The organism is Comamonas kerstersii, from assembly GCF_002056725.1.
GTDB lineage: Bacteria > Pseudomonadota > Gammaproteobacteria > Burkholderiales > Burkholderiaceae_C > Comamonas > Comamonas kerstersii.
The window spans coordinates 3321934-3378823 of record NZ_CP020121.1 but is presented as its reverse complement, the minus strand read 5'-3'; the positions used below and the strand labels follow the sequence as shown (position 1 = coordinate 3378823).

At 59.1% G+C, this 56890-nt stretch carries 49 protein-coding genes, 6 tRNA genes, 1 pseudogene and 1 riboswitch (1 of these 57 cut by a window edge); of the genes and pseudogenes, 35 read left to right on the top strand and 21 right to left on the bottom strand.

Going from position 1 to position 56890, the window contains the following annotated elements:
• From B5M06_RS15840 to B5M06_RS15795, 10 genes are all read left to right on the top strand, one after another.
• A protein-coding gene (locus B5M06_RS15840; RefSeq protein WP_054067251.1) for a 2-oxoglutarate dehydrogenase E1 component crosses the window boundary here: on the top strand, positions 1-2618 show its 3' portion. Its footprint begins 262 nt before the window's first position; 2618 of the gene's 2880 nt are visible here — the last part of the coding sequence; its start codon lies beyond the left edge, outside the window; the stop codon is at positions 2616-2618.
• Between the two features lie 61 nt (positions 2619-2679).
• On the top strand, positions 2680-3915 hold the full coding sequence (gene odhB / locus B5M06_RS15835; RefSeq protein ID WP_054067252.1) for a 2-oxoglutarate dehydrogenase complex dihydrolipoyllysine-residue succinyltransferase: 1236 nt from the start codon (positions 2680-2682) through the stop codon (positions 3913-3915).
• 92 nt (positions 3916-4007) lie between these two features.
• On the top strand, positions 4008-5435 hold the full coding sequence (gene lpdA, locus B5M06_RS15830; RefSeq protein WP_054067253.1) for a dihydrolipoyl dehydrogenase: 1428 nt from the start codon (positions 4008-4010) through the stop codon (positions 5433-5435).
• A 110-nt stretch (positions 5436-5545) separates the two neighbouring features.
• Complete coding sequence (gene zapE, locus B5M06_RS15825; RefSeq protein WP_054067297.1) at positions 5546-6649, top strand: cell division protein ZapE; 1104 nt, start codon at positions 5546-5548, stop codon at positions 6647-6649.
• A gap of 59 nt (positions 6650-6708) precedes the next feature.
• The gene (locus tag B5M06_RS15820; RefSeq protein ID WP_054067254.1) at positions 6709-7422 is read left to right on the top strand and encodes a hypothetical protein; all 714 of its coding nucleotides are present in this window, start codon (positions 6709-6711) and stop codon (positions 7420-7422) included.
• A 111-nt stretch (positions 7423-7533) separates the two neighbouring features.
• The gene (locus B5M06_RS15815) at positions 7534-9588 is read left to right on the top strand and encodes a DNA repair helicase YoaA (protein WP_077344622.1); all 2055 of its coding nucleotides are present in this window, start codon (positions 7534-7536) and stop codon (positions 9586-9588) included.
• A 63-nt stretch (positions 9589-9651) separates the two neighbouring features.
• Complete coding sequence (locus B5M06_RS15810) at positions 9652-10767, top strand: NAD(P)/FAD-dependent oxidoreductase (RefSeq protein WP_054067255.1); 1116 nt, start codon at positions 9652-9654, stop codon at positions 10765-10767.
• A 123-nt stretch (positions 10768-10890) separates the two neighbouring features.
• A complete protein-coding gene (locus B5M06_RS15805; RefSeq protein WP_054067256.1) occupies positions 10891-11196 on the top strand; it encodes a glycine zipper domain-containing protein in 306 nt (101 codons plus the stop codon).
• Between the two features lie 49 nt (positions 11197-11245).
• On the top strand, positions 11246-11641 hold the full coding sequence (locus B5M06_RS15800) for a phage holin family protein (protein ID WP_054067257.1): 396 nt from the start codon (positions 11246-11248) through the stop codon (positions 11639-11641).
• Positions 11638-12015 carry a hypothetical protein gene (locus B5M06_RS15795; RefSeq protein ID WP_130932709.1) on the top strand — a complete coding sequence of 126 codons (378 nt, stop codon included), beginning with the start codon at positions 11638-11640 and terminating at the stop codon, positions 12013-12015. Before B5M06_RS15800 ends, B5M06_RS15795 begins: the two co-directional genes overlap by 4 nt.
• A gap of 155 nt (positions 12016-12170) precedes the next feature.
• Here the strand turns inward: B5M06_RS15795 and B5M06_RS15790 are convergent, their stop codons facing one another.
• Positions 12171-13220, bottom strand: coding sequence for a quinone-dependent dihydroorotate dehydrogenase (locus tag B5M06_RS15790; RefSeq protein WP_054067259.1), 1050 nt, complete (start codon positions 13218-13220; stop codon positions 12171-12173).
• A 36-nt stretch (positions 13221-13256) separates the two neighbouring features.
• On the opposite strand from B5M06_RS15790, the gene rpiA reads away from it, so the two are divergent.
• The 3 genes from rpiA (at position 13257) to B5M06_RS15775 (ending at position 18181) form a co-directional block, all read left to right on the top strand.
• A complete protein-coding gene (gene rpiA / locus B5M06_RS15785; RefSeq protein WP_054067260.1) occupies positions 13257-13949 on the top strand; it encodes a ribose-5-phosphate isomerase RpiA in 693 nt (230 codons plus the stop codon).
• Between the two features lie 21 nt (positions 13950-13970).
• Positions 13971-15200, top strand: a complete 1230-nt coding sequence (locus B5M06_RS15780) for a nucleoside recognition domain-containing protein (RefSeq protein ID WP_054067261.1) — start codon at positions 13971-13973, stop codon at positions 15198-15200.
• A gap of 713 nt (positions 15201-15913) precedes the next feature.
• The gene (locus B5M06_RS15775) at positions 15914-18181 is read left to right on the top strand and encodes a putative bifunctional diguanylate cyclase/phosphodiesterase (protein WP_240183958.1); all 2268 of its coding nucleotides are present in this window, start codon (positions 15914-15916) and stop codon (positions 18179-18181) included.
• A gap of 17 nt (positions 18182-18198) precedes the next feature.
• On the opposite strand, the gene B5M06_RS15770 is transcribed toward B5M06_RS15775, so the two are convergent.
• Positions 18199-19323: a PQQ-dependent sugar dehydrogenase gene (locus tag B5M06_RS15770; protein ID WP_054067263.1), complete on the bottom strand. Its 1125-nt coding sequence runs from the start codon at positions 19321-19323 to the stop codon at positions 18199-18201.
• Between the two features lie 170 nt (positions 19324-19493).
• On the opposite strand from B5M06_RS15770, the gene B5M06_RS15765 reads away from it, so the two are divergent.
• The gene (locus B5M06_RS15765) at positions 19494-20198 is read left to right on the top strand and encodes a YebC/PmpR family DNA-binding transcriptional regulator (RefSeq protein WP_054067264.1); all 705 of its coding nucleotides are present in this window, start codon (positions 19494-19496) and stop codon (positions 20196-20198) included.
• Between the two features lie 291 nt (positions 20199-20489).
• Here the strand turns inward: B5M06_RS15765 and B5M06_RS15760 are convergent, their stop codons facing one another.
• The 5 genes from B5M06_RS15760 to B5M06_RS15740 all read right to left on the bottom strand — a co-directional run bounded on the left by B5M06_RS15760 (position 20490) and on the right by B5M06_RS15740 (position 28209).
• The gene (locus tag B5M06_RS15760) at positions 20490-21686 is read right to left on the bottom strand and encodes an amino acid aminotransferase (RefSeq protein ID WP_054067265.1); all 1197 of its coding nucleotides are present in this window, start codon (positions 21684-21686) and stop codon (positions 20490-20492) included.
• Positions 21687-21793: 107 nt separating this feature from the next.
• A complete protein-coding gene (locus B5M06_RS15755; protein WP_054067266.1) occupies positions 21794-22924 on the bottom strand; it encodes an ABC transporter permease in 1131 nt (376 codons plus the stop codon).
• On the bottom strand, positions 22921-25662 hold the full coding sequence (gene rbbA / locus B5M06_RS15750; protein WP_054067267.1) for a ribosome-associated ATPase/putative transporter RbbA: 2742 nt from the start codon (positions 25660-25662) through the stop codon (positions 22921-22923). The genes B5M06_RS15755 and rbbA overlap by 4 nt, the downstream gene beginning before the upstream one ends.
• 5 nt (positions 25663-25667) lie before the next feature.
• On the bottom strand, positions 25668-26741 hold the full coding sequence (locus tag B5M06_RS15745) for an HlyD family secretion protein (protein ID WP_054067268.1): 1074 nt from the start codon (positions 26739-26741) through the stop codon (positions 25668-25670).
• 13 nt (positions 26742-26754) lie between these two features.
• Entirely contained in the window at positions 26755-28209 is a 1455-nt protein-coding gene (locus B5M06_RS15740) for an efflux transporter outer membrane subunit (RefSeq protein WP_054067269.1), read from the bottom strand.
• A 150-nt stretch (positions 28210-28359) separates the two neighbouring features.
• Here B5M06_RS15740 and uvrB point away from each other — a divergent pair, with 150 nt between their 5' ends.
• From uvrB to B5M06_RS15675, 13 genes are all read left to right on the top strand, one after another.
• The gene (gene uvrB / locus B5M06_RS15735; RefSeq protein ID WP_054067270.1) at positions 28360-30423 is read left to right on the top strand and encodes an excinuclease ABC subunit UvrB; all 2064 of its coding nucleotides are present in this window, start codon (positions 28360-28362) and stop codon (positions 30421-30423) included.
• 232 nt (positions 30424-30655) lie between these two features.
• Complete coding sequence (gene iscR / locus B5M06_RS15730; RefSeq protein WP_054067271.1) at positions 30656-31192, top strand: Fe-S cluster assembly transcriptional regulator IscR; 537 nt, start codon at positions 30656-30658, stop codon at positions 31190-31192.
• Positions 31193-31296: 104 nt separating this feature from the next.
• Entirely contained in the window at positions 31297-32517 is a 1221-nt protein-coding gene (locus B5M06_RS15725) for an IscS subfamily cysteine desulfurase (protein WP_054067272.1), read from the top strand.
• 40 nt (positions 32518-32557) lie between these two features.
• On the top strand, positions 32558-32959 hold the full coding sequence (gene iscU, locus B5M06_RS15720) for a Fe-S cluster assembly scaffold IscU (protein ID WP_054067273.1): 402 nt from the start codon (positions 32558-32560) through the stop codon (positions 32957-32959).
• Between the two features lie 4 nt (positions 32960-32963).
• A complete protein-coding gene (iscA, locus tag B5M06_RS15715; protein WP_054067274.1) occupies positions 32964-33287 on the top strand; it encodes an iron-sulfur cluster assembly protein IscA in 324 nt (107 codons plus the stop codon).
• Positions 33288-33370: 83 nt separating this feature from the next.
• A complete protein-coding gene (gene hscB / locus B5M06_RS15710) occupies positions 33371-33889 on the top strand; it encodes a Fe-S protein assembly co-chaperone HscB (protein ID WP_054067275.1) in 519 nt (172 codons plus the stop codon).
• Positions 33890-33974: 85 nt separating this feature from the next.
• Positions 33975-35843, top strand: coding sequence for a Fe-S protein assembly chaperone HscA (gene hscA, locus B5M06_RS15705; protein WP_054067276.1), 1869 nt, complete (start codon positions 33975-33977; stop codon positions 35841-35843).
• 12 nt (positions 35844-35855) lie between these two features.
• Entirely contained in the window at positions 35856-36194 is a 339-nt protein-coding gene (gene fdx / locus B5M06_RS15700; protein WP_054067298.1) for an ISC system 2Fe-2S type ferredoxin, read from the top strand.
• Between the two features lie 5 nt (positions 36195-36199).
• Entirely contained in the window at positions 36200-36937 is a 738-nt protein-coding gene (dnaQ, locus tag B5M06_RS15695) for a DNA polymerase III subunit epsilon (protein ID WP_054067277.1), read from the top strand.
• 26 nt (positions 36938-36963) lie between these two features.
• Positions 36964-37038 (top strand) — tRNA-Val (locus tag B5M06_RS15690).
• Positions 37039-37045: 7 nt separating this feature from the next.
• Positions 37046-37120, top strand: a tRNA-Val gene (locus B5M06_RS15685).
• Between the two features lie 27 nt (positions 37121-37147).
• Positions 37148-37222, top strand: a tRNA-Val gene (locus B5M06_RS15680).
• A gap of 6 nt (positions 37223-37228) precedes the next feature.
• A tRNA-Val gene (locus B5M06_RS15675) sits at positions 37229-37303 on the top strand.
• A gap of 105 nt (positions 37304-37408) precedes the next feature.
• On the opposite strand, the gene B5M06_RS17280 is transcribed toward B5M06_RS15675, so the two are convergent.
• Entirely contained in the window at positions 37409-37564 is a 156-nt protein-coding gene (locus B5M06_RS17280) for a hypothetical protein (RefSeq protein ID WP_165442790.1), read from the bottom strand.
• A gap of 311 nt (positions 37565-37875) precedes the next feature.
• On the opposite strand from B5M06_RS17280, the gene B5M06_RS15670 reads away from it, so the two are divergent.
• Together B5M06_RS15670 and B5M06_RS15665 are read left to right on the top strand one after the other, a co-directional pair.
• Complete coding sequence (locus B5M06_RS15670; protein WP_054067278.1) at positions 37876-38103, top strand: hypothetical protein; 228 nt, start codon at positions 37876-37878, stop codon at positions 38101-38103.
• Positions 38079-39110: an Abi family protein gene (locus B5M06_RS15665; RefSeq protein WP_338028317.1), complete on the top strand. Its 1032-nt coding sequence runs from the start codon at positions 38079-38081 to the stop codon at positions 39108-39110. Before B5M06_RS15670 ends, B5M06_RS15665 begins: the two co-directional genes overlap by 25 nt.
• Before the next feature lie 193 nt (positions 39111-39303).
• Here the strand turns inward: B5M06_RS15665 and B5M06_RS15660 are convergent.
• Positions 39304-39394: transfer RNA gene (locus tag B5M06_RS15660), tRNA-Ser, on the bottom strand.
• A 302-nt stretch (positions 39395-39696) separates the two neighbouring features.
• On the opposite strand from B5M06_RS15660, the gene B5M06_RS15655 reads away from it, so the two are divergent.
• Positions 39697-41763, top strand: coding sequence for an ATP-binding protein (locus B5M06_RS15655; RefSeq protein WP_240183957.1), 2067 nt, complete (start codon positions 39697-39699; stop codon positions 41761-41763).
• Positions 41764-41851: 88 nt separating this feature from the next.
• Here B5M06_RS15655 and B5M06_RS15650 read toward each other — a convergent pair whose 3' ends face one another.
• On the bottom strand, positions 41852-42790 hold the full coding sequence (locus B5M06_RS15650) for a LysR family transcriptional regulator (RefSeq protein WP_054067299.1): 939 nt from the start codon (positions 42788-42790) through the stop codon (positions 41852-41854).
• 402 nt (positions 42791-43192) lie between these two features.
• Between B5M06_RS15650 and B5M06_RS15645 the strand changes: the two genes are divergently transcribed.
• The 4 genes from B5M06_RS15645 to B5M06_RS15630 all read left to right on the top strand — a co-directional run bounded on the left by B5M06_RS15645 (position 43193) and on the right by B5M06_RS15630 (position 47294).
• Positions 43193-44176, top strand: a complete 984-nt coding sequence (locus B5M06_RS15645) for a putative oxygenase MesX (protein WP_054067281.1) — start codon at positions 43193-43195, stop codon at positions 44174-44176.
• A 45-nt stretch (positions 44177-44221) separates the two neighbouring features.
• Positions 44222-44785 (top strand): FMN reductase, encoded by a 564-nt coding sequence (gene msuE, locus B5M06_RS15640; RefSeq protein ID WP_054067300.1) that lies wholly within the window; start codon positions 44222-44224, stop codon positions 44783-44785.
• Between the two features lie 69 nt (positions 44786-44854).
• Positions 44855-45886: a methionine synthase gene (locus tag B5M06_RS15635; RefSeq protein WP_054067282.1), complete on the top strand. Its 1032-nt coding sequence runs from the start codon at positions 44855-44857 to the stop codon at positions 45884-45886.
• 139 nt (positions 45887-46025) lie between these two features.
• On the top strand, positions 46026-47294 hold the full coding sequence (locus tag B5M06_RS15630) for a BaiN/RdsA family NAD(P)/FAD-dependent oxidoreductase (RefSeq protein ID WP_054067283.1): 1269 nt from the start codon (positions 46026-46028) through the stop codon (positions 47292-47294).
• A 41-nt stretch (positions 47295-47335) separates the two neighbouring features.
• Here B5M06_RS15630 and B5M06_RS15625 read toward each other — a convergent pair whose 3' ends face one another.
• The 8 genes and pseudogenes from B5M06_RS15625 to B5M06_RS15590 form a co-directional block, all read right to left on the bottom strand.
• A complete protein-coding gene (locus B5M06_RS15625) occupies positions 47336-47884 on the bottom strand; it encodes a hypothetical protein (protein WP_054067284.1) in 549 nt (182 codons plus the stop codon).
• A complete protein-coding gene (locus tag B5M06_RS15620) occupies positions 47881-48717 on the bottom strand; it encodes an ABC transporter substrate-binding protein (protein ID WP_054067285.1) in 837 nt (278 codons plus the stop codon). Before B5M06_RS15620 ends, B5M06_RS15625 begins: the two co-directional genes overlap by 4 nt.
• Positions 48717-50612, bottom strand: a complete 1896-nt coding sequence (locus B5M06_RS15615) for a TonB-dependent receptor domain-containing protein (RefSeq protein WP_162777454.1) — start codon at positions 50610-50612, stop codon at positions 48717-48719. Before B5M06_RS15615 ends, B5M06_RS15620 begins: the two co-directional genes overlap by 1 nt.
• Before the next feature lie 75 nt (positions 50613-50687).
• Positions 50688-50921, bottom strand: a riboswitch (cobalamin riboswitch).
• Between the two features lie 267 nt (positions 50922-51188).
• The gene (locus B5M06_RS15610) at positions 51189-51602 is read right to left on the bottom strand and encodes a YeeE/YedE family protein (RefSeq protein ID WP_054067287.1); all 414 of its coding nucleotides are present in this window, start codon (positions 51600-51602) and stop codon (positions 51189-51191) included.
• Positions 51603-51627: 25 nt separating this feature from the next.
• Positions 51628-52071 carry a YeeE/YedE family protein gene (locus tag B5M06_RS15605; protein WP_054067288.1) on the bottom strand — a complete coding sequence of 148 codons (444 nt, stop codon included), beginning with the start codon at positions 52069-52071 and terminating at the stop codon, positions 51628-51630.
• Positions 52068-52406, bottom strand: a complete 339-nt coding sequence (locus B5M06_RS15600) for an ArsR/SmtB family transcription factor (protein ID WP_054067301.1) — start codon at positions 52404-52406, stop codon at positions 52068-52070. Before B5M06_RS15600 ends, B5M06_RS15605 begins: the two co-directional genes overlap by 4 nt.
• Positions 52407-52522: 116 nt before the next feature.
• Positions 52523-53595: pseudogene (locus B5M06_RS17745) on the bottom strand (transposase).
• A gap of 108 nt (positions 53596-53703) precedes the next feature.
• Complete coding sequence (locus B5M06_RS15590; protein WP_054065565.1) at positions 53704-53901, bottom strand: YgaP family membrane protein; 198 nt, start codon at positions 53899-53901, stop codon at positions 53704-53706.
• Positions 53902-54036: 135 nt separating this feature from the next.
• On the opposite strand from B5M06_RS15590, the gene B5M06_RS15585 reads away from it, so the two are divergent.
• Positions 54037-54960 (top strand): MBL fold metallo-hydrolase, encoded by a 924-nt coding sequence (locus tag B5M06_RS15585; protein WP_054065564.1) that lies wholly within the window; start codon positions 54037-54039, stop codon positions 54958-54960.
• A 189-nt stretch (positions 54961-55149) separates the two neighbouring features.
• On the opposite strand, the gene B5M06_RS15575 is transcribed toward B5M06_RS15585, so the two are convergent.
• The 3 genes from B5M06_RS15575 to B5M06_RS15565 form a co-directional block, all read right to left on the bottom strand.
• Positions 55150-55240 (bottom strand) — tRNA-Ser (locus B5M06_RS15575).
• Positions 55241-55336: 96 nt separating this feature from the next.
• Entirely contained in the window at positions 55337-56254 is a 918-nt protein-coding gene (locus tag B5M06_RS15570; protein ID WP_054065563.1) for an SPFH domain-containing protein, read from the bottom strand.
• Between the two features lie 65 nt (positions 56255-56319).
• Complete coding sequence (locus tag B5M06_RS15565; protein ID WP_054065562.1) at positions 56320-56745, bottom strand: NfeD family protein; 426 nt, start codon at positions 56743-56745, stop codon at positions 56320-56322.
• Positions 56746-56890 lie beyond the last annotated feature (145 nt).

The window sequence follows — 56890 nt, the reverse complement described above, 5'->3', positions numbered from 1 at the left end:
ATGGCGCTGACACGGAAATGGGCCGCAAGCGCGTGGCTGTGCAGCAGCTGATTGCCGCTTACCGCAATGTGGGCCAGCGCTGGGCTGATCTGGACCCACTCAAGCGCACCGAGCGTCCTGAAATTCCTGAGCTTGACCCTGCTTTCTACGGCTTCACTGATGCCGACCTGGAAGTCGTATTCAACGTAGGCAACACATTCTTCGGCAAGGAAACCATGTCCTTGCGCGAGTTGATCAATGCGCTGCGCGAGACTTACTGCGGCACCATCGGTGCTGAATTCATGTATGCCACCGACCAGGCGCAAAAGCGCTGGTGGCAGCAGCGCCTGGAGTCCATTCGCTCCAAGCCTGTACTGGACGCTGAACAGAAAAAACGCATTCTCGATCGCCTGACCGCTGCTGAAGGCCTGGAGCGCTACCTGCACACCAAGTATGTGGGTCAGAAGCGCTTCTCGCTGGAAGGTGGTGAGTCCTTCATCGTGGCGATGGACGAGCTGATCAACGCTGGCGGCAAGAAGGGTATCCAGGAAATCGTGATCGGCATGGCCCACCGTGGTCGTCTGAACGTGCTGGTGAATACCCTGGGCAAGATGCCCAAGGACCTGTTTGCTGAGTTCGATCACACTGCCCCTGAAGACCTGCCCGCTGGTGACGTGAAGTACCACCAGGGCTTCAGCTCGGACGTATCCACAGCAGGCGGCCCTGTGCACCTGTCGCTGGCGTTCAACCCTTCCCACCTGGAAATCGTGAACCCTGTGGTCGAAGGCTCGGTGCGCTCGCGCATGGATCGCCGCAACGACCCCGAAGGCAAGCAAGTGCTGCCTGTGCTGGTGCACGGTGACGCGGCTTTTGCTGGCCAAGGCGTGAACCAGGAAACCCTGGCGCTGATGCAGACCCGTGGTTACAGCACTGGCGGCACGGTACACATCATCATCAACAACCAGATTGGTTTCACCACCTCTGACCCCCGCGACAAGGGTTCGACCACCTACTGCACGGACATCGTGAAGATGGTGGAGTCGCCTGTGCTGCACGTCAACGGTGACGATCCAGAAGCTGTGGCACTGTGCATGCAGCTGGCGCTGGACTACCGCATGGAGTTCCAGCAGGACGTGGTCGTAGACATCGTCTGCTTCCGCAAGCTGGGCCACAACGAGCAGGACACCCCTGCGCTGACACAGCCCCTGATGTACAAAAAGATTGCCGCTCACCCCGGCACTCGCAAGTTGTACGCAGACAAGCTGGCTGCTCAAGGTCTGGGCGATACGCTGGGCGACGACATGGTCAAGGCCTATCGCGCAGCCATGGACGAAGGCCGTCACACCCAGGAAGTGGTGCTGACCAACTTCAAGAGCCAGTACGCTGTGGACTGGAGCCCCTTCCTGAACCAGAAGTGGACCGATGCAGGCGATACCGCGATCCCTCTGACCGAGTGGAAGCGTCTGGCCGAGAAGATCACCACGCTGCCAGATAACGTCAATCCTCACCCTCTGGTCAAAAAGGTGGTCGACGACCGTGCAGCCATGGGCCGTGGAGAGATCAATGTCGACTGGGGCATGGGCGAACACATGGCGTTTGCTTCGCTGGTGGCTTCGGGCTACCCCGTGCGTCTGTCCGGTGAAGACAGCGGCCGTGGCACATTTACCCACCGCCATGCAGTGATTCACGACCAAAAACGTGAGAAGTGGGACGAAGGTACCTACATCCCACTGCAGAACGTGGCTGAAAACCAGGCTCCGTTCACCGTGATCGACTCCATCCTGTCTGAAGAAGCAGTGCTGGGCTTTGAATACGGCTATGCATCGAACGACCCCAACACCCTGGTGATCTGGGAAGCTCAGTTCGGTGACTTCGCCAACGGCGCGCAAGTGGTGATCGACCAGTTCATCGCCTCCGGTGAAGTGAAGTGGGGCCGTATCAATGGCCTGACACTGATGCTGCCTCACGGCTACGAAGGCCAGGGTCCAGAGCACAGCTCGGCCCGTCTGGAGCGCTTCATGCAGCTGGCCGCTGACACCAATATGCAGATCGTGCAGCCCACAACGGCCAGCCAGATCTTCCACGTGCTGCGTCGCCAAATGGTGCGCAAGCTGCGCAAGCCCCTGGTGATCATGACGCCCAAGTCGCTGCTGCGTAACAAGGACGCAACATCGCCTCTGACCGAGTTCACCTCTGGTGCCTTCCAGACCGTGCTGGGCGAGCGCGACGAAGCCATCCTGGCCAACGCCGACAAGGTCAAGCGCGTGATTGCCTGCTCCGGCAAGGTCTACTACGACCTGGTTAAGAAGCGCGCCGAGAAGGAAGCTTCTGACGTGGCCATCATCCGCGTCGAGCAGCTGTACCCCTTCCCGCACAAGGCGTTCGAAACCGAACTCAAGAAGTTCGCCAATGCCAAGGAACTGGTGTGGTGCCAGGACGAACCACAAAACCAAGGTGCGTGGTTCTTCATTCAGCACAACATCTACGAAAACATGTCCGAAGGCCAGAAGCTGGGTTATGCCGGCCGTGCCGCATCGGCATCGCCAGCCGTGGGCTATGCCCACCTGCACGCTGAGCAGCAGAAGAACCTGGTGGAAGCTGCGTTCTCCAAGCTCAAGGGCTTTGTACTGTCCAAGTAATTAAAAGTAGACCAGCCCCGCTGTGGCGGGGCTCCTCACAAACTTTTAGAAAGAATTCAAAATGGCAATCGTAGAAGTTAAGGTTCCCCAGCTGTCCGAATCCATCGCAGAAGCGACCATGCTCAACTGGAAGAAAAAGGTTGGCGAAGCTGTCGCTGTGGACGAAATCCTGATCGAAATCGAAACCGACAAGGTCGTGCTGGAAGTGCCCGCACCTTCGGCTGGCGTGCTGGTGGAAATCGTGCAGGGTGACGGTGCAACCGTGGTTGCCGAGCAGCTGATCGCCAAGATCGACACCGAAGCCGTGGCTGGCGCTGCAGCATCTGCTCCCGCCGCTGCAGCAGCCCCTGCTGCCGCACCCGCTCCTGCTGCTGCACCTGCAGCCAACAAGGGCGATGTGGCCATGCCTGCTGCTGCCAAGCTGCTGGCTGAGAACAACCTGTCTGCCGCTAACGTGGCTGGTACAGGCAAGGACGGTCGCGTGACCAAGGGTGATGCACTGGCCGCGATCAAGGCTGGCGCTGCCATCCCCACAGGCGCTCCCAAGGCTGCCCTGCCTCAGGTGGCTGCTCCTGCTCTCAAGGAAGACCTGTCCGGCCGTCCTGAGCAGCGCGTGCCCATGACACGTCTGCGTGCACGTATTGCTGAGCGCCTGCTGCAGTCGCAATCGACCAACGCCATCCTGACCACGTTCAACGAAGTGAACATGGCTCCTGTGATGGAGCTGCGCAAGAAGTTCCAGGACGCTTTCACCAAGGAACACGGCGTGAAGCTGGGCTTCATGTCCTTCTTCGTGAAGGCTGCTGTGCATGCCCTGAAGAAGTACCCCGTGCTGAACGCTTCGGTGGACGGCAACGACATCATCTACCACGGCTACTTCGACATCGGTATCGCTGTTGGCTCGCCTCGTGGTCTGGTGGTGCCTATCCTGCGCAATGCTGACCAGATGAGCTTTGCCGACATCGAGAAGAAGATTGCTGAATTCGGCCAGAAGGCCAAGGATGGCAAGCTGGGCATCGAAGAGATGACTGGCGGTACCTTCTCCATCTCCAATGGCGGCACTTTCGGTTCGATGATGTCTACCCCCATCATCAACCCTCCTCAGTCTGCCATTCTGGGCGTGCACGCTACCAAGGATCGCGCTGTGGTCGAAAACGGCCAAGTGGTGGTGCGCCCCATGAACTACCTGGCCATGTCGTATGACCACCGTATCATCGACGGCCGCGAAGCCGTGCTGGGCCTGGTGGCCATGAAGGAAGCGCTGGAAGATCCTTCCCGCCTGCTGTTCGACCTGTAATTCACACAGGGTTCGCACCACGACGAAAACCCACCCTCGGCCACGCCCTGCGGTGGGTTTTTTCAAGCACTTCAGACAAGAGATTTTGAGACATGAGCAAGCAATTTGACGTTATCGTGATCGGCGCCGGCCCCGGCGGCTACATCGCAGCCATCCGCGCTGCCCAGCTGGGCAAGAACGTGGCATGTATTGATGCCTGGAGCACCGCTGCTGGCACGCCTGCACCTGGCGGTACCTGCACCAACGTGGGCTGCATTCCTTCCAAGGCCCTGCTGCAGTCGTCCGAGCACTTTGAACATGCCAAGCTGCACTTCGGTGAGCATGGCATCAGCACGGGTGAAGTGGCCATCGATGTGCCCAAGATGATCGCCCGCAAGGACGCCATCGTGAAGCAGAACAACGACGGCATCCTGTACCTGTTCAAGAAGAACAAGGTCACTTTCTTCCACGGTCTGGCTTCGTTTGTGAAGGTAGTGGAAGGCGGCTACGAAATCAAGGTTGCAGGCAAGAGCGAAGAAACGCTGGTGGGTAACCAGATCGTGGTGGCCACAGGTTCCAACGCCCGTGCACTGCCCGGCGTGCCTTTTGACGAAGAAAAGGTGCTGTCCAACGATGGCGCACTGCGCATCGGTGCAGCGCCCAAGAAGCTGGGTCTGATCGGCGCTGGCGTGATCGGTCTGGAAATGGGTTCCGTCTGGCGCCGTCTGGGCACGGAAGTGACCGTGCTGGAAGGCATGGACAAGTTCCTGCCCGCTGTGGACGAGCAGATCGCCAAGGAAGCCAAGAAGGCTTTTGACAAGCAAGGCCTGAAGATCGAGCTGGGCGTGAAGATCTCCAACGTCGACACCTCCGGTGCAGGCGTGAAGGTGGAGTACACCAATGCCAAGGGCGAAGCCCAGGCGCTGGAAGTGGACAAGCTGATCGTCTCCATCGGCCGTACCGCCAACACCAATGGTCTGAACGCGGAAGCCGTGGGCCTGAAGGTGGACGAGCGCGGCATGATCGTCGTGGACGACGAGTGCAAGACCAATCTGCCTGGCGTGTGGGCCGTGGGTGACGTGGTGCGTGGCCCCATGCTGGCACACAAGGCGGAAGAAGAAGCCGTGGCAGTGGCCGAACGCATCGCTGGCCAGCATGGTCATGTGAATTTTGCGACACTGCCTTCCGTGATCTACACCAGCCCCGAAGTGGCATGGGTAGGCCGCAATGAGCAGCAGCTCAAGGAGCAGGGCGTGAAGTACAAGGCTGGTACTTTCCCCTTCCTGGCCAACGGCCGTGCACGTGCCCTGGGCGATACCACGGGTATGGTGAAGTTCCTGGCCGATGCCGAGACCGACGAAATCCTGGGCGTGCACATGGTCGGCCCCATGGTCTCCGAACTGATCTCCGAAGCTGTTGTGGCCATGGAGTTCAAGGCATCGAGCGAAGACATCGCCCGTATCTGCCACGCACACCCATCGCTGTCCGAGTCCACCAAGGAAGCTGCGCTGGCCGTGGATAAGCGTACGCTGAACTTCTAAACTTTTTTAGAAGCCAAATAGCCGCCAAGCCCAGGTTCTGCCTGCGCTTGGCGCTATCGTTTTATGTGTTGCCTGCGTGTGAGGCAGGCAAGCAGAAAGAATTGTTGAGCATGAGCCAGTCTGTCCGTGCGGCCTACGAGGCCGAACTTGCCGCCAAAGGCTTTACTGCCGACCCTGCGCAGCTGCGCGCCGTAGAAGCGCTGCAGCGCTGTGCCGATGATTGGGCCGCTTACAAGGCGCAACGCTCGAACGCGATCAAGAAGCTGTTTCGCAAACCTGAAATCCCGCGTGGTGTCTACATGTACGGCGGGGTGGGGCGCGGCAAGAGCTTTCTGATGGATTGCTTTTTCAATACCGTCCCCATCAAGCGCAAGGTACGCCTGCACTTTCATGAGTTCATGCGCGAGGTGCACCGCGAGCTGCATCTGCTGCAGGGCACGCAGAACCCGCTCGATGCCCTGGGTGCAAAAATTGCCAAGCGCTACAAGCTCATCTGCTTTGACGAATTCCACGTGGCGGACATCACGGACGCCATGATCCTGTACCGTCTGCTGATGGCTCTGTTTGACAACGGTGTGGGTTTTGTGACCACGTCCAACTTCACCCCCGATGGCCTGTATCCGGACGGCCTGCACCGCGACCGTATCCTGCCCGCCATTGATCTGCTCAACACACGCATGGATGTGGTGAACGTGGACAATGGCACGGACTACCGCCGCCGCACGCTGGAAAAGCTCAAGCTCTACCACTGCCCGCTGGGAGAGGCGTCTGACGCTGCGATGCAGCAGGCCTTTGAGCAGCTGATCGATGCGCCCGAAGAAAAACCGCTGTTCAAGATCGAGTCGCGCGAGATTCCTGCCGTGCGCCGTGCTGGTGGCGTGATCTGGTTTGACTTCCGCGAACTGTGTGGCGGTCCCCGTTCGCAGAACGACTATCTGGAAATTGCCTCGCAGTTCCATACGGTGCTGCTGTCCAACGTGCCTTACATGCCGGTCAACATGGCATCGCCTGCACGCCGCTTTACCTGGCTCGTGGATGTGCTGTACGACCGTCGCGTCAAACTCATCATGTCGGCAGCCGTGCCTCCTGAACAGCTGTACACCGAAGGCCCACTGGCCCATGAATTTCCGCGTACAGTGTCACGCTTGAATGAAATGCAGTCGCAAGAGTATCTGTCGCTCGAACGCCGCGTGGTAGATACTGGACTGACCTGAGTTTTTGACGAGCAACCATGAACCTTTCTTGCTGGCTTCCCCGTACGTGCAGTGCCCTGATGTTGAGTCTGCTGTCTGCCGCTGTCTGCGCACAGAGCGATGTGCAGGATGAGGCGGCCCATGCTGCCGCACTTGAGCAGCGTGCACAGGCGCGTGACAGGGAGCGTGCCGAGATTGAACAGGCGCGTCAGACCATTGAAGCCCGCAGAAAGGAAGCCGAAACGGCCTGCTGGCAGCGCTTTGCGGTGGAGAACTGTCTGCGCGATGCGCGCCAGACCGCACGTGAGCAGGAGCTGCCGCTGCGCCAGCGTGAACAGGAACTCAAGCAGCAGGAGCGTCAGGAAAAGGCTGATGCCCGCCTGCGCCAGATTGAGCAGAAAAAACGTGAGCGCAGCCCCGCACCCATGAACGCCACAGAGCGTCGGGCGCCTTCTGCAGCGGCTGAAAAAGCCAATCCAGAGCAAGCTGCCGCAGAGCCATCGGTAACGCCATCTGCAGCGCAGTCGGAGGCTGATCTGGCGCGCGTACAGGCAGAGCGTGAAGCACAGGCGCGTGAGCGTGCGGTCAAGACCGAGCAGGCACGCCAGAACAAGGCTGTGGAGCTTGCTGAGCGTGAGCAAGCTGAGGAAGAGCGCCGCGCCCGCGTGAAAAAATCCATGCAGGAAAAGCAGCAAAAAGCCGCAGAACGCCGCGCCAGCAAGGAGTCGCAGCCCAATGTGCAGCGCGGCAATCCATTGCCTGTGCCCGAAGGTTTGCCCCAGCCCAAGGACTGATGCGGCCCGGGTCGCCAGTGCCATAGCTGTGGCGATTTCAGTGGGAAGTACGGGCTGAAATCTTTGTAGTTCCTGTGCCTGTGGTGACTGACTGCCAAGTGGATAGCCCCCATGACTCTTGAGGAACAAGTTGCCGCAGCCTTTGCGCAGGACGGCTGGCTCTCACGTGCAGAGCCACATTTCCGCCCGCGCACCGGGCAGACCGCCATGGCGCTGGCCGTGGCTGCCACCATTGAAAGTGGTGGCGTGCTGGTGGCTGAAGCCGGCACGGGCGTGGGCAAGACTTTTTCCTATCTGGTGCCTGCCTTGCTGTGCGGCAAGCGCGTGGTGATCTCCACCGCCACCAAGGCCTTGCAGGATCAGCTTTATCTGCGTGACCTGCCACGGCTGGTGCAGGCGCTGGGCATGCCGCTGCGCATTGCGCGCCTGAAAGGCCGCTCCAGCTATCTGTGCCTGCACCGCATGGGCCAGGTCCACCAGAGCAAAGTGCCGCTGGACCCCCAGGTGCTGCGCGCCGTTGCCCGTGTGCAGCAATGGTCGCATGGCACACGCACGGGAGATCTGGCGGAGCTGCCGGGGCTGGCCGAAAACTCTGCCGTGACCACGCTGGTCACTTCCACCAAGGACAACTGCCTGGGCAGCAGCTGCGAGCACTGGGAGCAGTGCCACGTCAACACCGCACGTGCACAGGCGCTGCAGGCCGATATCTGCGTGGTCAACCACCACCTGTTTTTTGCCGACATGGAAGTGCGCGACTCGGGCGTGGCGCAGTTGCTGCCTTCCGCCGGTGTCGTGGTCATGGATGAGGCCCACCAGCTCAACGAAACCGGCATTCAGTTTGCGGGCTGGGTACTGGGGACACGCCAGCTGCAGGGCTATATCAAGGATGTGCTGGCTGATGTGAACCTGCATGCCCGGGGGCAGGCAGACTGGATGCAGCTGCTGGCCCAGCTGGAGCACGCCATCAACACCTGGCGGGCAGTGGCGGGCAGCGTGCCGCAGGGCACAAGGTTGCGCTGGCTGGGGGCTGCACCGGATGGGCTGCCGGAGAGCAGCTGGCGCAAAGGCCTGCATGCCACAGGGCAGGCCTTGCGCGCCTTGCTGCTGGCACTGGCGCAGGTGACAGAAACCGCCCATGCCTTGCTGCCGCTGTACGAGCGCGGTGCACGCCTGCTGTCGCAGCTGGCCAGCTTCGCCCAGCCTGTGCCTGATGACGCAGTGCGCTGGCTGGAAGTGACGCGCCAGCACCTGCGGCTGATGGAGTCGCCCCTGAACATTGCCCGCCTGATGCGGGAGCACCTGCAGGACACGGACGATGCCCAGGACGAAGCCGCCGCACCGCGCCAGGCCTGGGTGTTTACCTCGGCCACGCTGGGCGATGACGATGACATGCGCTGGTTCACGGAAAGTTGCGGCCTGCGACAGGCACGGGTGCTCAAGGTAGAAAGCCCGTTTGACTACCAGCGCCAGGCTGTGCTCTATGTGCCTGAAGTGTTTCCAGACCCCGCGCAGCAGGCTGAACACAGCGCTGCGGTGGCGCAGCTTGCAGGCGATGGCGCCCAGGTGCTGGGTGGCCGCACGTTGGTGCTCACCACCACGCTCAAGGCCCTGGAGACTATCGGCCAGCTGCTGCAGCAGCGCTTTGGCATGTTTGAACCCATGGACGTGCTGGTGCAGGGGCAGGGCTCCAAGCATGTGCTGATGGAGCGCTTTCGCGCAGGCGCGGTCAACGGTCGCGGCTGCATGCTGGTGGCGTCTTCCACGTTCTGGGAGGGCGTGGACATTCCGGGCGATGCGCTGCAGTTGGTGGTGATTGACAAGCTGCCTTTCCCGCCGCCGGACGACCCGCTGGTCGATGCCCGTTCGCGCCAGTTGGAGTCCATTGGCCGTAGCCCCTTTGTGGACTACATGCTGCCCGAGGCCTCCATGGCGCTCAAGCAGGGGGCGGGCCGCCTGATTCGCAGCGAAACTGACACCGGCATTCTGGTGGTGGCTGACACCCGGCTGCGCACCAAGTCTTATGGCAAGCGCCTGGTGCAGGCTTTGCCCCCCATGCATCGCATTGGCACGCGGGAAGCTTTTGAAGACGCGCTGGCACGTTTGGTGCGTGGAGAACTGCCTGTAGAGACTGCGCCTGCTGATGAGGACGATGTCAGCAATTCTTAAGCCTGATGGGTTCGCAATCGGCGTACGCTAGGCGCAGAGACAAATTCATTAGGGGGCAGACAAATGGTCGATCAGGTGCAAACCGTAGTGGTTGGTGCAGGTGTGGTGGGGCTGGCTGTGGCGCGTGCGCTGGCCCAGTCAGGCCGCGAGGTGATTGTGCTGGAGGCGGCCGATGCGATTGGCACGGGCACCAGCTCTCGCAACAGCGAGGTGATTCATGCCGGCATCTACTACCCCAAAGACTCGCTCAAGGCGCGGCTGTGCGTGCAGGGCAAGGAACTGCTGTATGCCTACTGCGCAGAAAAAAATGTGGAACACCGCCGCTGCGGCAAGCTGATTGTGGCCACCAGTGGCGAGCAGGTCGCGCAGTTGCAGCAGATCCAGCAAAAAGCAGCGGCCAATGGCGTGCATGACCTGCAACTCCTCACGCGCGACCAGGCGCAGGCGCTGGAGCCTGCACTGCAATGCCAGGCAGCGCTGCTTTCACCCAGCACCGGCATTGTGGACAGCCATGGGCTGATGCTGGCACTGCAGGGCGATATGGAGCAAGCTGGCGGCGCGCTGGCCTTGCTCTCGCCTGTGGTGGCAGGCCAGGTGCAGGCCGATGGCATCTTGCTGCGCACCGAAGACGGTACTGAACTGCTGGCGCAGGAAGTCATCAATGCCGCAGGCCTGTATGCGCCCGAGGTGGCTTCGCGTATTCAGGGGCTGGATGCCAAGCATGTGCCTACGGCCTACTTTGCCAAGGGCAACTATTTCACGCTCAGCGGCAAGGCACCGTTCAGCCATCTGATCTATCCCGTGCCGGAAGCCGCAGGCCTGGGCGTGCATCTGACGCTGGACCTGGGCGGGCAGGCCAAGTTTGGCCCGGATGTGGAATGGGTAGACAGCCCGGATCAGCTGCAGGTGGACCCACAGCGCTGCGCAGGCTTTTATGCCGAGGTGCGCAAGTACTGGCCCCAGCTCAAGGACGATGCACTGGCCCCCGGCTATGCAGGCATGCGCCCCAAAATTTCCGGGCCGGGGGAAGCCGTGGCAGACTTTGTCATTCAGGGCAGCAGCACCCACGGCATTGCCGGACTGGTGAATCTGTTTGGCATTGAGTCGCCCGGACTGACCAGCTGCATGGCGATTGGCGAACATGTTCTGCAAATGCTGAAAAGCGCTGGCAATGCATGATGGCTGTTGACTGACTTGGTGAGGGCTGCTGCATTCGTTAAGATGCTGACGCAGTCTTCGTTGCCCGGGCCACACAGGTTCGGGTCTCTGATTGTTCTTCTGATAGCTAGAAAGGCATCCATCATGGCAATTTCTGACACCGTTTCTTCCGCTCAAGCCGATCTCGAAAAGCTGGTCACTGACGTTCGCACCCTGCTGGCCAGCAAGGATCTGGACGCCATCCCCCAGATCAATGTGCTGCGCGAAAAGCTAGACGAAAGCGTATACCAGGTGCGTGAAAAGACCCTGAACGCCGCTTACGAAGCAGCGCGTCAGGCCAAGGACGCAGCCTATGCCGCTGACCGCTATGCCCATGACGAACCATGGCGCGTGGCAGGTGCTGCTCTGGCCGTGGGTGCCTTGCTGGGCTTCTTGCTGGCCCGTCGCTAAGCGTGGGCGTGAGCCCCTTGTTTTCACCCCCCAGCAAAGGAAATCTGCCGTGAACTGGATGTCAGCGATTGGATTGGACAGTTTATTAGCGCGCATTCGGACCAACCTCAATGAGGGGGCCATCGCAGCAGAAGACCGCATAGAACTGGCTCGGCTGGAATGGTCTGCGCAGAAAAAGCGCATGCAGACCATTTTTGTGCTGGGCATTGTGATGGGCGGGTTGACCATTGTGGCCCTGCTGCTGATCTCCATGGCCGTGATGGTGCAGTTCTGGGACTCGCCCCAGCGCACCGTGGTGGCATGGGTGATCGCCTGTGTATGGTTTGTGGCGTGGGTGGCAACACTGCTGGTGCTGGTGGCGGTGCTGCGCAAGTCCAGCAGGCCGTTTGAACTCACACGCGCGGAACTGGCCAAGGACTGGTCATTGATCAAGGAGCGGCTGTGAATACCTCTGTATCTACACCTGCCGAGTCGCACAGTGAATCACCTGTAACACTGTCTGCACTCGAAGCTTTGGAAAAAGATCACCGTTGGCTCAAGGCTGGTGCGGCGGAGCGTGCCGTGCTGGAGCGCATAGCCAAGCAGCGTGACCGTCTGACGCAGGCCAGCAAGGCCCAGCAGCAGGCGCTTGCGCTCAAGCAGGAGCAAAAGCCTGTGCTGCGTGCTGATGCGCCCCTGCCAGATCGCGTGGTGGCCTTTGCCAGACTGCACCCGTTTGCCACAGCAACGGCGGTGGGCGCAGCCTTGATGATTGGACCGCGCCGCATCATGCGCTACAGCGCCTGGGTGCTGCCTTTGATCAGTCGCTTCAAGCGCTGATTGCGGCTTTGGTCCGCACCATGAAAAAAGTCCAGCCTGGTGCTGGACTTTTGTTTTGATAGCTGCTTGCGCTGATGTTTAAAAGCTTTCAGATACTTTTCTATCTGAAATCCATGAATATCCAGCGCTGGCAGCTATATTTTTTGAGGTTTTACTCAAGGGCGCATGGCCTTGATGGCCTTGGCAGCTTCCGTCACCAGCGCAGGGCCTGCATAGACCAGACCGCTGTAGATCTGCACCACGTCTGCACCGGCGTGAATCTTGGCGACGGCGTCTTGCGCACTCATGATGCCGCCCACGCCGACGATGGGAAAGCCCTTGCCCAGCGCAGCGCGCAGCTGGCTGATCACGCGGTTGCTGGCTTCAAACGCGGGCGCACCGCTCAGGCCGCCGGCTTCCTCGCCGTGCTCCATGCCCTTGACGGCATCGCGGCTGAGCGTGGTGTTGGTGGCAATCACACCGTCCATGCCGTGGCGCTGCAAGGTCGCTGCAATCACTTTTACCTGGTTCTCGTCCAGATCAGGCGCAATCTTCACAAAGATGGGCACGCGGCGGCCCTGTGTGGCAGCCAGTTCCTCGCGCTTGGTGGCAATCGCGCCCAGCAGGCCGTCCAGCGCCTCGTCACTTTGCAGCGCGCGCAGGTTCTTGGTGTTGGGGGAGCTGATGTTCACAGTCACATAGTCGGCATGTGGGTACACGCCCTCCAGGCAGATCAGGTAGTCGTTCGTGGCTTCTTCGATGGGTGTGACCGCGTTCTTGCCAATGTTCAGGCCCAGCAGCAGGGGCTTGCCCTGTGCGCGCACGGTGGACTTCTTGACGTTGGCGATAAAGGCATTCAGCCCGTCATTGTTAAAACCAAAGCGGTTGATGATGCCCTTGGCCGCTGGCAGGCGGAACATGCGCGGCTTGGGGTTGCCGGGCTGGGGCTTGGGCGTGACGGTGCCTACTTCCACAAAGCCAAAGCCCATGGCCGCCAGCGCATCGATGCAGCGGGCGTTTTTGTCCAGACCCGCAGCCATGCCCACGCGGTTGGGGAAGTGCAGCCCCGCCAGCGTGATGGGGTCGCTCACCTGCGGTGCAGACCAGGCCATCTGCAGCGGTGTGCCCTGGCCCTTGGCCAGCATGTTCATCGTGAAGTCATGGGCCTGTTCGGCATCCATACCAAAGAGAAAGGGTCGCACGAGCGCGTAGGGGATCAGTGACATAGGGAATAATTCGGTGGATTAACCGGATTCTCTCTCATGACGACACCTCAAGCTCCTTTGTCCCAAGATGAATTGAAAACTTTGGTCGGTCAAGCCGCACTGCAATACGTGGTTCCCGGCGAGATCGTGGGGGTGGGCACTGGCTCCACGGTCAACAAGTTCATTGATGCACTGGCCTCCATGAAGGACCAGATCAAGGGTGCGGTGTCCAGCTCCGTGGCCAGCACGGAGCGCCTGAAGGCGCTGGGCATCACGGTTTTCGATGCCAATACCGTTGAAAGCCTGTCGGTCTACATCGACGGCGCGGACGAAATCGACGGCAAGGGATTCATGGTCAAGGGCGGTGGCGCTGCACTCACGCGCGAGAAGATCGTCGCAGCCCAGGCCAAGCAGTTTGTCTGCATCGTGGATGAATCCAAGCTGGTCGAAGCCCTGGGCAACTTCCCCCTGCCAGTGGAAGTCATCCCCATGGCCGCCGCACAGATTGCGCGCAAGTTTGCAGCCATGGGCGGCACAGCCACCATCCGCATGAAGGACGGCCAGCCGCTGGTGACGGACAACGGCCAGCACATTCTGGACGTGCGCGGCCTGCGCATTACCGATCCGCTGGCGTTTGAGAGCGAAGTCAACCAGTGGCCCGGTGTGGTCACCGTAGGCGTGTTTGCCCACCAGAAGGCCTCCGTCTGCCTGATGGGGACGGCCGCTGGTGTGAAAACCTTCACCTACTGATCACCGCTTCCTAAGTAAGCCATGCTCAACATCCTCTGGTTGGGCTTTTTTATCGTGGCTGCCATCGCGGCACTGGCCCAATGGCTGGTGGGCGGGCAGCCACAAGTGTTTGCACAGATGGTGCAGGCACTGTTTGCCATGGCCAAGCTCTCGGTCGAGGTCATGGTGCTGCTGTTTGGCACGCTCACCCTGTGGCTGGGCTTTTTGCGCATTGCCGAAGAAGCAGGTGTGGTGCAGTGGCTGGGCAAGGTGCTGGGGCCGCTGTTTGCCAAGCTCATGCCTGAAGTGCCACGCGGCCACCCGGCGCTGGGCCTCATCACCCTGAACTTTGCTGCCAATGGCCTGGGGCTGGACAACGCCGCCACGCCCATGGGCCTCAAAGCCATGAAGGCGCTGCAGGAGCTCAACCCCAAGCCTGACACTGCCACCAACGCGCAGATTCTGTTCTTGGTGCTCAACGCCTCATCGCTCACGCTGCTGCCCGTCACCATCTTTATGTACCGCATGCAGCAGGGCGCGGCAGACCCCACACTGGTGTTTCTGCCCATCTTGCTGGCTACGTCGGCTTCTACGTTGGTCGGGCTGCTGTCCGTGGCACTGGTGCAGCGGCTACCCATTTTCAGCCCCGTGGTACTGGCCTATCTGCTGCCTGTGGCGCTGGGCCTGGCGGCGTTCATGGCGCTGCTGACCACGCTCAGTGCGGCGGCGCTGGCTTCGCTGTCATCCTTGCTGGGTAACTTCACGCTGTTTGCTTTGATTCTGCTGTTTGTCTGCATGGGTGCGTACAAGAAGGTGCCGGTGTATGACAGCTTTGTGGCAGGCGCCAAAGAAGGCTTTGATGTGGCCAAGGGCCTGCTGCCGTACCTGGTCGCCATGCTCTGCGCCGTGGGGGTATTTCGCGCCTCGGGCGCGCTGGACTATGTGCTGGACGCCATTCGCTGGTGCGTCCACCTGCTGGGCATGGATGGCCGCTTTGTGGATGCGTTGCCCACGGCCCTTGTCAAACCCTTTTCCGGCAGCGCCGCCCGCGCCATGCTGATTGAAACCATGCAAAGCCAGGGTGTGGACAGTTTTGCGGCGCTGGCGGCAGCGACCATTCAAGGCAGTACCGAAACCACCTTTTATGTGCTGGCGGTGTACTTTGGCGCAGTAGGCATTCAGAAGGCCCGCCATGCAGTGCCTTGTGCGCTGCTGGCAGAGCTGGCGGGGGTGGTAGCGGCGATTGGGGTTACGTATTGGTTTTTTGGGTGAGCGTGCGATAGAGCTTGGTGGGCTTGTTGGGGGTGGCATGCTTGGCTTGCCGAAGGGAGTCGGGTTTCGCCCCGACAGCCGACTTCCTTTTCTTTGCCTCGCCAAAGAAAAGGAATCTTCACGCTTGTGTGGGGCGGAACTCATATTGCGGAGCAATGTGAGTGGAGAGTAAAAGAAAGGCGACTCTGTTACCTGCGACCCTTCGCATTCGCTACGGGTAACCTGCGGTGCTCGCCTGTGGGGTGCGCCGCAGAACTCGCTGCACGCCTTCGTCGTTGCGCTCAGACAGCTGCGGCGAGTCAGTCTACGAAGCGTGTGCGCTGCGCCCGCGTCTTGCCGCGCACACGCCACCCCACAGGCTGTGCGCCTCGGCGCAGGTAGAAGGGAGTGGGGGGAGCACCTGTCGTTGGGTGCTTCATGAAATATGGCTGTAGCGCCCATGTATCAAGCACTGGTAGCTATGGATTTTGTATTTACCCCCTCTCCCGCTTGCGGAAGTGAAGCGGATATCTTGCCTTTTCGTGCACGGTAGCTGCCTGAGGCGGTGACGGGCGTAGCCTTTGGCGTTGTGTCACAGCCTTGTCACTGCACGGTAACAGAATGTAGAACTCCTTTGAGTTCTTGCCATGTGTGCTGCCGCTGTGCTTTCGCCAACTCCTCAATTGCCTGTTTCTTGTGTGTTCTGGCGTCGCTGGTTGCAAGGCTGGCAACCATTGCATGCGGCCATTGTGGGCACGGTCAGGGCCATTTTGTTGCTGCTCTGGTGGTTTAGCAGCCAGCACTGGCAGACACAGGCGCGGCAGGTGGACCAGGCCGCACGCATGCAGCAGGCGGGCATGGCTGCCATCGTGGCTGAGAACCTGCGCCAGGTGGTGGAAAAAGCGCAGCTGGCAGCTGCTGTGGCGCAGCAGGGCTTATGGGGGCAACGCGGCTGGCAGCAGCAGCTGGAGCAAATGCTGCAGCGTGACCGCGTTTTTCTGCGCCACGCCTTGTACAGCGCTGATGGCCAGCATCTGGCTGGTGCTGAGATCAGCGCCGCGCTGCTGCACAGTTTGCAGGCGCAGCAGCATGCATGTCCGCAGGTCCGTGTGCTGCAGCCAGAAGCCGCGCCTGTGATACAGCCGTCGCATGTGTTGCAAGTGCCTTTGCTGCTGTGCCTGCACGGGCCAGATGATGTATTGCAGGCCTTGCTGGTGCTGCATATGGACATGGGCTACTTTCTGCGGCTGTACCGGGACATGGATCTCGGCAGCAGCGGCATGCTGCACCTGGTGGCGCAGGATGGCAGCGTGGTGGCAGCGCTGGCCGGTGGCGGCCTGCTGGCGCAGCCCGTGCAGCAGCTTTCCGCAGTGGCGCGCTTGCAGGAGCGCTCTGGAGAACTCAATCTGGCGCTGGGTGCAGGTGATATGCGTCTGGCTAAATTCCATCGCGTTGCCGATGTGCCTTTGACGGTGGTGGCGAGCCGGGAGTGGGCGGAAATTCGCGCAGCACAGCAAGAGCATGTCACAGGCACCAGATGGCTGCTGGCGGCGGTGTCGCTGATGGCCATCATGGCCACCATTGCCGTGCTGCGTACCTTGCAGCGCAAGCAGCATCTTTATGAAGCGCTGGCCAGGGCAGACCACGACAAGCAGACGCTGATTGCACAGCTGAAGCAGGAAAAGCAAAGGGCGCTGGATCTGGCCTCCAGTGACCATCTGACAGGGCTGCACAACCGGCGCATGTTTCATGAGCTGGTTTCCAGTCACCTGGCCTTGGCCCGGCGCAGCCGCAAGCACTATGCGCTGCTGTATCTGGACATGGACCGCTTCAAGCAGATCAATGATTCCTTTGGGCACCATGTGGGCGATGCCTTGCTGCAGGCCGTGGCCCAGCGCTTGCGCAGCATCCTCAGAAGCTCTGACGTGATTGCCCGCATGGGTGGGGATGAGTTTGCGGTGCTGGTGACGGCGCTGGAGCGAATGGAAGACGTGGAGGCGCTGGCCAGCAAGCTGGTGGCAGCCCTGGCTGCCCCTTATGAGGGGCTGGATGCTGCGCCCATACATACCTCGCCCAGCATGGGCATCGCTTTGTTCCCGCGCGATGGCCATGATGTGGAGGTGCTGTGCCGCCATGCGGATGCCGCCATGTACGCCTCCAAGAAAGCAGGGCGCAACCGCTTTACTTTCTACGATCGCCTGCCGGAGCTGGATACGGAGCGCAGTCTGCGCCTGACACGCCAGCTGCCGCAGGCCATTGCCAGTGAGCAGCTGGTGCTGCATTTCCAGCCCAAAGTGCGGCTGGATGACTGCTCCATCGACAGTTTTGAAGCACTGGTGCGCTGGCAGCACCCGGAGCTTGGCCTGATTTACCCCGGCGATTTTGTGCCGCTGGCTGAGGCACATGGGCATGTGGAGGCACTGGGCGACTGGGTCATGCAGGCCTGCTGCCGCCAGATTGCCGCCTGGCGCATGCAAGGGCTGGATCTGGTGCCTGTGGCATTCAATGTGTCCCCCCTGCAGCTGGCTGACAGTGGCTTTCCCGTGCGGCTGACCACCTGGCTGCAGCACTACGGCGTAAGAACCTCGGATATCCAGATCGAAATCACGGAAAGCTGTCTGGTAGAGCCCGCAGGCATTGCTGCACGTGTGCTGGCGCAGTTACAGCACATGGGGGTGAGGATTGCGCTGGATGATTTCGGGACCGGCTTTTCCAGCCTGAGCCAGATCCGCAACCTGCCCATCAACACCATCAAGCTGGATAAATCATTCGTCAATGAATTGCGCACCAGCACAGAGGCCGGTGTGCTGGTGACATCCATCATCACGCTGGCGCACAACCTGCGCATGCAGGTGGTGGCAGAAGGGGTGGAACTGAAAGACCAGCTGGTCTACCTCAAGACCGCTGGCTGTGATGTGGCGCAGGGCTATTTTCTCAGCCGCCCCGTTGCCGCGGCGCAGGCAGAAGCTTTGCTGCGTCAGGGCGTGGTGCAGCTGTCATAAGGAGCCAAGCTTGCCGCTCAAGGCGCGGGCGTGCGCAAGCGCAACAGCTGCCCTTTGCTTTCATCGGTCAGCACATAAAGCCACCCATCCGGCCCCTGGCGCACATCACGCACACGCTGGCCGAGGTTGGGCAGCAGGTGTTCGGTCTTCACCACCTTGTCACCATCCAGCGTCATGCGCTCCAGCCGCTTGGCGCGCAGCGCGCCGACCACCATCTGGCCTTTCCAGCCGGGGTAGCGGTCTGAGGTGATAAAGGCCATGCCAGAAACGGCAATCGACGGCGTCCACTGGTGTGCGGGCTGCTCCATGCCTTCCCTGTGCGTGATGCCTGCACCAATCTTGCCGCCGCCGTAGTTCTCGCCATAGGTAATCACGGGCCAGCCGTAGTTCTTGCCGGGCTCAGGGCGGTTGATTTCATCGCCACCCTGCGGGCCGTGCTCATTCATCCAGAAGCTGCCGTCCGGTGCCAGTGCTGCGCCCTGTGGGCTGCGGTGGCCGTAGCTCCAGATTTCAGGCAGGGCATCGCTGCGGCCCACAAAGGGGTTGTCCGGGGGCACGCTGCCGTCCTTGTGAATGCGCACGATCTTGCCCAGGTGGCTTTGCAGGTTCTGCGCTTCTTCCTTGAAGAAAGAGTGCTCGCCCAGTGTGAGCAGCAGCGTGCCATCGGGCCGCTCTACGATGCGGCAGCCAAAGTGCAGCTGGCTGGCTTTCTTCGGTTGCTGGCTGAAGATGGTCTGGACGTTTTCCAGCTGCTTTTCGTCTGGTGACAGTTGCGCCTTGGCCAGCGCCGTGCTGTTGCTGCCGTTCAGGCCCGGCTCGGCAAAGCAGAAGTACAGCGTGCGGTTGCGGGCAAAGTCACTGTCCAGTACCACATCCAGCAGGCCACCCTGGCCGCCCACGGCAATGGCGGGCAGGCCCTGAATGGGTGCGCCCAGCGTGCCATCGGGGGTGATGGTGCGCATGCGGCCGGGGCGCTCGGTGACGAGGAATTTGCCATCGGGCAAAAAGGCTACGGCCCAGGGGTGCTGCAATCCCTGGGCGACCACTTCGGGCTGCACTTGCAGGGCGTGTGCGCTGCCAAGCTGCAGCAGGGCGGCACAGAACAGGGCGGGGGTGGTGCGCAAAAAGCTGGGGGTGACCATGGGCGAATGCCTCCTCATCAAAACTTTGCGAACACGCAAGAACAGCGCCTGAGTCGTCAAAAAACTTGGCAATGCTGGCGCTGTGGCCTATGGTGCAGGTGTATAAATCGAAGCATTCTATGCCGCACTGCTCGTGCGGTTTTTTTGTTCTTTTTCGAGAAAGGCCCCGTATGGGAGCGCAATGGAAAGCCAAGGGCAAGGCCCTGGTTGCGGATGCCAAAGGCAAGCTGTTTGGCAAACTGGTCAAGGAAATTACGGTCGCAGCCCGTCTGGGCGGTGGCGACCCCACAGGCAATTCGCGCCTGCGTATGGCCATTGAAGCAGCGCGCAAGGCTTCCATGCCCAAGGACACGCTGGACCGTGCCATCAAAAAAGGCTCGGGTGCAGGCGCTGATGCGGTTAACTACTCCAGCGTGATTTTTGAAGGCTATGCCCCCCATCGCGTGCCCGTGATGGTGGAGTGCCTGACCGACAACCCCAACCGTACCGCTCCCAATATGCGCGTGTGCTTCCGCAAGGGCCAGATGACGGCCGTGGCCTGGGATTTTGACCACGTAGGCATGATCGAAGGTGAAGCCGAAAACGGTGCCGACCCCGAACTGGCCGCCATCGAAGCCGGTGCACAGGACTTTGAAGCGGGAGACGAAGAGGGCGTGACCCTGTTCATCACCGAGCCTACCGATCTGGATGCAGTGTCCAAAGCCCTGCCTGCGCATGGCATCAAGGTGCTGTCGGCCAAGCTGGGCTACAAGGCCAAGAACCCTGTGAGCATGTCCAGCCTGTCTGCCGAGCAGCAGGAAGAAGTGCAGGCCTTCCTGGCCGGTCTGGACAATGATGACGACGTGCAGAACGTCTTCGTCGGTCTGATTGACTGATTGCGCAGCCTCGCCAGCCATGGCGATGCACGGCAACAAGGCTGCTTCGGCAGCCTTTGTTTGGGGTGCTGTTTTATAAAAAAGAGAGCTGCCAGCGCTTGAATTTCCAATGTTTCAGATATAAAACTATCTGAAAGCACTGATTTGCAAGCGCTGGCAGCTATTTTTTAAAGATTTACCTGTTTGTAGCGGCAGGTAGCAGCCATGAAAAAAGGCAAGGTGATTCTCACCTTGCCTTTTTGGTGTGTGCTGCATGCCGGGCTTTGAGGGTGCGGCATGGCATTCACAGACTTAGATCACAGCGGCAATTGCCTTGCACACGTGGTCAATGTTCTTGCTGTTGAGCGCAGCCACGCACATACGGCCAGTGTCAGTGCCGTACACGCCAAACTCGGAGCGCAGACGGATCATCTGTTCCTTGGAGAGGCCGGAGTATGAGAACATGCCGATCTGGGTGGTGATGAAGCTCATGTCCTGCTGCACGCCAGCAGCCTTCAGGCCGTCCACCAGCTTCTGGCGCATTTCCTTGATGCGCACGCGCATGCCAGCCAGCTCTTCTTCCCACAGAGCGCGCAGCTCGGGGTTGTTCAGCACTGCAGCCACCACAGCACCGCCGTGTGTAGGAGGGTTGGAGTAGTTGGTGCGGATCACGATCTTCAGCTGCGACAGCACGCGGGCAGCTTCTTCCTTGTCGTTGGCCACCACGGACAGGGCACCCACGCGTTCGCCGTACAGGCTGAAGCTCTTGGAGAAGGAAGTCGACACAAAGATGTTCAGGCCTGCAGCCACGAACTTGCCGATCACGGCGCCGTCTTCGGCAATACCGTGGCCAAAGCCCTGGTAAGCCATGTCCAGGAATGCGACCAGGCCCTTGGCCTTGACCACGGCAATCACCTGTTCCCACTGCTCGGCAGTGATGTCGTAGCCGGTGGGGTTGTGGCAGCAGGCGTGCAGCACCACGATGGTGCCAGCAGCAGCGGCGTTCAGGTCAGCCAGCATGCCGTCAAAGTTGATCGAGCGGGTGGCTGCGTCGTAGTAGGAATAGGTGCCCACTTCGAAGCCAGCGTTCTGGAAGATGGCGCGGTGGTTTTCCCAGCTGGGGTTGGAGATCAGCACCTTGGCGTTGGGGCTGATCTTCTTCAGGAAGTCAGCACCAATCTTCAGGCCGCCTGTGCCGCCGATGGCCTGCACAGTGGCCACGCGGCCAGACTGCACGACTTCGGAGTCAGCGCCAAAAACCAGGCCCTTGACGGCGCTGTCGTAGGCAGCAATACCGTCGATGGGCAGATAGCCGCGAGCCTTGGGCTCTTCCATCATGGCCTTTTCAGCGGCCTGCACGCATTTGAGCAGAGGCAGCTTGCCGTTGTCGTCGAAGTACACGCCCACGCCCAGGTTGACTTTCTGTGGGTTGGTATCGGCGGCGTATTGCTCGTTCAGGCCCAGGATCGGATCGCGGGGGGCCATTTCGACGGCGGAGAACAGAGACATGGTTTTTGTCCTTGAGAGTAGAAAAAAAGCGCGCTTTCCCTCTCGGGTGCCGGCCTCTTGGGTGGCCGTGTGGGGAAAGCTCTCCATTTTAATTCCGCTGGCAGCCATCAGGCCATCTGCCCGATGGTTTTTCTAAAGCGCACCAGCGCCAGCACGAACAGCGCGGTGCCGATCAGCGCCAGCCACAGGAAGGGCTTCCACACCACATCCAGCCCGGCGCCGCGAAACAGGATGGCCTGGCCCAGCTCGACAAAGTGCGTGGTGGGCGCGGCCAGCATCAGGTCCTGCACCAGCTGGGGCATGCTCTCGCGCGGCGTGGCGCCTCCCGAGAGCAGCTGCATGGGCATGACGGTCAGCACGATCAGCAGGCCGAATTGCGGCATCGAGCGCGCCAGCGTCGCCAGGTAGATGCCCAGCGAGGTGGTGGCAAACAGATTGAGCGCTGCCCCGGTCAGAAACAGAGGTACTGAGCCGGCAATGGGCACGTTCAGCGCGCCCTGGATGACCGTCCACAGCGACAGCAGCACCGCCAGCAGCACCACCAGCCCCATGGACCAGACCTTGCCAAGCATGATTTCGGTGGGGGTGACGGGCATGACCAGCAGGTGTTCGATGGTGCCGTGCTCGCGCTCGCGGATCAGCGCTGCGCCGGTGAGGATGATGGCCAGCAGCGTCACGTCGTTGATCACCTGCGTGAGCGAGCCAAACCAGCTGTGCTGCAGCGCCGGGTTGAAGCGTGTGCGCAGTGCCAGCTCCACGGGCAGCTGCGTCGTGCTGCGCTGGCGCTGGACGAACTCGTTGACCTCGCCCAGCACGATCTGCTGCACGTACTGGCTGCCGGAAAAGGCCTGGCTCATGCGCGTGGCGTCCACGTTCAGCTGCACGTCGGGTCGGCGTCCGTTGAGCACGTCGCGCTGGAAGTTGGGGGGGATGTTGAGCACGAAGGTGTAGCGGCCCTGGTCCAGCCCGGCATCCATCTGCCGGTGTGTGATGTGCTCGGCCGGGGCAAACAGCGGCGGGTAGAAGGCGCTGACGATGCGGGTGGACAGCGGGGAACGGTCCTCATCCACCACGGCAATCGGGGCCAGGTGCAGCGTCTCCGGGACGGCGGTGGCGGCCGAGTACACCGAGATCGTGAACACGTAGAGGATGAGGATCAGCATCACCGGGTCGCGCCACAGGCTCCACAGCTCCTTGACGCCCAGGCGGTAGATGTTGTGCAGGTGGCGGTGCATCATCGCTCCTGTTTCTTGAGCAGCAGGATGGCGGCGCCCATGACGACGGGCACTGCCGCCAGCAGGGGGATGAAGGCGCTCATCAGCTCCGACAGGTTCAGCGCCTTGCCGAAGATGCCCCGGTTGATGATCAGCATGTGGGTGGCCGGGTAGATTTCGCCCACGATGCGCCCCAGGCCTTCCAGCGAGCTGACCGGGTGCAGCAGCCCGGCAAACTGCACCGCAGGCACCAGGGTGGAGATCATGGCCAGGAACAGGGCGGCAATCTGGCTGCGGGTGAGGGCAGAGGCCAGCACGCCCATGCCCGTGGCGATGAAGGCGTACACCGTGGAGGCCAGCAGCAGCCCCCAGAAGCTGCCCTTGATGGGAACCTGAAACACCAGCAGCGCAATGCCGCACATCAGCAGGAAGTTGAGCAGGGCCAGCAGCACGTAGGGCAGCTGCTTGCCCAGCAGGAATTCGGTGCGCGTGACGGGGGTGGTGTAGAGGTTGAGGATGGAGCCCAGCTCCTTTTCACGCACCACGGCCAGCGCGGTGAGCATGGCCGGCAGCATGAGCAGCAGCAGCGCAATCACCGCCGGCACCATGGCCGGCAGGCTCTTGACGTCGGGGTTGTAGCGGTAGCGTATCTGGATGCCGGCGGGCTGGGCCAGGGTCAGGCCGCGCGCCGCCAGCTGTGTGGCCAGCCACTGCTGGTGCATGCCCTGTACGTAACCCAGCACGGTTTCGGCGCGCGTGGGCATGGCGCCATCCACCCAGGCGCCAATCTGTGCCTGGTGGCCGCGCAGCACGTCGCGGGCAAAGTCGGAGGGGATTTCTATGGCCAGCGTCAGCTCGCCGCTGCGCATGCGCCGGTCCATGTCGGCCTCGTCGGCAATTGGAGGCCGTTCGATGAAGTAGGGGGAGCCGGCCAGGTTGAGGGCATAGCTTTGCGACAGGCCGCTCTGGTCGCGGTCGAGGATGGCGTAGCGCATGTCCTGCACGTCCATGTTGATGCCGTAGCCGATGACCAGCATCAAAAGCATAGAGCCCAGCAGCGCCAGGGTGGCGCGCACCTTGTCGCGCTGCAGCTCCAGCGCCTCGCGCCAGAAGTAGCTGAACATGCGCTGCATGCTGAAGAGGCGGTGGTGCTGCTGCATCGCGCTGTGGCCGCTGGCTGGCAGGCTGGAGGCCATGGCGGCAGTCTGCTGAGCGGGAGCAGAGGCCGGCGCCTCGCCACTGGCTTCCACCAGGTAGCCGATGAAGGCTTCTTCCAGGGTGGCTGCGCCGCGTTTGCGCATGAGCGCTGCGGGGGTGTCGCTGTCGAGCACCTTGCCGGCATGCATCATGGACATGCGGTCGCAGCGCTCGGCCTCGTTCATGAAGTGGGTGGAGATGAAGATCGTGACCTTGTCGCGGCGCGACAGCTCCACCAGCAGGCGCCAGAAGTTGTCGCGTGCCACCGGGTCCACGCCCGAGGTGGGCTCATCCAGGATCAGCAGTTCGGGCCGGTGCACCATGGCCACGGCCAGCGACAGGCGCTGGCGCACGCCCAGGGGGAGGGCGCCGGGCAGGCTGTGCCGCACGCTGTCCAGGTCAAAGCGCTCGATCATCTCCTGCACGCGCGCCGGCAGTTGCTCGGGCGGCACGTGAAACAGCTGGGCGTGCAGCACCAGGTTCTGCTGCACCGTCAGCTCGCTGTACAGCGAGAAGGATTGCGACATGTATCCCACCCGCTGGCGCGTGGCCATGTCGCGCGCATCCACCACCTTGCCAAAGAGCCTGGCCTGGCCTTCGGTGGCATCGAGCAGGCCGGTGAGCATCTTCATGGTAGTGGACTTGCCGCAGCCGTTGGAGCCGAGAAAGCCAAAGATTTCCCCACGGCGAATCCGGAAGTTGACGCGATCGACGGCGGTGAAAGCGCCAAAGCGCATGGTCAGGTTGTGCGCTTCGATGGCGATGTCGTCATCGGCCACGTGCAGCGGCGGAATCACCACGGGCACGTGGCCGCGCTTTTTTTCCTCGGGCAGCAGCGCAATGAAGGCTTCCTCCAGCGAGGCAGTGGCCGTGCGTGCCAGCAGCTGCGCCGGCGTGCCGGTGGCCAGCACCTGGCCGGCGTCCATGGCCACCAGCCAGTCAAAACGCTGCGCTTCGTCCATGTAGGCCGTGGCCACCAGCACGCTCATGCCGGGGCGCTGGCCGCGTATGCGCGCGATCAGCTCCCAGAACTGCGCGCGCGCCAGCGGGTCCACGCCCGTGGTCGGTTCGTCCAGGATCAGCAGGTCGGGGTCGTGGATGAGGGCGCAGCACAGGCCGAGCTTTTGCTTCATGCCGCCGGAGAGCTTGCCTGCCGGGCGTGAGAGAAAGGGGTACAGGCCGGTGGCCTGCGTCAGCTCGTCGATGCGCCGGCGCCGCTCGGCGCTGCCGTGGCCGAACAGGCGGGCAAAGAATTGCAGGTTCTCCTCGACCGAGAGCGTGGGATACAGGTTCTTGCCCAGCCCCTGGGGCATGTAGGCCACGCGTGGCTGGATGGCATTGCGGTGGCGGCGCTCGGCGATGTTGCCGCCCAGCACGTCGATGCGGCCCTGCTGGATCACGCGCGCGCCGGCCACCAGGGCCATCAGGCTGGATTTGCCCACCCCGTCGGGGCCGATCAGCCCCACCATGCAGCCGCTGGGAATGTCCAGCGTGATGCCGGCCAGTGCCTGCACATTGCCATAGCGCAGGGCCACGTCGCTAAGGCGAGCTACCGGTGCGTCCATGGCGTCTATTGCGGCAGCTTGACTTGCAGCTGTTCAGGCCAGGCGGCCTGAGCGTCCAGCTTGACCCAGGCCACACCGGGCAGGCCCGTCTTGACCTGTTGCAGGTGCCTGGCGAGCAGGTCGCGGTCGATCTGCGCACGCACGCGGAACATGAGCTTCTGGCGCTCGCTGGCCGTCTCCACCGTCTTTGGGGTGAACTGCGCCGTGGCCGAGACAAAGCTGATTGTTGCCGGAATGACCAGCTGGGGCGCGGCATCGAGCACGATGCGCGCCTCGCTGCCGATGGCCACGCGCCCTGCCACGGTCTCGGGCAGGAAGAACGTCATGTACACATCGGACAGATCGACCAGATTCAGCACCCTTCCCCCGGCGGCCAGGACTTCGCCGGCCGCTGCGATGCGAAACTGCACCCGCCCGTCGCGCGGTGCGGTGAGGGTGGCATCCTGGAGTTCGACCTCCAGGCGCTGCACGCTGGCCTGTGCGGCCTGCACCTGGGCGTCAGCGCCGGTGACCTGGGCGCGCGCAGCCTGCACGGCGGCGCGTGCCGCATCGACCTGGGCCTGCGCAGCGGTCAGGGCCGCGCGGGCACTGCGCTCGCGAGCGCGGTCGTCGTCCAGCTCCTGCTGGGAAGAGGCACCATCGCGTGCCAGCTCGGTGGAGCGCGCCAGGCGCCGCTGGGCGGCATCCAGCTCGCTTTCGCGCAGGGCCACTTGTGCCTGGGCGGCACGCAGGTCGCTTTCGCGCAGGGCCACTTGTGCGTGCGCGCTGGCCACGCCGTGCTGTGCCTGGGCGTGGCGGGCCTGGGCTTCGCTGAGCTGGGCTTGCAGCGAGGCAGCGTCCATGCGCGCCAGAACGGTGCCAGCCTGGACAAAATCGCCCTCTGCCACCAGTACCTCGGCCAGGCGGCCGGGCAGTTTGGTGGCGATGTCCACCTCCGTGGCTTCGATGCGTCCGTTGCCTTGCACAAAGCCTTCGCCCAGCTGTGGCGTGCGATTGGCGTTCCAGAGCCAGTAAGCGGCTGCGGCAAGGATGACAAGCGCAGCCGGGCCCATCCATTTCTTCTTCAAGGTGGTTTGCATAGCGTGGTTCTTCCTAGGGCTGGTGCGGGGCCTGGGCCGTTGGCCGTGCAGGGGCAGCGCCACCCAGTGCGGCATACAGTTGCAGGCGGGCGCTGAGCAGGGCGTGCTCGGCCTGCACCACCTGCTGCTGTGCGGTGAGCAGGTCGCGCTCGGCATCCAGCACTTCAAAGTAGCGCGTGGCCCCGGCATCAAAGCGCCGCTGGGCCAGGCGCGCACGCTCCGTCAGCGTGTCCTGCGTGGCGCGCAGGGTGTGCAGTTGTTCGTCCAGCCACTGGTTGGCGGCCAGGGCGTTGGCCACGTCGCGGAAGGCGGCTTCAATGGTCTGCTGGTACTGGTTCAGCGCCTGCGCGCGCTGCACCTGGCTGAGCTCCAGATTGGCGCGGCGGCGCCCGCCGTCAAAAATCGGCAGCGCTATGCCGGGCGCAAACGTCCAGGCGCGGCTGCCGGAGGCAAACAGACCGTCCAGCTCGGCACTGGCGGTGCCGACGCTGCTGGTCAGCGCAATGCGCGGAAAGTACATGGCACGTGCCGCGCCGATGCGGGCATTGGCCGCCTGCAGTGCGTGCTCGGCCGCCAGGATGTCGGGGCGGTTTTCCAGCAGTTGCGAAGGCAGGCCCGGTGCCAGAGGCTGCAACGGTGCCAGGGCAAGGAGCGATTCGGTCTGGGGCTCCAGCCGCAGGCCGGGGTCGCCCACCAGCACGGCCAGCGCCTGCATCTGGGTGCTGCGCTGCAGCTGCAGCTGCGCCACCAGCGTGCTGGCCTGCTGCCACAGCAGCTCCACCTGCACCAGATCCAGCCGCGATGAGGAGCCAACCTCCACGCGGCGGGTGAACACGCGCCGGGCCTCGGTGCGGGTGGCCAGTGCCTGCTGGGCCAGGTGGATGCGGCGGTCCAGCTCGCGCACCGTCAGCCAGCCTTCGGCCACCTGGGCCACCAGCAGCAGGGTGGCGGCACGCTGCCCTTCCACGCTGGCCCAGTAACTGTGCCGGGCGGCATCGCTGAGGCTGCGCACGCGGCCCCACAGATCCAGCTCCCAGCTGCTCAGGCCCACGCCCAGCTGGTACTGGCTGGAGACGAGCGGCTCGCCCGTCAGGTTGAGATCCCCCGGCACGCGTGCGCGCTGCGCCTCCAGGCCGATGCCAACGCTGGGCGCACGCTCGGCCCGCGCCAGGCCGTACGCGGCCCGTGCCTGCTCCACGCGCAGCATGGCGGCCTGCAGATCGCGGTTGCGCGCCAGCGCCTGCTCGATGAGCGCTTGCAGCTCGGGGTGAGTGAAGTATTCGCGCCAGGCCGGTCGGCTGGCAGGGAGGGTGGCCTTGCCGGCATCCTCGGGTGCCGACGCAGCTGCCTGGTCGGTGAACTGCGCGGGCAGGGGCGTGTGGGGGCGCTCGTATTCCGGGGCCAGGGAAACGCAGCCGGCCAGCAGCAGCGCCAGCCCCCCGGTCAGGGCGCGTCGGAGGCAAAGCATCCCCCTGCCACTTGTGCCCGAAGGCAGGTTGGGGGCACAGCCATGCTGTGCGCTTGAAACTGAAAGCTTGTGCATCACTTTCTGGCAGTATAGCAAGCAGTTTGTCGCTATTTCCGGTTCGCACCACCCCTCCCACCTTGGAACTTCCCCATGCACGATGTCACCGCAGCCCCGGCCAGCAGGGCAGGGCAGTTTGTTCACTTTGACAACTCGCCGTTTGCACTTTTTCAGCCCTATCCACCCGCAGGAGATCAGCCTGCGGCCATCGAGCAACTGGTCGAGGGGGTGCGTGATGGCGAGGCCTTCCAGACCCTGCTGGGCGTGACCGGCTCGGGCAAGACCTTCACTATGGCCAATGTGATTGCGCGCCTGGGGCGGCCTGCCATCGTCTTTGCGCCCAACAAGACGCTGGCGGCGCAGCTGTATTCCGAATTCCGCGAGTTCTTTCCCAAGAACGCTGTGGAGTATTTCGTCAGCTACTACGACTACTACCAGCCTGAAGCCTATGTGCCGCAGCGCGATCTGTTCATTGAAAAGGACAGCGCCATCAACGAGCACATCGAGCAGATGCGCCTGTCCTGCACCAAGAGCCTGCTGGAGCGACGCGATGTGGTGATCGTGGCCACGGTCTCTGCCATCTACGGTATTGGCGCGCCAGAGAGCTACCACCAGATGGTGATGACCATGCGCACGGGCGACCGTGTGGGCCAGCGCGATGTGATTGCCCAGCTCATTCGCATGCAGTACCAGCGCAATGACCAGGATTTCTCGCGCGGCACGTTCCGTGTACGCGGCGACACGATTGACGTCTTCCCGGCGGAACACTCTGAGCTGGCCCTGCGCATTGAGCTGTTCGATGACGAGGTGGACAGCCTGCAGCTGTTTGACCCACTCACAGGTCGTGTGCGCCAGAGTATTCCGCGCTTTACCGTCTACCCCAGCAGCCACTATGTGACGCCGCGTGACAAGGTGCTGGCGGCGGTGGAAACCATCAAGCTGGAGCTGTCCGAGCGCGTCAAGCAGCTGGTAGGCATGGGCAAACTCGTGGAAGCGCAGCGCCTGGAGCAGCGCACCCGCTTTGATCTGGAAATGCTCAGCGAAGTAGGGCACTGCAAAGGGATTGAGAACTACACGCGCCACCTTTCGGGCGCAGCACCCGGTGAGCCGCCCAGCACGCTGACGGACTATCTGCCCAAAGATGCCGTGATGTTTCTGGACGAAAGCCACCAGATGATTGGCCAGCTCAACGCCATGTACAACGGTGACCGCCAGCGCAAGACCACGCTGGTGGAGTATGGCTTTCGCCTGCCTTCGGCGCTGGACAACCGTCCGCTCAAGTTTGAAGAGTTTGAGCAGCGCATGCGCCAGGTGATTTTTGTCTCGGCCACGCCTGCTGACTACGAAAAGACCCATTCCGGGCAGGTGGTCGAGCAGGTGGTGCGCCCCACCGGGCTGGTGGACCCTGAGATTGAGGTGCGTCCGGCTACCCATCAGGTGGACGATGTCCTGCAGGAAATTCGCCTGCGCGTGGAACAAAATGAGCGGGTGCTGATCACAGTACTGACCAAGCGCATGGCCGAGCAGCTGACAGACTACCTGAGCGAAAACGGCGTCAAGGTGCGCTATCTGCACTCAGACATTGATACGGTGGAGCGTGTGGAAATCATCCGAGACCTGCGTTTGGGTGTGTTTGATGTGCTCGTTGGCATCAACTTGCTGCGCGAAGGGCTGGATATTCCCGAGGTGTCACTGGTTGCGATTCTGGATGCCGACAAGGAAGGCTTTCTGCGTGCTGAGCGCAGCCTGATTCAGACGATTGGCCGCGCCGCGCGCAACCTGCACGGCAAGGCCATTTTGTATGCCGACCGCATCACCGAGTCCATGCGCAAGGCCATTGGTGAAACCGAACGCCGCCGTGCCAAGCAGATGGCGTTTAACGAAGCCAACGGAATTACGCCAAAAGCACTTGTCAAGAGGGTGAAAGATCTGATTGATGGGGTTTATAGCGAAAAAGGTGCACGTTCGGCCAGTGAACAATTGCAAATTCATTCTTCGAATGCGGCGGGGAAGGTGCTCTCCGAAGCGGAACTGGCCAAGGAAATCAAGCGGCTGGAGAAGGAAATGCTGGAGCGTGCCAAGAACCTGGAATTCGAAGCTGCGGCCCGTATCCGCGACCAGTTGTCGCTATTAAAACAAGAGCTTTTTGGAGCTTGAGCAACCCTGGAGGGAGTGCGGCGATAGCCTGTGGCGATTGCCGCGATTGGATGTACCCGACCAAAATAATGGGGTTTGTGCTATACTCCTACACATTACTCAACAACAACAAAACTTCATAAAGAAGGGCTCTGCGCCTTTTGCAGGACGGAGTAAGGGCGGAGACGGTAGTCAATCCGGTAATCCGTGATTGATGTTTCTGTAACGAACAGCCTGACTGAAGGAGCTCACGATGCGTCTTACAACTAAAGGCCGCTTTGCGGTCACAGCCATGATCGATTTGGCCCTGCGCCAGAACAATGGTCCCGTTACGCTGGCGGCGATCAGTCAGCGTCAACAAATTTCGTTGTCCTACCTGGAGCAGCTGTTTGGCAAGCTGCGCCGTCATGAACTGGTGGAGTCAACCCGTGGCCCTGGCGGCGGCTATACGCTGGCCCGCAAGGCAGCGGAAATTACCGTGGCAGACATCATTGTCTCCGTGGACGAGCCTATTGACGCTACCCAGTGCGGCGGCAAGGAAAACTGCATGGGCGAAGCTGGTCGCTGCATGACACACGAACTGTGGTCTGCACTGAACCAGCGCATGGTGGAATTTCTGGATTCCGTCACGCTGCAAAAGCTCGTGGATGAGCAGCTGGCCAAGGGCGTCCAGATTGAGGACAAGCCTGTGGTGCGCCGCGCCATTTCCACGGCGCCTGTGGTGAAGCCTATCCGTGTGAATGCCCCCAACTCGGTGTTTGCGCTGGGCAACGTTTTTGCCAAGTCTTAACTTCATTGCTTGAGGTGCTCTACCGGGCTTGCTCGGTAGAAATGTTCGGATTTTCGAAAAGGCAGCTTCCTGTAGTTGCCGCGTTGATTTCAATAGAGCCAGTCATGGACCAGACCCCACATTTCCCCATTTATCTTGACTACGGCGCAACCACTCCCTGCGATCCTCGCGTGGTGGACGCCATGATTCCATGGTTGCGTGAGCACTTTGGTAATGCTGCCTCTCGCAGTCACGCTTGGGGCTGGGAAGCCGAAGAAGCCATTGAAAAGGCCCGCACGCAAGTGGCTGAGCTGATCAATGCAGACCCCCGCGAAATCGTCTGGACCAGCGGTGCTACCGAGTCTGACAACCTGGCCATCAAGGGTGCTGCGCACTTCTATCAGGGCAAGGGCAAGCACCTGATCACTGTCAAGACAGAACACAAGGCCGTGCTGGACACCATGCGCGCTCTGGAGCGTGAAGGCTTTGAAGTGACGTATCTGGACGTGCAGGAAAACGGTCTGCTGGATCTGGAAGCCTTCAAGGCAGCTATCCGCCCTGACACCATCCTGGTGAGCGTGATGGCTGTGAACAATGAAATCGGCGTGATCCAGGACTTGAATGCTATTGGTTCAATCTGCCGCGAAAAGGGCATTATCTTCCACGTGGACGCTGCACAGGCCACAGGCAAGATGCCTCTGGACATGCAGACCATGCCTGTGGATCTGATGAGCCTGGCTTCGCACAAGACATACGGCCCCAAGGGCATCGGTGCGCTGTACGTGCGCCGCAAGCCTCGCGTGCGTCTGGAAGCGCAGATGCACGGCGGTGGCCATGAGCGTGGCATGCGCTCCGGCACGCTGGCGACCCACCAGATCGTGGGCATGGGCGAAGCTTTCCGCATCGCCAAGGAAGACATGCAAAAGGACTACGAGCACGCCAAGCGCATGCAGCAGCGTCTGCTCGACGGTCTGATGGATCTTGAGCAAGTGTTCGTCAATGGTGATCTGGAGCACCGCGTGCCCCATAACCTGAACATCAGCTTCAACTTCGTGGAAGGCGAGTCCCTGATCATGGGTATCAAGGGCCTGGCAGTGTCTTCCGGTTCCGCCTGTACATCGGCCAGCCTGGAGCCCAGCTATGTGCTGCGTGCCCTGGGTCGTTCGGATGAGCTGGCGCACAGCTCGCTGCGTATCACCATCGGTCGCTTCACGACAGAGGAAGAAATTGATTACGCCATCGCTTCGATTCGCAAGAACGTTGAAAAGCTGCGTGAACTCAGCCCCCTGTGGGAAATGTACAAGGACGGTGTTGATCTGAGCACCATCCAGTGGGCCGCGCACTAAGCGCCTTGCAACACACCATTGAAATCAAGAGGTAGACATCATGGCTTACTCTGACAAGGTCATTGACCATTACGAAAACCCCCGCAACGTTGGTTCCTTTGAAAAGGGTGACGACACTGTTGGTACCGGCATGGTGGGTGCGCCAGCCTGTGGCGACGTGATGAAGCTGCAAATCAAGGTCAACCCCGAAACCGGCGTGATCGAAGACGCTCGTTTTAAAACCTACGGCTGCGGCTCTGCCATTGCTTCTTCCTCTCTGGTGACAGAGTGGGTCAAGGGCAAGACGCTGGATGAAGCTGCTGCGCTGAAGAACAGCATGATTGCTGAAGAGCTGGCACTGCCTCCCGTGAAGGTGCACTGCTCCATCCTGGCAGAAGACGCCATCAAGGCTGCAGTGGACGACTACCGAGCCAAGCGCGGCGAAGCCGTGTCTGCCGAGTAACGCCATGGCGATTACGCTGACGGAAGCGGCTGCTCGTCACGTGGGGCGCTACCTGGCCCGACGTGGCAAGGGTATTGGCGTGCGCTTGGGGGTCAAGACCACAGGCTGCTCTGGCCTGGCTTACAAGCTGGAGTATGTGGACGAGGCGGAGCCTGAAGATGTGGTGTTTGAAAGCCACGGTGTGAAGGTGCTGATCGACCCCAAGAGCTTGGCTTACATCGATGGCACAGAGCTGGACTTTGTGCGCGAAGGTTTGAACGAAGGCTTTAAGTTCCACAATCCCAACGAGCGTGATCGCTGCGGTTGCGGCGAGAGCTTTCGCGTGTAACAGCGCTGCTTTGCTGCTTGCAGCAGGGTAGAGCACTGCATTGAGAACCGCCATCGCGCATGTGTTGGCGGTTTTTTATTGATATGAATCTGCAATCCGACGATTTTGAGCTGATGGGGCTGCCGCGCCAGTTTGTGCTGGACCGTGATCTGCTCGATGCACGCTGGAAAGAGCTGCAAAAGCAGGCGCACCCTGACCGCTTCTCGGCCGAGGGCGGCGTGGCGCAGCGCATTGCCATGCAATGGTCTGTGCGCATCAACGAGGCGTATCAGCGCTTGAAGCACCCCCTCAAGCGTGCGGCCTATCTGTGTGAACTGTACGGCGTGCCTGTGCGTGCCGAAGACAACACCGCCATGCCTGCTGCTTTTCTGATGCAGCAAATGGAATGGCGTGAAGCGCTGGAAGAGGCGGAAACAGAAGATGCCATCGACGCGCTGGATCAGGAAGTGCAGGCGGTGCGCAAGCAGATGCTGCAAAAATGCGAGCTTTTGCTGCAGTCACCAGAAGGTGCCGCAGAGGCTGTGCAGGTAGTGCGCTCGTTGATGTTTGTGGAGCGCTTCCGCGCCGACATCGAAGCACGACGCGACCAGTTGGGACAATGATTATTGGTGCTTTGCCGCTGCATTGCTGCACGGCAGGGTCTAGGCTGGCAGTGCATGCTGGCCATTGAATGGAATAGACAAAGCCATGGCTTTACTGCAAATCTCAGAACCCGGGCAATCGCCAGATCCACACCAGCGCCGCATTGCGGTGGGTATTGACTTAGGAACCACGCACTCCCTGGTGGCAGCGGTGCGCAATGGTGTGCCAGAGTGCCTGCCAGATACGCAAGGCAGGATTTTGCTGCCCTCTATCGTGAGATATGCAGAAGCGGGCAAGCGCCAAATTGGTGACGATGCCAAGGCTTTTGCCGTGGAAGATGCGGCCAACACCATTGTGTCGGTCAAGCGCTTCATGGGGCGTTCGCTGGCAGATATCGGTAACCAGGAGCAGCTGCCTTACCGCTTTGAAGATGGTGGTGCACAGGGCATGGTCAGCCTGCACACACGTGCCGGTGTGAAGTCGCCCGTGGAAATCAGTGCGGAAATTCTGGCCACGCTGCGCTACCGTGCCGAAGACACCTTCAACGACGACCTGTACGGTGCTGTGATCACCGTGCCTGCGTATTTTGATGATGCGCAGCGCCAGGCCACCAAGGATGCGGCCAAGCTGGCGGGCATCAATCTGCTGCGTCTGATCAATGAGCCTACTGCTGCTGCCATTGCCTACGGCCTGGATAACGCCAGCGAAGGCATTTACGCCGTCTATGACCTGGGTGGCGGTACGTTTGACATCTCCATCCTGCGTCTGACCAAGGGCGTGTTTGAAGTGATTGCCACGGGTGGTGACTCCGCGCTGGGCGGTGATGACTATGACCAGGCGCTGGCACAGTGGGTACTGGCTCAGGCGGGTGTGTCGCTGTCGCAGGTGCAGGATCTGGCAGCCGTGCGCATGGCCGCCAAGCGTTGCAAGGAAGCGCTGACTGACAGCAATGAAGCCGTGTTCAGCATGGATTTGCACAGCGGCCAGCGTCTGGAGCAGCGCGTCACGCGTGCGGACTTTGATCAGGCCACTGCTGCGCTGACCAAGCGCTCCATCAGCGCTGTGCGCCGTGCACTGCGTGATGCAGACCTGCAGCCTGAAGAAGTGCAGGGCGTGGTCATGGTGGGTGGCTCCACCCGCATGCCACAGGTGCAGGAGGCGGTAGAGGCTTTCTTTGATCGCAAGCCGCTGACCAATCTGAACCCCGACGAAGTCGTGGCGCTGGGCGCAGCCATCCAGGCCAACCAGCTGGCGGGCAACAATGCAGCCGGTGACCTGCTGCTGCTGGATGTGATTCCGCTGTCGCTGGGCATTGAAACCATGGGCGGTCTGGTGGAGCGCATCATCTCGCGCAACGAAACCATTCCTGCAGCCCGTGCGCAGGACTTCACCACCTATAAGGACGGCCAGACGGCCATGGCCATCCACGTGGTACAGGGTGAGCGCGATCTGGTGGCAGACTGCCGCAGTCTGGCGCGCTTTGAGCTGCGTGGCATTCCGCCCATGGCAGCAGGTGCAGCGCGTATTCGCGTGACCTTTACCGTGGATGCGGATGGCCTGCTGTCCGTTTCTGCCAAGGAGCAGACCAGCGGCGTGGAAGCACACATTGATGTGAAGCCTTCCTACGGCCTGTCGGATGAACAAGTTGCTCAAATGCTGCAAGATGGCTTTGCCACCGCGCAGCAGGACATGAAAGCCCGTGCGCTGGTGGAGGCGCGCGTGGATGCAGATCGCATGCTGCTGGCCACCATGAGTGCACTGGAAGCCGATGCGGATCTGCTACAACCCGAAGCGCTGGAAAAAATCCACGCCCTGATGGAGCAATTGCGTGCTGTGCAGGCGTCCGAAGACGCCGCGCAGATCGAAGCTGCCACACAGGCCCTGGCCAAGGGGACAGAAGCTTTTGCCGCGCAGCGCATGAATCGCAATATTCGCGAAGCGCTGGCGGGTAAGAGCGTGCAATCTATCTCTTAAGAAACGTTGGATATGCCCATCATCAAAATATTGCCCCATCCTGAATACTGCCCACAGGGCGCACAGATCGAAGCGCCTGCTGGCACAACGATCTGCGAAGCACTGCTGGACAACAAGATCAACATCGAGCACGCCTGCGACATGAGCTGCGCCTGCACGACCTGCCACGTGATCGTGCGTGAAGGCTTTAACTCGCTGAACGCCAGCGATGAGACCGAAGACGACCTGCTCGACCGCGCATGGGGGCTGGAGCCTCAGTCGCGCCTGAGCTGTCAGGCCATCGTTGCGCAAACTGATCTGGTGGTGGAAATCCCCAAATACTCCATCAACCACGCCAAAGAAAACCACTGATTCTTATGTCGCGTCAAATCGTTCTGGATACGGAAACCACGGGCCTGTCACCGGAAACGGGTGACCGGGTGATTGAGCTGGGCTGCGTGGAGCTGGTCAACCGCAAGCTCACCGGCAATAACCTGCACCTGTATTTCAATCCGGAACGCGACAGCCATCCAGATGCCTTGCGCGTGCACGGGCTGACGACGGAGTTTCTGAGCGACAAGCCCAAGTTTGCAGAGAAGGCGCAGGAGATCCTGGCCTATCTGCAAGATGCGGAACTCATCATTCACAACGCGCCCTTTGACGTGGGTTTTCTGAACAAGGAGCTGTCGCTGCTGGGGCTCAAGCCCATTACCGAATACGTTGCCAAGGTGACGGACTCTTTGGTGATGGCCAAGGAGCTGTACCCCGGCAAGCGCAACTCGCTGGATGCGCTGTGCTCGCGCCTGGAGGTGGACAACAGCGGCCGTGAACTGCACGGCGCCTTGCTGGATGCGGAGCTGCTGGCAGACGTCTACATCAACATGACGCGGGGGCAGAACACCCTGGTCATGCCGGATGTGGATGATGACCATGGCGGCCAGGCTTCGGGTGAATCTGCGCCTGCCATTGATCTGCGCAGCTACCGGCTGCCTGTGCTCCAGCCCAATGAGCAGGAGCTGGCTGCCCACGAAGCCTATCTGGACGAGGTCGATAAGGCCTCTGGTGGCAAAACAATTTGGCGAGTTTCCGAAAACGTCACTCAAGCTGTGACATAATTCAAGGCTTACCAGATTGCTGGTTGGGGTGATTAGCTCAGCGGTAGAGCACTGCCTTCACACGGCAGGGGTCACATGTTCGATCCATGTATCACCCACCAAGAATTTGCGTGATTAGCTCAGCGGTAGAGCACTGCCTTCACACGGCAGGGGTCACATGTTCGATCCATGTATCACGCACCAATCAAGCTTGACAGCTATGTCAGCTGCGGGTGATTAGCTCAGCGGTAGAGCACTGCCTTCACACGGCAGGGGTCACATGTTCGATCCATGTATCACCCACCACAATTTGCGTGATTAGCTCAGCGGTAGAGCACTGCCTTCACACGGCAGGGGTCACATGTTCGATCCATGTATCACGCACCAGTCAAGCAAAACCTCCTGAATCCCTGGTTCAGGAGGTTTTTTGCTTTGGGACTTCTTCTTGCGCAGAACGCACGCATGCCGGTCTGTGCGCGTGCGAAGGGGTGTTCACGCAGCCTTGCGCTGGCTGCTGCGTCGCACGGCGCGCGCGCTGATCTTGGTGGCCTCAGGAAAGCGCGCCATGGCGTACGACACCGCCGAGCAGGTGCTGGAAAACAAACCGACATAGCGGACGCCTTGAACTTTGACAATGCAGTACTTCATCGAATTGCAGGAGTTGTTTGTGCTTGAATTGTTACTTATCGACAATTCTGTTTCAAAATGAAACAAAAAGTTGTAACAGACACTGATGCCCCGCATTTCGACAGTGGGTGTGGGTTGGCCTCAGTTCAGAAGGGTGGACATGTGGATGGCGCAAACTATTAAAAAAATAGCTGCTTGCGCTTGCATTCCAAGGTTTTCATGATGTTTTATGCATGAAGTGCTTGAAAAACAAGCGTAAGCAGCTATAAAAAATAAGAGCAGTGTAGTTTGCCATGATTAGTTACAGACTGTTGGCATGCCGGAGACACGCATTGGATAAGAAGCAGCTCAGCGAAGCAGACATTCGCGCCAAATTCATTGACCCAGCCATCCTCAAGGCAGGCTGGAGCGAAACCACCCAGATCTACCGCGAATACACCATTGCCCCCGGCCGCATCGTGGTGCGCGCCCTGTGCCAGCAATTGCGTGAACAACTGATCCAGGCGCGCCAGACCGAAAACCTGCTGGCGCAAGCATGGGTGGAGCAGGCGGCGGCATAAGCACCTCGGTACACATGACAGGCTACGCAAAACCTTGGACCAGTTATGCGGACCAGCTGCGTATCCTGCAGCAGTGCGGCATGCAGGTGTCTGATGCCGCCAAGGCACTGGAGTATCTGGGGCGTATTGGCTACTACCGCCTCTCCGGCTACTGGCACGACATGCGCCAGTGGCAGTGCGATGCAAACGGCCAGCGCGTAGTGCTGGACCAGTTCAAGCCCGGCACGCAGTTTCAGGACGTGGTGGCGCTGTTTGACAAGCGCCTGCGCCTGTTGGTGCTGGACGCGCTGGAGCGCATTGAAATTGCGCTGCGCGTGGACCTGTCTTACCGGCTGGGGCAAAAGGGGCCGTTTGCGTATCTGGATCCGGCTAACTTCAATGCTGTTTTCACGCAGAAGAAGAAACGATCAGGCTTGACGGCCTATGCAGAGTGGCTGCAGAAGCACGACAGCTTGATACAGCGCAGCAGCGAAAAATTCATTCAGCACAACCGCAATAAATATGGTTTGCCGCTGGCTATTTGGGTGGCCTGTGAAGTGTGGGATTTTGGCTGTATGTCTGTGCTTTTTTCAGGCTTACCAGAACCGGAACAGAACGACATTGCGAAGTCTTACGGGCTGCCAGCAGATAGCGGCAGTGTGATGGTCAGTTGGCTGCGCAGCTTGAACTATGTGCGCAATGTCTGTGCCCACCATAGCCGCTTATGGAACCGAAACGTGGTGGATCAGCCCAAGCTGCCTAAAAAAGGTGCTGTGCAGGCGTTGGATGTGTTCCACGGCAAAGCTTGGCTGGTGGCACGCCCGTTTGCGCTGTTGTGTATTTGCCAACATTTGATGCAGCAAATTAACCCGCATTCCTCGTGGAGTCAGCGTGTGCGGGTGCTGTTGGAGAGCTTTCCGCCCTTGCATCATGTGGGCTTGACGCTGCAAGGCATGGGAATGGAGGCTCAGTGGCTACAAGCACTAGATGACGGGCGCCCTGCTTGCTGGACCAGTCTTTTGCGCTGAGAGGGATAAAGAAAAACCCCCAGCAGCTAGTGCAAGCACATCACTGAAGGGGGCCGTGTTGACGGTGATTCTAGACCTTTTTGGGTTTTTGCACATCATCCAGAGCGTGCAGTCTGTGGCATGGCAGTGTTCTTGCTCGGGGTGAAAATTAAAAAAGCCTTGTAACTCATTGAATTACAAGGCTTTTGTATTTTGGCGGAAGGGGCGGGATTCGAACCCGCGGTAGGCTATTAACCTACACACGCTTTCCAGGCGTGCGACTTAAACCGCTCATCCACCCTTCCGTTGCTGGGGCTGCAGTGCAGCATCAGCGAAAACTTTGCCAGCTGCAGAGGATTGGCTCTGCGATTTGGCGAAACCAAGATTCTAGCGCAGTTTTTCATGCCCTCAATGAAATTCAGGGTGTCTGTGCGTGGGCTGAGGGCCTTGCATGCAAGTTGGTGCCTGTGCAGGCGGTGTGCGACACAACGTGACGCAGTGCTGTGAAGAATCTGGGGCTGCAATCTCAGGAGGACACAGCATGGCAAGAAGGCGTAAATTAGGTTCAGGGGTGAGTGGGGATCTGGACCCATTGGTCAGATTGTGGATGCTGCGCTTGCTGGTGCTGCTGGGCGGCCAGCGTGAGTTCCTTGGCACACATGGTTTTCGCAATGATGCAGTGGCTGTTGCTCTGGGTCTGGGGCACTGGGTGGATGAGGCGGAGTTTGATTTGCCCGACTATCTGAAGAGGGGCGAAGGCAGCAGCAGTGAGTTTGAGGTCAAGCGGGTCAAACGCGCGCTGCGGCAGATGCACCAGCAGGCTGAAGACAGTAAGCCGCAGACCGTGGCTTCGGAATTCATGCGCCGCAATATGCACAGGCTGGCCGAGCTGGTGGGACTGGATGAGACGGACTGCAAGATCCTGACGTTTGTTGTGGTCATTCACAACGAACGCCTGCTTGACGATACGGGGGATTTGCTGGGCCAGCTTTCGTCGTCCAGGGTGTTTCAGGTGCTGTCAGTGCTGCTGGAGCTGCCGGAAACTGCGGTGCGTACCGCATTGGGTGCACAAGGGATTCTGGCGCGCTCCGGGCTGGTGTCGGTGGAGCGCAGAGGGGCTAGCACGCTGTGCAACAAGCTGAACCTGCTGTCGGATGTGTTTGCAGACCTGATGGTCTCGGCCGACACGGACCCGCTGGGTTTGCTCAAAGGGACGGTTGCCCCTTCACCGCAGGGCACGCTCAGTCTGGCTGATTACGCGCACATTCAGCCTTCGCTGGACATTTTGCAGCCGTATCTGCAGCACACGGCGCAGACATGCCGGCGTGGCGTGAACATCTTTTTGCATGGGGCGCCTGGTACAGGCAAGAGCGAACTGGCGCGTGCACTGGCGCAGGAGCTGGGCTGTGAGTTGTTTGAGGTGTCCAGCGAAGATGAAGACGGCGATCCCATCAACGGAGAGCACCGCCTGCGTGCCTTTCGGGCCGCGCAGAGTTTTTTTGCGCAGCGCACGGCGCTGGTGGTGTTTGATGAGGCTGAGGATGTCTTCAACGATGGCGACCTGATGTTTGGCCGCAAGAGCACGGCGCAGGTGCGCAAGGCCTGGGTCAACCGCATGCTGGAGGACAACCCGGTGCCGACGGTATGGCTCTCCAACGCAGTGCGCGGTATGGACCCGGCTTTTGTGCGCCGTTTTGACATGGTCATTGAACTGCCAGTGCCTCCCAGAAAGCAGCGTGAGCAGATGCTGCGCATGCGCTGCGGTGACTTGCTGGATGCGCCGCGTATCGCGTCAATTGCAGAAGTTGACAGTCTGGCTCCGGCAGTGATTGCCAAGGCGGGTGGGGTGGTACGTGCCATCAGTCAGCAGCTGGGGGCGGAGAAGACCGCTGCTGCGTTTGAGCATCTGGTCAGCAGCACTTTGCGCGCGCAGGGGCACCGCACGCCGCTCAGGCAAGGGGGTGCAGATGTGGCCATGGGCTATGACCCTGCATTCATCCAGGCTGACGCTGATCTGGAGGAGGTGGCTCGGGGGCTGGTGGGTACACAGTCCGGCCGCCTGTGTCTGTACGGGCCGCCGGGCACGGGCAAGACCGCCTATGGCCGCTGGCTGGCAGAGCAGCTGGGCATGCCGCTGACGGTTAAGCGGGTGTCGGATCTGATTTCGCCCTATGTGGGCGAGAGTGAGCAGAACATTGCGCGGGCATTTAGGGATGCGCAGTCGGAGCAGGCGGTGCTGATGATGGATGAGGTGGACAGCTTCTTGCAGGACCGCCGTGGCGCACAGCGTGGCTGGGAGGTGAGCCTGGTCAATGAAATGCTCACGCAGATGGAAGCTTTTCCGGGGGTGTTCATTGCTTCGACCAATCTCATGGACGGGCTGGATCAGGCTGCACTGCGGCGTTTTGACCTGAAAGTGAAGTTTGACTTTCTGCCGCCACAGCAAGCCTGGGCACTGCTGTGCGCGCAGTGCGAACGCATGCAGCTGCCTGCGCCTTCAGATGCAGAGCGCGCACAGCTGGCGCGACTGCACAGCCTGACGCCAGGTGACTTTGCCGTGGTAGTGCGCCAGAGCCGGTTTCGCCCAGTGCGCAGCGCGGCCAGCCTGATTGTAGCGCTGGAAGCGGAATGCGCGGTCAAGCAAGGTGCTGGCCGGTCGATGGGGTTTGTGTAAACAAGTGCTGAGGTTTATATAGTTTTAATAGCTGTTAGCGCCTGATACATAAGCCTTAGAGCGTGTTTTTGCTATGAAAATTTGGCTGCTACGGCTTCGGATGCAGCAGTTCAATGCCCGGCAATGCCTTGTATGTGCATTCCCGGGTAATGCGCACAAAATCCTGCATCCACGGGCGCTGTGCCACTTCAGGGCTGCTGGCCATATACAGGTGTGCATGCAGACCGTTGGGCGTAATGGGCTTGGCGGCTATATAGCCTTTTTCCAGATAGCTTTGCACCGTCCACATCGGCAAGGTAGCAATGCCGCGGCCACTGGCCACCAGTTGCAGCATGGCCACCGTGAGCTCACTGGTGCGCCTGCCTGCGGGGGTGACTCCGGCTGGGATGAGCACTTGCCGCATGATGTCCAGCATATCGTCAGGGATGGGGTAGCTGATGAGCACTTCGCTGGCGAAGTCCTGCGCTTGCAGGTAGCTGCGCTCAGACAGGTGGTGCTGCTTGGCAATCAGCGCCAGCATTTCGTAGCGAAACAGCGGGTGGTAGACGACGGGGTCATCCTCATCGGGGTCGCCCACGATGGCGACTTCTGCCCGGTTTTGCAGGATGAGCGCCACGGGGTCGGGGTGAAAGCCGGAGACGATGTCCAGCTCTACATCCGGCCAGCGTTGGCGGAAGACATCCATGGCGGGCATGAGCCAGTCAAAGCAGGTGTGGCACTCCACCACGATGCGCAGCGTGCCACCGCCACCTTGCGACAGGCGCAGCACATCGCGTTCCGCCTGTTCAACCTCGGGCAGGATATGGGCCCCCAGTTCCAGCAGGCGTTCGCCAATGGCACTGAACTTCAGCGGGCTGGATTTGCGCTCAAACAGCGGGCTGCCGTAGCGCTCTTCCAGAAATTTGATCTGGTGAGATAGCGCAGACTGGGTAACGTTGAGCATCTGCGCAGCGCGAGCCAGGCTGCCGGTTTCTTGCAGGGCGCAGAGCGTACGCAGATGGCGCAGCTCCAGAAAAGGGGAGAGGATCACAGCAGGTCGTTGGTGCGAAAACTTAAGGCTATTAGTTTTCCTCAAGTTTATCTGAAAAATTCTCGTTTTACTGCAAGATATAACTTTTATAGCATTCATGCATTCCTTGTTGCAGCTTGCACTGCACTGGGCTCTCATGTTTCTCTCAAGGTTTGTATGTCGCTGTTCTGTTCTTGCCCTCTGTTTCACATGCCGATGCTCTTGGCTGCTGCTGAGCGTAGTGCTGGCATTTCGATGATTGACAGCCCAGCATGATTTGAAGCCGGATTTGCCTGAATGCGAAGAATTGAAAATAAAAAACATTGCATGCATATCGCAGGTTTGCTGCATTCAATGTTTTAAATAGATTTAGAAAATTTCACGAAATTTCAGAATTTATTCTGAAGGGAAAAGACGACCATGTATCCAGACTTCACTTTTAGCATTGAAAAGTTCATTTTTGATGAGAACTATCAGCCATCGAATAAAACCAGGCTGACCACCAATTTTGCCAACTTGGCGCGCGGTGAAAATCGCAAGGAAAATTTGCGCCGTACGATACAGATGATGAATAATCGTTTTAACAGTCTGGCGCACTGGGATAACCCCAATGGTGATCGCTATGCGATTGAGCTGGAAATTGTTTCTGCGGATATGAAAATCAATGGGGAAGCATTAAAGCATGAGCTTCCACTGATTGAAATACTAAAAACCAATATTATTGACAGGCAAACGGGGCTGCACATCGAGGGCAGTGGCGGCAACAGCTTCTCGTCTTATGTGCGTGACTATGACTTCAGCGTCTTGCTGAAAAATCACAACGAAAACAAGCCGGAGTTTAGTGAGCCAGAGGAATTTGGTGTGTTGCACGGAAAGCTGTTCAAGCACTTTCTGAACTCCAAGGCTTACCAGGAAAATTTCAGGAACTATCCGCTGATTTGTCTGAGCATTGCTGCTGGTAAAACTTATTACCGCACGGGTACGCATCATCCTGTGCTTGGCATGGAGTACACCCAGGATGCTCCATCCATCACAGACAGGTATTTTGAGAAAATGGGTATGAAGGTACGTTACTTCATGCCCGCAAACAGTGCTGCACCTCTGGCTTTTTATTTTATTGGCGATCTGCTTGCAGATTATGCCAATCTGGAGATGATTGCGGCCATCAGCGTCATGGAAACTTTCCAGAAGATCTATCGCCCTGAGATTTATAACGCCAATGCCCCAGCTGCTACACGCTTTCAACCTAGCTTGAAGCATACCGACTATTCATTGACGCAGATTTTCTACGACCGTGAAGAGCGCAACCAATTGGCCGTCAATCAGGGCAAGTTGACCGAAGCATGGTTTATCAAGCCCTACGAAAAAATCCTTGCGCAATGGGCTTCGCATGTACAGGTTTAAACGCCGTGCATGGATAGCGCTGAGATACATATTTATGAAAGAGCCATCATGCGCCCATTGCGTGTAGTTGCGATCTCTGGTGGGGTGCAGCAAAGCTCCAAATCCACAGTTCTGGCAGAACATTTGCTGCACTTGATGGCCCAGAAGCTGCCTGTTGAACCACGGTTGACCGTCCTCGGCACGCTGGTGCCGCAGTTAGCGGGCACGACATGGCGCGCTCAAGTGCCAGGTGTGGTGGAGCAAGCGCTGGAGGAAGTGGAGCAAGCAGATGTTCTGGTAGTGGTTACCCCGGTCTTTCGGGGCTCTTACACCGGCATGTTCAAGCACTTTTTTGACTTGATCCATCAGGATGCCTTGATCGATAAACCGATTCTGCTGGCTGCCACAGGCGGCAGTCAGCGTCACGCCTTGATGATTGATCACCAGCTGCGGCCCTTGTTCAGCTTTTTTCAGGCGCGCACTTTGCCGCTGGGCGTTTATGCGACAGACAGCGATTTTGAGAGCCATCGCCTGCACAGTGCAGCCTTGCTGGAGCGTGCCCAGTTGTCCGTGGATCGGGCATTGCCTGTGATTGAACTCATATGCCGCGCACCAGCGGTGACTCCCTGAGTGCTCACTTCGCGCTCTCCATACAGGGGAGCGCCCCCACTTTTTGTTTATTGTTTGAGAGGAACCCTGATGTTTGAGACTTCTATTGCAGGCAGTTTGCCAAAACCAGCCTGGCTGGCAGAAACCAACAAGCTCTGGCCGCAGTGGAAAGCGGAAGGCGATGCACTGCTGCAAGCCAAGGCGGATGCCACCCTGCTGTGGATCAAAGCCCAGGAAGATGCGGGCCTGGACATCATTTGCGATGGCGAACAGTCCAGGCAGCACTTTGTGCATGGCTTTCTGGAGCAAGTCGAGGGCATTGACTTTGAGAACAAGGTCAAGATGGGTATTCGTAACAACCGCTATGACGCCATGGTGCCGCAGGTGGTGTCGGCGCTGCGCCTGAAGGGCCGCGTTCATGCCTTTGAAGCGCAGCTGGCGCGCGCTCATACGAAAAAGAAGCTCAAGTTCACCTTGCCTGGACCCATGACCATCATCGACACCGTGGCAGACAATTACTACGGTGACAAGATCAAGCTGGCTTTTGCTTTTGCCGAATTGCTGAATCAGGAAGCCCTGGCGCTGCAGGCGGATGGCGTTGACATCATCCAGTTTGATGAGCCTGCATTCAATGTCTATATGAAGGACGCCGCAGACTGGGGTGTACAGGCACTTGAGCGTGCCGCACAAGGCTTGACCTGCACCACAGCGGTACATATCTGCTATGGCTACGGCATCAAGGCCAATACCGACTGGAAGAGCACCCTGGGTGAAGAGTGGCGGCAGTACGAAGAGGTGTTCCCCGCACTGGCGCGCAGCAGCATTGACCAGGTGAGTCTGGAGTGCATCCACTCCCATGTGCCTCCTGAACTGATGAAACTGCTGGTGGGCAAGGACGTGCTGGTGGGCGTGATCGATGTGGCCAGCGATGTGGTGGAGACACCTGAGGAGGTCGCAGACACCATCTCCAAGGCGCTGGAGTTTGTGCCTAAGGAACACTTGTTCCCTTGCACCAACTGTGGCCTGGCACCGATGGGGCGCGATGTGGCATGGCGCAAGCTGAAAGCCCTGGCTGCTGGTACCCAGCTTGCCAAGGAGCGGCTTGCGGTGAAGTCATTGTGATGGGCTGCAGCTGCTTTGTTCAGGCAGCTCAATCAGCCGGGCGCGCAACGAACTACCGGTGATGCACAAGTGATCGGAGGTTTGGCTAAACTGCCGCCTCGTTTTACTTGGGATTCCTGTCCCTGCAACGCCCTGATTTATGACTGCTGCAACCTATCCATCCGCTGAAACTGACTTTGACGCCATCATCCTGGGAGCGGGGGCAGCCGGTTTGTTCTGTTCGGCACAAGCCGGACAACTGGGCCTGAAGGTGCTGCTGATTGATCATGCGGAGAAGGTGGCAGAGAAGATCCGTATCTCAGGTGGTGGGCGCTGCAACTTTACGAACCGGGACTTGGATGTACGCGCCCCACACAAACACTATGTGGGCCAGAACCCCCAGTTTTGCCGCTCTGCGCTGTCTCGCTATACGCCTAACGACTTCATTGCCTTGCTGGACAAGCACGGCATTGCCTATGAAGAAAAGCACAAGGGGCAGTTGTTTGCCAGCCGTAGTGCCGAGGACATCATTCAGATGCTCTTGGCGGAATGCCAGGCGGGTCACGTACAGCGCTGGCAGCCGTGCAGCGTAAAGAAAGTGGCGTTTGATCCAGCCCAGGCACACAGCCGTAAATATGCAGTGCACACGGATCGCGGTGTCGTTCATGCACGGTGCCTGGTGCTGGCCACGGGTGGCCTGTCGATCCCCAAAATTGGTGCCACAGACTTTGGCTACCGTCTGGCACAGCAGTTTGGCCTGCCTTTGGTAGAGCGCCGCCCAGGCCTGGTACCTCTGACCTTTGATGGCGAGCACTGGCAGCCTTATGCACAGCTGGCTGGCCTGGCGCTGAACGTGGAGATCAGTACGGGCAGCCAAAAAGAGAGAGTGACTTTCCAAGAGGATTTGCTGTTCACGCACCGTGGTTTGTCTGGCCCAGCGGTGCTGCAAATTTCCAGCTACTGGAAAGAAGGCTCTCCGCTCAAAATCAATCTGCTACCTGGTAGCGATATGGGTGAATTACTACAGCAAGCCAAAAGCTGCTCTCGCAAGCTCGTCGCGAACGAGTTGTCTGCCTATATGCCTAGTCGCTTGGCGGATGCCTGGACCGCACAGCGGCCTGAGCTGCAACGTCCGATCAATGAGGTCAGCGATAAAGCGCTGGCTGCGTTGGCAGAGAAATTGTCCCGCTGGGAAATCACGCCCAGTGGTTCAGAAGGCTATAAAAAAGCGGAAGTGACTTTGGGTGGCATTGACACCAAAGCCTTGTCGCAAAAAACCATGGAGGCTAAATCTCAGCCCGGTCTGTATTGCATTGGTGAAGTCGTTGACATCACAGGCTGGCTGGGTGGCTATAACTTCCAGTGGGCTTGGGCCAGTGCTTTTGCGTGTGCGCAGGCCATGGCACAGCAGCCTGCGAACGATCAATAAAAATGCTTCGGCACGTTCGCTCAAGCACTGGTCGATGCCGTTCAGTCCGCAGATGAGGCTGGCTTTCCATAGCTCTTGCTCGTGAATGGGACTGCTTCGACACCACGGCGTTGATTGACGACCAGTGTCATCAAGAAAAACAGATTGCACAGCGTATTGCACATGCGTGGCAGGATGTCTGGCACAGTCTTTTGCCCTTCCTCCTCCACACGCACCATGCAGCGAATCGCCTTTTTGGCAGCAGATCGTGCCTGGTGCAGTTGTGGCACGGGGGCAGTGCCGCGAGGCAGCACAAAAATATGTTCACGCTCACCAACCTCGGTGCGGTAGTGCTGCAGTCTGCCCAGCAGCCATTGCTGGTCGTCTTCGGTCACAGCAAGACGTCCACGGATGGAGCCATTGATGTGAAAAGCCAGGGGCTGCAGCGTTTCAAGGTCCTGGCGCATGTCTTGCATGTCATCGGGCATGGCTGCAATGGCGCTGCCAATCAACGCACACAGTTCATCGGTGGTGACTTCAAAGTCGCACAGGTAAGAGGTCTGGTGAATAAAAGGGTAGCAGACTTCATCCCAGTTTTTGCTGAGTTTCATGGGGTTCTTTCGCGGTAGGGCATGCGCAGGCAGCGCAGAAAAATCTCTGCCGCCTCCGCCAGGCGTGGGCCAGGTCGCGTCGCAATGCGGCGCTCTTCGGCGGTCAGGGGACATATGCGCCCGTGCTCGAGCGCAGGAATACGGTGCCAGCCGGGGCGTGTGTGCACTGCGTGTGCCCCTTGGGAGTAGGTCTGGATGATCAGCTCCGGCGCATGCTGGACCACATATTCAGGAGAGAGCTTGGGGTAAGCCGTGGTCGATGCTGCTGCAATGTTCTGCGCCCCCAGAAGTGCTAACAACTCACCAATAAAGGAGCTGGGCGCGGCGCTGTAAAGCGCAGCATCAAGCTCGATATAGACACGCTGTGCTGGAATTTTTGCAGCTTGCTCGCGCAATGCATCGAGCTTTTGGTCCATGGCGGCAATCACCGCTGGTGCAGCCTGCGTGTCCAGTAGACCATCTAAGCGCTGCAAGACGCTGCGGACTTCCTCTATTGATAAGGCATCGACTTCCTGCACATTCAGGCCCAGTGCCTGCAGCTTTTGAATTACTTGCGGAGCGCGCCCCACCAGTACCAGATCGGGCTGTAGCTGAACAATTTCTTCGAGACGAGGTTGCCAGGTTTTTCCCAGCCGTGGGAGCTTGGCAACTTCTGGCGGGTCCAGCGAGAAATCATCCACACCTACGAGGCGATCGCAGGCCCCTAAAACACAAACTGCCTCCGTAGCAGAAGGCAGTAAAGAGATCACGCGCTGTGCCTGGGCCCATGCCTGCCCATAAAGGGCGGACAGGGTCACAAGGCACGCTGCGCTGTAGATGCGCAGCTTGGGCATTATTTAGGGGCCCATTTGAGCGTCAGATAACCAGCGCGGCCACGTTGGTTGTAGCCATAAACGGTTTCGTATTCCTTGTCAGTCAGGTTAGCCACACGTGCTTGTAGCGCCCAATCTTTGGCAAGCTGGTATTCGGCATAGGCATCTACTGTGGTGTAACTAGGAAGATAAGCGGCTGTAGAGCGCTGACGCTTGCCAACATGTAGTGCAGATGCACCTATCTTCCAAGCCCCCCAGTAAGCATCAAGTGCAACGCTGGCTTGATCTTTAGCTAGGTTGTATAGAGGTAAGCCGGAACCATCGTGGGCATTTAATCGCTCGTAATTTGCATTCAAATTCCAATGCGTGCCGCTGACGCTATATAGCAGTGACCAGCCCTTGAGCTGTGCTTGATTAACGTTGGCGGGAAACCAAGGGCTGTTATTTGGATCTGCTGGATCGGAAGGTGCCCAAGCAATCAAGTTTTTAACTTTGTTATCAAAACCTACCAACTTAAGATTGTGTACACCAATATCCCATGTAAGACCAATTTCATTGCTTTTTGCTGTTTCAGGCTGCAGCAGAGGATTTCCACTTCTTGGGTAGTACAGGTCATTGAAAGTAGGCGCAGTTAAGCTGCTGGAGCGACTGATATGTGCTTTGAGAGAAGAAAAAATTTCATAACCATAGGTCAGCCCCCAGGTGTTGTAACCACCGTATTGAGAGTTGTCATCTCGACGCAAATTGATCTGCCAAGAGTGGCCTGCGTGACTACCATTCACACCTGCGTAGACAGCATTCGTGGTACGGCTGGTGGTGTCAAATGGGGTAGACGTATCTATTTTTTGTTTTAAATGGTCAAAACCAGCGACAACGATACCTGCTGCCGTTTTTATTTCATTACCCCACTGGATTTCGTCTTGAGTGGTGTTGAACTTATCACTGTGGCGCGTATTGGTTGATACGGTGTGATATTGGTTGCTTTGCTTGTCCATAGAGCGAGCTAAGCTCAGATGGGTTTTCCACGTAGGACTCACAACACCGGATAGCTTCAAGGAGCGTGTCCCGGCTTGTGAATTAAGCCATGCATCTTGAAGCAAATTGTTGTAGTCCGCATTATCAAACTCAGCATAGCTTTGGGCTTGCAGTAGATTGGCATCTAAGCGCCAAGCATCATTGAATGCGTAACCCAGGCTGGCACTGACAGCCGTTTGGTTAAATTTATCTTTATCTGGACTATGTTTGGGGCCGGCTTTTTTGTTCGTTGAAGAAAATCCAGGATCGAGCACGCGGGATACATTCAAACTGTAGTTCCAGCCTTGCTGGGTGCCAATAAACCCAGCATTGGCATCTTTGTAGCCAGCACTGCCCCAGGTAATGTCGGCATGCGGTTTAAAGGCTTTTTTGGCACCTTTACCTTGTTTGGTAAAAATTTGAATCACGCCTCCAATGGCATCACTGCCATACAGAGCTGAGGCGGGGCCTTGTACTACTTCAATGCGTTCGATTTGTTCGATCGGAAGGCTAGCTAGAGTGGGAGTTCCCATTGTGGCCGAGCCAAAACGCACTCCATCGATAAGCAAAATTACTTGGTCACTTCCACGAATCGTGAAGGACTGTGTATTGCCCCGTCCTCCATTGCTTGACATACGGACGCCAGCCAGTCGTTGCATGATTTCAGCCAAAGAGCGTCCAGCAAAATTCCCTATTTGTTCTTGTGTGATCACACGCACGTCGGCCAAAGTTTCGTCCAGTTTTGTTTCGGAGCGGGTCGCCGTCACAACCGTGGGATTCATGCGCGCTTCTTCTGCGGCGACCTTTTGTGTCAAGGCCGTAGCGGTTATCGTAACCACAGCTAAAGCAAAACGCGCAGACGTGCCCACGGCACCCTGCTTCAAGGAGGTTTGGAGAGACATAAAAATTTTGAGCTGCACGCACAGCGTCCCCGCATGTGCGTCACAAAACCACCGGGGCAGCTGCGCAGGGCGGCTGCCTCGAACCAATTTCTGGCCGGTATCCAGACTGATGCACCGACTGTCGAAGCCTTCCCAAAGCACGAGGCTTCAGTGGCTGTGGAACGACAGGCTGGTCTTACGACCTGTGCACACACTGTTGCGGGGGCAGTACATGCAAGGTAAGGCGCTGTAGAGCGCAAAACCTCCATGTTTCTCGTTTATCAGCATGGCCTGAACGGCCACGCGAGCACCAGAAATCAGCGTGGATTCTAGAGCGCAAAACAGTGTTGTGCAGCCTGACTTGGCGATGGCTGTTGCCATATGGCACAGCATCACCCGGTTTTTGCGTGTTTCAGCGGTGTTGTTGCAGTTCGTCAATGCAGTGAGGTGCTTGGCATAACCTCAGCGGTGGCTATGCCTCGATAGCTACTGCAGGGCAGCGGCATTGCTCAGTCTTGTGTGCTGACCGCCTGAACGGCAGGCTGTGGGCTGCTTCAGCCCCACGGAGTTTTTTTGCTGCTGCGACAGTGTTGGCTATCAACGGTTTTTGGCTGTGACATGCTGCAGCACCATTCCTGCCAGCATGGCTGCTACAAACAGCCAGACCTCCATCTGCAGGGTGGCCAGATTCATCACGGCAGGGCCGGGGCAAAACCCTGCCAGGCCCCAGCCAGCGCCAAACATGGCGGCGCCCGTCAGCAGCTTGCGATCTACTACCGTGGCCGTTGGTAGCTGCATGGGCTCACCCAGTGCCGAGGTTTTGCGGCGCTTAGCCCATGTAAAAGCGACCAGCCCTACGGCAATTGCTCCGCCCATCACCAAGCCCAGCGAGGGGTCCCAGGTGCCAAAAATATCCAGAAAGTTTTGCACTTTGGCGGGGTTGCCCATGCCGGAGAGGATCAGCCCCAAACCGAACACTAAACCCGCAATCAATGCAGCGATTGCAATCATGGTGTGACTCCTTTTTCTTTGCTGTTCAAGCCACTACATGGCGCATGATGAACACTGTCGCCACGCCTGTGGCCATGAACATCAACGTGGCGGCCAATGAGCGAATGGACAAACGCGACAAACCACATACACCATGGCCACTGGTACAGCCCGAACCTAGTCGCGTGCCGAAACCTACCAGCAAGCCTGCGCTGATGATCAGCATGGGGTTGGAGGGCATTTGCATGGCTGGCAGTGGAGCAAACATCTGCCACAGCAGCGGTGCAAGCAGCATGCCCGCTACAAAGGCTGCACGCCAACCCCACTGGCGCACCGAGCCCCATGTGGCCTTCTGCAGCAAGCCTCCCAAAATACCGCTAATGCCAGCAATGCGGCCCAGCAACACCACCATCAAAGCGGCGGCTAATCCAATCAACACCCCGCCCGCCAAGGACGACCACGGCGTAAAAGCTTCCCAATAAATACTCATGACTGAGCTCCATGCGCGGCAGGGCCGCAAAACAATTGATGCACCACTTGCATAAGCTGCAGAGCACGAGCATCGGCCAATTGATACCAGATGAACTTGCCTTCGCGGCGCGTCGACACCAGGCCTTCTCTGCGCAGCACACCCAGCTGCTGCGACAAGGTAGGCTGGGTAATGCCTGTCAGCTGCTCCAACTCCGTCACTGTGCGCTCTTGTAATGAGATCTGGCAAAGCAGCATCAAGCGATCTTCATTGCCAAGTAGCTTGAGCATGCTCACCGCTTCACTGGCATGGGCACGCATGCTGGCCAAATCCAGACTGTTGGTGATGTCTGTCATTGGCTCGTTGAAATTTTCGTTTGTCATCTTTTCCAGCATTGGGCGCTTGTGGTGCCCAATGTTTTGCTAGTTCCAAAATGCTTTGAGAGCAGTCTGTGGCGGATTTACTTGGTTCTTCACGGATTTCCGGGGAATGCGGCCTTGATCTTCAAGAAGAAGTATTCAGTGTTGCGATATCCGTAGGCCATGCGCTTGATGAGTTTGATGCGGTTGTTGATACCCTCCAGCAAACCTGTGTGCATGGGCCAGCGCATACGGGAGAGTATGCCGCGCCAGTACTTGCTGAGCTTTTTGGCAAACTGCTGCAAGCAGGCAATGCCACTTTGCTGGCAGTGCTCATGCCACTGTCTCCAGCTGCGCCTGAACTGCCAAGGGTCTGAACAGTTCCACAGTTGCTTGAGCTCATCTTTGAGCACATAGACCGTCATCCGGGGCTGATTGGCCTGTAGCACTTGCTGCAGGTGCTGCTTTTGTTCAGGGTGCAAGTGGGCTTCATTTTTGACCATCTTGCGCTGGCGTTTATCCCCGCGCAGTGCATTGGCCGCATCAACACGCACGCGTGCAACAACCTCGCGGCCATACTTGGCCACCACATGGAACAAGTCATAGACAACCTTGGCTTTCGGACACCAATGCTTGACCTCTGCGTCGAACGCCGTATTCATGTCCATGGCGACAGCTTGGATACGCTGGCGTAGCGATGCCCCTTGAACATTGCAAACTCATCCATGACCAGACGCTCAGGTTGCGCTGGTGGCAAGCTGTCAATTTGTTGCTGCAGCCTGCGTGCATCAAGCTCACGCACGGTCTGCCAATGCAGGCCTAACGTCTTGGCAACGTGCTTGATGCTCATGTGCTGGCATAAGTGCTGGATATGCTCAACCAAGCGCTTGGTTAAACGACTGTACTTATCGAGCCAGGGCACATGTTGCAGGCATTTGCCGCAATCGGGGCAGACCAGCCTGTGCAGCTTGACCTTCAAACGCAGCTGCCTGTCCACCAGTGGCATATCTCGCACTGTGCGCTGCACGTATTCATGCACCTGAGCCAAGGGCTTGAGACAAGCACTGCACTTGCTACTGCCCTGTAGCGGCTCAAGCGTTAAAACTGCTTGGCCTGGTGTTTGAAGGTCAGCATCAATAACCCGGAAACCCTCCCAAAGGCCCAGCCATGTAGTATCTTTGCGCATGCAGCGGTGCTTTCTTGCATGTTGATTGGTCGCACAACCATCATGCTTGAAATGTCACCGCTGTTTCTGTTTGAGGGGCAACTACCCCGACATTCCGTGATGAACCATTTACTTCTTGCTCCGTAGCGGACAGGTGTTCAACCCGAGTAGCGGGTACAAGGGGCAGAATCGAACCAGGCCCGTGACCAAGGGAATCACACCCAGCCAGCCCCACCAGCCGACAGTACCTGTCGCAGCCAGTCCGATGAGCACCAAGCCGAGCACGATGCGCAGCACACGATCCCAACCACCGATATTTGCTTTCATTGCGGTCTCCAGATTGTTGAAAACATAGGGCGTATGGTTGTCACCTGCGAATAGAGGGTGAATGCATACGATCTATTTTTTTATATTATATTAAAAAGTAAATTAAAAGCAAGTCCGTCACCCAAAGGAAGCTCCATGCACATGCCTCAGCCACATATCGAATCTTTTTTTGATGCTGTCACTGGCACGGTCAGCTATGTGCTGGCAGATCCCAGTACTGGCAAGGTCGCCGTGATTGACTCCGTGCTGGACTTTGACGCCAAGTCAGGCAACCTCACCAGCGCCAGCAGCGATCGCATCATTGAATATGTGCGCAGCCAGAACTGGCAGGTCGAATGGATTCTGGAAACCCATGCCCATGCTGACCACATCTCGGGGGCGCAACACATTCGCCACCACTTGGGCGGCAAGATTGCCATCGGGGCCAACATTCGTCAGGTGCAAAAAATCTTCCGCACAGTCTTTCTGTTTGAACGGAGTTTCTTGCCCGATGGCAGCCAGTTTGATCACCTGTTTGAGGACGGAGAGGTGTTTCATGTGGGCAGTCTGGCCGTAACAGCCATGCTCGTGCCCGGGCATACGCCTGCCGATATGGCCTATCTGGTTGGGGGTGATGTGTTTGTGGGCGACACCTTGTTCATGCCCGATGTGGGCACCGCACGTGCCGACTTTCCCGGTGGGGATGCTGCAGTGCTGTATCGCTCTATACAGCGCATCTTGAGCCTGCCTGCAGACACCTGTATTCATGTGTGTCATGACTACCCGCCTGCCCATCGTGCCGCTGCCTGGGTGTGCACGGTGGCAGAGCAAAAGGCCGGCAATATTCATGTGCGCGACGGCATCAGTGAAGCGGAGTTTGTGGCCATGCGTAACCGCCGCGATGCGACCCTGGCGATGCCGACGCTCATCTTGCCGTCCGTACAGGTGAACTTGCGCGCAGGGCGCATGCCTCCTTCTCAGCCAGATGGGCGCACCTATATCGAAGTGCCCATCAATGCATTCCTCAAAGACCCCGATCAGGCGCCAGATGGCATCTGGCAAGGAGCAGAGACGGAGTAGCTTTCACTCCTCAGGGGTGATCGTCCATGGTGTTGCTTCGAGCGCGCTTGGTGAGTAAGCGCCTCGAGAATTCACTGGAGAAAATCGGCAGTTTGGAGAGAAGTGCGTGTGGCAGATGCGAGGCTGCATCTGATGCGGTGAAAACGAAAAACCCCTTGCAAGCTCGCGCTTGCAAGGGGTTGTCGATTCTGGCGGAAGGGGCGGGATTCGAACCCGCGGTAGGCTATTAACCTACACACGCTTTCCAGGCGTGCGACTTAAACCGCTCATCCACCCTTCCGGAAGACCGCTATTGTAGCCAGCTTTTTGCGCCTTTCTGGCTTGGTGCGCATTTTTTCGAAAAAACTTGCACTGAAGAGCCAGTTTTTACTGGCTTTTACTGGCCGTTTTTACCTTGCTGCACCACGCGCATGGCAGAGGCAATCAGGCCAGAGACTTCAGAGATGTTGCTGGGCACGATGAGGGTGGTGTTGGCATCCTGCGCGACCTTGCTGTAGGCCTCGACCGCGCTTTCTGCCACCTTGAGCTGTACGGCCTGCTCGCCACCGGGCTGACGAATGGCGGCTGCCACGCGCTCCAGTGCCTGGGCCGTGGCTTCTGCCACGGTGGTAATGGCGGCGGCCTCACCCTGGGCCTTGTTGATGGCGGCCTGCTTTTCACCTTCGGAGCGGGCGATAAAGGCTTCGCGTTCGCCGGTAGCGATGTTGATTTGCTCCTGGCGGCGGCCTTCGGAAGCGGCAATCAGTGCGCGCTTTTCGCGCTCGGCAGTGATCTGGGCCTGCATGGCGCGCAGGATTTCTGCGGGCGGGGTCAGGTCCTTGATTTCGTAGCGCAGCACTTTCACGCCCCAGTTCAGCGCGGCCTCGTCAATGGCGTTGACCACCTGGGCGTTGATCATGTCGCGCTCTTCAAAGGTTTTGTCCAGTTCCAGTTTGCCGATTACGCTGCGCAGCGAGGTCTGAGCCAGCTGCGTCACGGCCATGATGTAGTTGGACGAGCCATAGCTGGCGCGCATGGGGTCAGTCACCTGAAAGTACAGAATGCCGTCGACCTGCAGCTGGGTGTTGTCGCGGGTGATGCAGACCTGGCTGGGTACATCCAGCGGAATTTCCTTGAGGCTGTGCTTGTAGGCGACTTTTTCGATGAAGGGGATGATGATGCGCAGGCCGGGGCTGAGCGTGCCTGCGTACTTGCCAAAGCGCTCCTTGATCCAGGCGTGCTGCTGGGGAACGATCTTGACGGACATGCTAACGAAGATGACAGCAATCACAAATGCGACGATGGCGATTTCCATGGATCAGGCCTTATGAAGAAAAACAAATAAAAGAAGCAACCATGAGCTTGCCCCAAAAGCAGGGCTTATGCCTTGTCAACGATCAGCCGGTTGCCTTGTACCTCTATGACGCGGTACAGCCCCGCTGCAGGCATGCTGCCTGCACGCAGGGCCACAGTCCATTGGCTGCCACGGTAGGGGATGCGGGCTGTGCCGTCACTGTTCCATTCGGGCACGTGCAGGGTTTCGCCAATGTCAAGGTTCAGGTCTGGGTTGGCAGAAGGGGGCAGCTCAGGGGCGCGGCGCGCACGCAGACGGCGGCACACCAGCACGGACAGCATGCCCACTGCGGCTGCGATCATGATCTGCAGTGGCAGACTCAGGCCCAGGTGTGCTGCAATGGCCCCGCAGGCCAGACCGAATGCAATCATCAGCAGATAAATGCCACCGGTGAGCAGCTCGGCCACAATGGTGATGCCTGTGAAAACCCACCACCAGGTACTGGTCGCCATGTGTTCTTCTCCCTATAGATATTGGTGCAAGAGACCGCTTTGAGAATTTGCCCGGAAATTGAGGTTTAGTGGGCAGAATTCACAGATTTGCACACGATATTACTTACACTGCGCGGCTATCCGATCTTTATTGTTCCCGATTACA

Excerpts from the sequence above, each read along its gene's own strand:
- B5M06_RS15620 (WP_054067285.1), bottom strand. The coding sequence starts at position 48,717 with ATGCCCAAGCTGCGCATCTACAGCGCAGCGTGCCTTGTGACCCTGTCC.
- B5M06_RS17280 (WP_165442790.1), bottom strand. The coding sequence starts at position 37,564 with ATGAAGTACTGCATTGTCAAAGTTCAAGGCGTCCGCTATGTCGGTTTG.
- B5M06_RS15635 (WP_054067282.1), top strand. The coding sequence starts at position 44,855 with ATGTTTGAGACTTCTATTGCAGGCAGTTTGCCAAAACCAGCCTGGCTG.
- B5M06_RS15610 (WP_054067287.1), bottom strand. The coding sequence starts at position 51,602 with ATGATTGCAATCGCTGCATTGATTGCGGGTTTAGTGTTCGGTTTGGGG.
- lpdA (WP_054067253.1), top strand. The coding sequence starts at position 4,008 with ATGAGCAAGCAATTTGACGTTATCGTGATCGGCGCCGGCCCCGGCGGC.
- B5M06_RS15790 (WP_054067259.1), bottom strand. The coding sequence starts at position 13,220 with ATGTCACTGATCCCCTACGCGCTCGTGCGACCCTTTCTCTTTGGTATG.
- B5M06_RS15665 (WP_338028317.1), top strand. The coding sequence starts at position 38,079 with ATGGGTGGAGCAGGCGGCGGCATAAGCACCTCGGTACACATGACAGGC.
- B5M06_RS15645 (WP_054067281.1), top strand. The coding sequence starts at position 43,193 with ATGTATCCAGACTTCACTTTTAGCATTGAAAAGTTCATTTTTGATGAG.
- zapE (WP_054067297.1), top strand. The coding sequence starts at position 5,546 with ATGAGCCAGTCTGTCCGTGCGGCCTACGAGGCCGAACTTGCCGCCAAA.
- B5M06_RS15625 (WP_054067284.1), bottom strand. The coding sequence starts at position 47,884 with ATGAAACTCAGCAAAAACTGGGATGAAGTCTGCTACCCTTTTATTCAC.
- B5M06_RS15725 (WP_054067272.1), top strand. The coding sequence starts at position 31,297 with ATGGACCAGACCCCACATTTCCCCATTTATCTTGACTACGGCGCAACC.
- hscA (WP_054067276.1), top strand. The coding sequence starts at position 33,975 with ATGGCTTTACTGCAAATCTCAGAACCCGGGCAATCGCCAGATCCACAC.
- B5M06_RS15565 (WP_054065562.1), bottom strand. The coding sequence starts at position 56,745 with ATGGCGACCAGTACCTGGTGGTGGGTTTTCACAGGCATCACCATTGTG.
- B5M06_RS15815 (WP_077344622.1), top strand. The coding sequence starts at position 7,534 with ATGACTCTTGAGGAACAAGTTGCCGCAGCCTTTGCGCAGGACGGCTGG.
- B5M06_RS15590 (WP_054065565.1), bottom strand. The coding sequence starts at position 53,901 with ATGAAAGCAAATATCGGTGGTTGGGATCGTGTGCTGCGCATCGTGCTC.
- B5M06_RS15810 (WP_054067255.1), top strand. The coding sequence starts at position 9,652 with ATGGTCGATCAGGTGCAAACCGTAGTGGTTGGTGCAGGTGTGGTGGGG.
- B5M06_RS15780 (WP_054067261.1), top strand. The coding sequence starts at position 13,971 with ATGCTCAACATCCTCTGGTTGGGCTTTTTTATCGTGGCTGCCATCGCG.
- uvrB (WP_054067270.1), top strand. The coding sequence starts at position 28,360 with ATGCACGATGTCACCGCAGCCCCGGCCAGCAGGGCAGGGCAGTTTGTT.
- fdx (WP_054067298.1), top strand. The coding sequence starts at position 35,856 with ATGCCCATCATCAAAATATTGCCCCATCCTGAATACTGCCCACAGGGC.
- B5M06_RS15570 (WP_054065563.1), bottom strand. The coding sequence starts at position 56,254 with ATGGAAATCGCCATCGTCGCATTTGTGATTGCTGTCATCTTCGTTAGC.
- B5M06_RS15605 (WP_054067288.1), bottom strand. The coding sequence starts at position 52,071 with ATGAGTATTTATTGGGAAGCTTTTACGCCGTGGTCGTCCTTGGCGGGC.
- B5M06_RS15740 (WP_054067269.1), bottom strand. The coding sequence starts at position 28,209 with ATGCTTTGCCTCCGACGCGCCCTGACCGGGGGGCTGGCGCTGCTGCTG.
- B5M06_RS15770 (WP_054067263.1), bottom strand. The coding sequence starts at position 19,323 with ATGGTCACCCCCAGCTTTTTGCGCACCACCCCCGCCCTGTTCTGTGCC.
- B5M06_RS15755 (WP_054067266.1), bottom strand. The coding sequence starts at position 22,924 with ATGATGCACCGCCACCTGCACAACATCTACCGCCTGGGCGTCAAGGAG.
- B5M06_RS15615 (WP_162777454.1), bottom strand. The coding sequence starts at position 50,612 with ATGTCTCTCCAAACCTCCTTGAAGCAGGGTGCCGTGGGCACGTCTGCG.
- B5M06_RS15805 (WP_054067256.1), top strand. The coding sequence starts at position 10,891 with ATGGCAATTTCTGACACCGTTTCTTCCGCTCAAGCCGATCTCGAAAAG.
- iscA (WP_054067274.1), top strand. The coding sequence starts at position 32,964 with ATGGCGATTACGCTGACGGAAGCGGCTGCTCGTCACGTGGGGCGCTAC.
- rbbA (WP_054067267.1), bottom strand. The coding sequence starts at position 25,662 with ATGGACGCACCGGTAGCTCGCCTTAGCGACGTGGCCCTGCGCTATGGC.
- B5M06_RS15745 (WP_054067268.1), bottom strand. The coding sequence starts at position 26,741 with ATGCAAACCACCTTGAAGAAGAAATGGATGGGCCCGGCTGCGCTTGTC.
- B5M06_RS15820 (WP_054067254.1), top strand. The coding sequence starts at position 6,709 with ATGTTGAGTCTGCTGTCTGCCGCTGTCTGCGCACAGAGCGATGTGCAG.
- B5M06_RS15765 (WP_054067264.1), top strand. The coding sequence starts at position 19,494 with ATGGGAGCGCAATGGAAAGCCAAGGGCAAGGCCCTGGTTGCGGATGCC.
- B5M06_RS15760 (WP_054067265.1), bottom strand. The coding sequence starts at position 21,686 with ATGTCTCTGTTCTCCGCCGTCGAAATGGCCCCCCGCGATCCGATCCTG.
- B5M06_RS15585 (WP_054065564.1), top strand. The coding sequence starts at position 54,037 with ATGCACATGCCTCAGCCACATATCGAATCTTTTTTTGATGCTGTCACT.
- dnaQ (WP_054067277.1), top strand. The coding sequence starts at position 36,200 with ATGTCGCGTCAAATCGTTCTGGATACGGAAACCACGGGCCTGTCACCG.
- iscR (WP_054067271.1), top strand. The coding sequence starts at position 30,656 with ATGCGTCTTACAACTAAAGGCCGCTTTGCGGTCACAGCCATGATCGAT.
- odhB (WP_054067252.1), top strand. The coding sequence starts at position 2,680 with ATGGCAATCGTAGAAGTTAAGGTTCCCCAGCTGTCCGAATCCATCGCA.
- rpiA (WP_054067260.1), top strand. The coding sequence starts at position 13,257 with ATGACGACACCTCAAGCTCCTTTGTCCCAAGATGAATTGAAAACTTTG.
- B5M06_RS15600 (WP_054067301.1), bottom strand. The coding sequence starts at position 52,406 with ATGACAGACATCACCAACAGTCTGGATTTGGCCAGCATGCGTGCCCAT.
- B5M06_RS15655 (WP_240183957.1), top strand. The coding sequence starts at position 39,697 with ATGCTGCGCTTGCTGGTGCTGCTGGGCGGCCAGCGTGAGTTCCTTGGC.
- B5M06_RS15630 (WP_054067283.1), top strand. The coding sequence starts at position 46,026 with ATGACTGCTGCAACCTATCCATCCGCTGAAACTGACTTTGACGCCATC.
- hscB (WP_054067275.1), top strand. The coding sequence starts at position 33,371 with ATGAATCTGCAATCCGACGATTTTGAGCTGATGGGGCTGCCGCGCCAG.
- iscU (WP_054067273.1), top strand. The coding sequence starts at position 32,558 with ATGGCTTACTCTGACAAGGTCATTGACCATTACGAAAACCCCCGCAAC.